Source organism: Cyanobium sp. Candia 9D4 (genome assembly GCF_024346155.1).
Lineage (GTDB): Bacteria > Cyanobacteriota > Cyanobacteriia > PCC-6307 > Cyanobiaceae > Cyanobium > Cyanobium minutissimum.
Genome location: NZ_JAGQCK010000004.1, coordinates 1 through 55,459 on the forward strand (window position 1 = coordinate 1; position 55,459 = coordinate 55,459).

53 protein-coding genes, 4 tRNA genes and 2 pseudogenes (1 of these 59 cut by a window edge) are annotated in these 55,459 nt (G+C 71.0%); 32 read left to right on the forward strand and 27 right to left on the reverse strand.

Features of this window, described 5'->3' with window-relative positions:
- Positions 1-128: 128 nt before the first annotated feature.
- The 4 genes and pseudogenes from mtnC to KBZ08_RS10170 form a co-directional block, all read right to left on the reverse strand.
- Entirely contained in the window at positions 129-896 is a 768-nt protein-coding gene (mtnC, locus tag KBZ08_RS16645) for an acireductone synthase (protein ID WP_396122411.1), read from the reverse strand.
- Positions 897-935: 39 nt separating this feature from the next.
- A pseudogene (mtnB, locus tag KBZ08_RS16650) lies at positions 936-1,523 on the reverse strand (methylthioribulose 1-phosphate dehydratase); the annotation flags it as partial.
- A gap of 63 nt (positions 1,524-1,586) precedes the next feature.
- Positions 1,587-2,435 carry a DNA-formamidopyrimidine glycosylase gene (locus KBZ08_RS10165; RefSeq protein WP_254972769.1) on the reverse strand — a complete coding sequence of 283 codons (849 nt, stop codon included), beginning with the start codon at positions 2,433-2,435 and terminating at the stop codon, positions 1,587-1,589.
- A gap of 43 nt (positions 2,436-2,478) precedes the next feature.
- Positions 2,479-2,688, reverse strand: coding sequence for a photosystem I reaction center subunit IV (locus KBZ08_RS10170; RefSeq protein ID WP_106220233.1), 210 nt, complete (start codon positions 2,686-2,688; stop codon positions 2,479-2,481).
- Positions 2,689-2,816: 128 nt separating this feature from the next.
- Between KBZ08_RS10170 and KBZ08_RS10175 the strand changes: the two genes are divergently transcribed.
- Both KBZ08_RS10175 and KBZ08_RS10180 read left to right on the forward strand, forming a co-directional pair.
- The gene (locus KBZ08_RS10175; protein WP_181280050.1) at positions 2,817-3,860 is read left to right on the forward strand and encodes a hypothetical protein; all 1,044 of its coding nucleotides are present in this window, start codon (positions 2,817-2,819) and stop codon (positions 3,858-3,860) included.
- A 60-nt stretch (positions 3,861-3,920) separates the two neighbouring features.
- Entirely contained in the window at positions 3,921-5,417 is a 1,497-nt protein-coding gene (locus tag KBZ08_RS10180; RefSeq protein ID WP_106220234.1) for an ATP-dependent DNA helicase RecQ, read from the forward strand.
- A 22-nt stretch (positions 5,418-5,439) separates the two neighbouring features.
- Here KBZ08_RS10180 and KBZ08_RS10185 read toward each other — a convergent pair whose 3' ends face one another.
- The 6 genes from KBZ08_RS10185 to KBZ08_RS10210 all read right to left on the reverse strand — a co-directional run bounded on the left by KBZ08_RS10185 (position 5,440) and on the right by KBZ08_RS10210 (position 9,721).
- Positions 5,440-6,519, reverse strand: a complete 1,080-nt coding sequence (locus KBZ08_RS10185; RefSeq protein ID WP_254972771.1) for a LysM peptidoglycan-binding domain-containing protein — start codon at positions 6,517-6,519, stop codon at positions 5,440-5,442.
- A gap of 59 nt (positions 6,520-6,578) precedes the next feature.
- Positions 6,579-8,003 carry an aldehyde dehydrogenase family protein gene (locus tag KBZ08_RS10190; protein ID WP_254972773.1) on the reverse strand — a complete coding sequence of 475 codons (1,425 nt, stop codon included), beginning with the start codon at positions 8,001-8,003 and terminating at the stop codon, positions 6,579-6,581.
- 69 nt (positions 8,004-8,072) lie between these two features.
- Complete coding sequence (locus tag KBZ08_RS10195) at positions 8,073-8,645, reverse strand: hypothetical protein (protein WP_254972774.1); 573 nt, start codon at positions 8,643-8,645, stop codon at positions 8,073-8,075.
- A 59-nt stretch (positions 8,646-8,704) separates the two neighbouring features.
- Positions 8,705-9,430, reverse strand: coding sequence for a GAP family protein (locus KBZ08_RS10200; protein ID WP_219904013.1), 726 nt, complete (start codon positions 9,428-9,430; stop codon positions 8,705-8,707).
- A gap of 127 nt (positions 9,431-9,557) precedes the next feature.
- Positions 9,558-9,629, reverse strand: a tRNA-Thr gene (locus KBZ08_RS10205).
- Positions 9,630-9,639: 10 nt separating this feature from the next.
- A tRNA-Tyr gene (locus KBZ08_RS10210) sits at positions 9,640-9,721 on the reverse strand.
- A gap of 73 nt (positions 9,722-9,794) precedes the next feature.
- On the opposite strand from KBZ08_RS10210, the gene aroQ reads away from it, so the two are divergent.
- Both aroQ and KBZ08_RS10220 read left to right on the forward strand, forming a co-directional pair.
- Positions 9,795-10,250, forward strand: a complete 456-nt coding sequence (aroQ, locus tag KBZ08_RS10215) for a type II 3-dehydroquinate dehydratase (RefSeq protein WP_254972775.1) — start codon at positions 9,795-9,797, stop codon at positions 10,248-10,250.
- Entirely contained in the window at positions 10,247-10,879 is a 633-nt protein-coding gene (locus tag KBZ08_RS10220) for a tRNA-(ms[2]io[6]A)-hydroxylase (RefSeq protein WP_254972776.1), read from the forward strand. The genes aroQ and KBZ08_RS10220 overlap by 4 nt, the downstream gene beginning before the upstream one ends.
- Before the next feature lie 9 nt (positions 10,880-10,888).
- Here the strand turns inward: KBZ08_RS10220 and KBZ08_RS10225 are convergent, their stop codons facing one another.
- Positions 10,889-11,455: an acireductone dioxygenase gene (locus KBZ08_RS10225; protein ID WP_254972777.1), complete on the reverse strand. Its 567-nt coding sequence runs from the start codon at positions 11,453-11,455 to the stop codon at positions 10,889-10,891.
- Between the two features lie 100 nt (positions 11,456-11,555).
- On the opposite strand from KBZ08_RS10225, the gene cobI reads away from it, so the two are divergent.
- A complete protein-coding gene (gene cobI / locus KBZ08_RS10230) occupies positions 11,556-12,266 on the forward strand; it encodes a precorrin-2 C(20)-methyltransferase (protein ID WP_254972778.1) in 711 nt (236 codons plus the stop codon).
- A gap of 28 nt (positions 12,267-12,294) precedes the next feature.
- Complete coding sequence (locus tag KBZ08_RS10235) at positions 12,295-12,951, forward strand: DUF4079 domain-containing protein (RefSeq protein ID WP_254972779.1); 657 nt, start codon at positions 12,295-12,297, stop codon at positions 12,949-12,951.
- Here the strand turns inward: KBZ08_RS10235 and dusB are convergent.
- Positions 12,908-13,963, reverse strand: a complete 1,056-nt coding sequence (gene dusB / locus KBZ08_RS10240; protein WP_254972780.1) for a tRNA dihydrouridine synthase DusB — start codon at positions 13,961-13,963, stop codon at positions 12,908-12,910. The genes KBZ08_RS10235 and dusB overlap by 44 nt on opposite strands.
- A 17-nt stretch (positions 13,964-13,980) precedes the next feature.
- On the opposite strand from dusB, the gene KBZ08_RS10245 reads away from it, so the two are divergent.
- From KBZ08_RS10245 to proC, 7 genes are all read left to right on the forward strand, one after another.
- Positions 13,981-14,490, forward strand: a complete 510-nt coding sequence (locus tag KBZ08_RS10245) for a DUF1823 family protein (RefSeq protein WP_254972781.1) — start codon at positions 13,981-13,983, stop codon at positions 14,488-14,490.
- A gap of 73 nt (positions 14,491-14,563) precedes the next feature.
- Positions 14,564-15,928, forward strand: a complete 1,365-nt coding sequence (der, locus tag KBZ08_RS10250) for a ribosome biogenesis GTPase Der (RefSeq protein WP_106220244.1) — start codon at positions 14,564-14,566, stop codon at positions 15,926-15,928.
- A 44-nt stretch (positions 15,929-15,972) separates the two neighbouring features.
- Positions 15,973-16,929, forward strand: a complete 957-nt coding sequence (locus KBZ08_RS10255; protein ID WP_106220245.1) for a CbiQ family ECF transporter T component — start codon at positions 15,973-15,975, stop codon at positions 16,927-16,929.
- 22 nt (positions 16,930-16,951) lie between these two features.
- Positions 16,952-17,218 carry a PipX family protein gene (locus KBZ08_RS10260; RefSeq protein ID WP_015110514.1) on the forward strand — a complete coding sequence of 89 codons (267 nt, stop codon included), beginning with the start codon at positions 16,952-16,954 and terminating at the stop codon, positions 17,216-17,218.
- Entirely contained in the window at positions 17,218-17,904 is a 687-nt protein-coding gene (locus KBZ08_RS10265) for a YggS family pyridoxal phosphate-dependent enzyme (protein ID WP_254972783.1), read from the forward strand. The genes KBZ08_RS10260 and KBZ08_RS10265 overlap by 1 nt, the downstream gene beginning before the upstream one ends.
- Positions 17,905-17,978: 74 nt before the next feature.
- Entirely contained in the window at positions 17,979-18,548 is a 570-nt protein-coding gene (locus KBZ08_RS10270; protein WP_106220246.1) for a cell division protein SepF, read from the forward strand.
- Positions 18,535-19,365: a pyrroline-5-carboxylate reductase gene (proC, locus tag KBZ08_RS10275; protein ID WP_254972784.1), complete on the forward strand. Its 831-nt coding sequence runs from the start codon at positions 18,535-18,537 to the stop codon at positions 19,363-19,365. Before KBZ08_RS10270 ends, proC begins: the two co-directional genes overlap by 14 nt.
- Before the next feature lie 33 nt (positions 19,366-19,398).
- On the opposite strand, the gene plsY is transcribed toward proC, so the two are convergent.
- The 5 genes from plsY to KBZ08_RS10300 are packed head-to-tail and all read right to left on the reverse strand — an operon-like array spanning position 19,399 to position 23,651.
- Positions 19,399-20,034 carry a glycerol-3-phosphate 1-O-acyltransferase PlsY gene (gene plsY, locus KBZ08_RS10280; protein WP_254972786.1) on the reverse strand — a complete coding sequence of 212 codons (636 nt, stop codon included), beginning with the start codon at positions 20,032-20,034 and terminating at the stop codon, positions 19,399-19,401.
- A 20-nt stretch (positions 20,035-20,054) separates the two neighbouring features.
- Positions 20,055-21,005: a DUF3086 domain-containing protein gene (locus KBZ08_RS10285; RefSeq protein ID WP_254972788.1), complete on the reverse strand. Its 951-nt coding sequence runs from the start codon at positions 21,003-21,005 to the stop codon at positions 20,055-20,057.
- Complete coding sequence (locus tag KBZ08_RS10290; RefSeq protein WP_254972789.1) at positions 21,002-21,469, reverse strand: DUF3119 family protein; 468 nt, start codon at positions 21,467-21,469, stop codon at positions 21,002-21,004. Before KBZ08_RS10290 ends, KBZ08_RS10285 begins: the two co-directional genes overlap by 4 nt.
- Entirely contained in the window at positions 21,466-22,215 is a 750-nt protein-coding gene (locus tag KBZ08_RS10295; RefSeq protein WP_106220251.1) for an ABC transporter permease, read from the reverse strand. The genes KBZ08_RS10290 and KBZ08_RS10295 overlap by 4 nt, the downstream gene beginning before the upstream one ends.
- Positions 22,212-23,651 (reverse strand): MFS transporter, encoded by a 1,440-nt coding sequence (locus KBZ08_RS10300; RefSeq protein WP_254972790.1) that lies wholly within the window; start codon positions 23,649-23,651, stop codon positions 22,212-22,214. Before KBZ08_RS10300 ends, KBZ08_RS10295 begins: the two co-directional genes overlap by 4 nt.
- Positions 23,652-23,770: 119 nt before the next feature.
- Here KBZ08_RS10300 and KBZ08_RS10305 point away from each other — a divergent pair.
- Positions 23,771-23,841, forward strand: a tRNA-Gly gene (locus KBZ08_RS10305).
- Here the strand turns inward: KBZ08_RS10305 and KBZ08_RS10310 are convergent.
- Positions 23,796-25,949, reverse strand: coding sequence for a glycogen-debranching protein (locus KBZ08_RS10310; RefSeq protein WP_254972981.1), 2,154 nt, complete (start codon positions 25,947-25,949; stop codon positions 23,796-23,798). The two genes, KBZ08_RS10305 and KBZ08_RS10310, sit on opposite strands and share 46 nt — an antisense overlap.
- A gap of 70 nt (positions 25,950-26,019) precedes the next feature.
- Between KBZ08_RS10310 and KBZ08_RS10315 the strand changes: the two genes are divergently transcribed.
- The 6 genes from KBZ08_RS10315 to KBZ08_RS10340 all read left to right on the forward strand — a co-directional run bounded on the left by KBZ08_RS10315 (position 26,020) and on the right by KBZ08_RS10340 (position 29,946).
- Positions 26,020-26,973 (forward strand): MBL fold metallo-hydrolase, encoded by a 954-nt coding sequence (locus tag KBZ08_RS10315; protein WP_315861255.1) that lies wholly within the window; start codon positions 26,020-26,022, stop codon positions 26,971-26,973.
- Positions 26,970-27,245: an HU family DNA-binding protein gene (locus KBZ08_RS10320; protein ID WP_015110525.1), complete on the forward strand. Its 276-nt coding sequence runs from the start codon at positions 26,970-26,972 to the stop codon at positions 27,243-27,245. The genes KBZ08_RS10315 and KBZ08_RS10320 overlap by 4 nt, the downstream gene beginning before the upstream one ends.
- A gap of 56 nt (positions 27,246-27,301) precedes the next feature.
- A complete protein-coding gene (gene gluQRS, locus KBZ08_RS10325; RefSeq protein WP_254972984.1) occupies positions 27,302-28,267 on the forward strand; it encodes a tRNA glutamyl-Q(34) synthetase GluQRS in 966 nt (321 codons plus the stop codon).
- A gap of 420 nt (positions 28,268-28,687) precedes the next feature.
- Complete coding sequence (locus KBZ08_RS10330) at positions 28,688-28,993, forward strand: lactate dehydrogenase (protein ID WP_254972791.1); 306 nt, start codon at positions 28,688-28,690, stop codon at positions 28,991-28,993.
- Positions 28,994-29,091: 98 nt separating this feature from the next.
- A complete protein-coding gene (locus KBZ08_RS10335; protein WP_106220254.1) occupies positions 29,092-29,355 on the forward strand; it encodes a hypothetical protein in 264 nt (87 codons plus the stop codon).
- Positions 29,356-29,577: 222 nt separating this feature from the next.
- Positions 29,578-29,946 (forward strand): AbrB family transcriptional regulator, encoded by a 369-nt coding sequence (locus KBZ08_RS10340; RefSeq protein ID WP_106220255.1) that lies wholly within the window; start codon positions 29,578-29,580, stop codon positions 29,944-29,946.
- A 5-nt stretch (positions 29,947-29,951) separates the two neighbouring features.
- Here KBZ08_RS10340 and KBZ08_RS10345 read toward each other — a convergent pair whose 3' ends face one another.
- Both KBZ08_RS10345 and KBZ08_RS10350 read right to left on the reverse strand, forming a co-directional pair.
- Positions 29,952-30,443 (reverse strand): hypothetical protein, encoded by a 492-nt coding sequence (locus KBZ08_RS10345; protein WP_254972794.1) that lies wholly within the window; start codon positions 30,441-30,443, stop codon positions 29,952-29,954.
- Positions 30,444-30,534: 91 nt separating this feature from the next.
- A tRNA-Thr gene (locus tag KBZ08_RS10350) sits at positions 30,535-30,606 on the reverse strand.
- A 52-nt stretch (positions 30,607-30,658) separates the two neighbouring features.
- Between KBZ08_RS10350 and KBZ08_RS10355 the strand changes: the two genes are divergently transcribed.
- Positions 30,659-30,916: a DUF3493 domain-containing protein gene (locus KBZ08_RS10355; protein WP_106220257.1), complete on the forward strand. Its 258-nt coding sequence runs from the start codon at positions 30,659-30,661 to the stop codon at positions 30,914-30,916.
- Here KBZ08_RS10355 and KBZ08_RS10360 read toward each other — a convergent pair.
- The 6 genes and pseudogenes from KBZ08_RS10360 to KBZ08_RS10385 all read right to left on the reverse strand — a co-directional run bounded on the left by KBZ08_RS10360 (position 30,833) and on the right by KBZ08_RS10385 (position 37,677).
- Positions 30,833-31,567, reverse strand: a complete 735-nt coding sequence (locus KBZ08_RS10360) for a low-complexity tail membrane protein (protein ID WP_254972796.1) — start codon at positions 31,565-31,567, stop codon at positions 30,833-30,835. The genes KBZ08_RS10355 and KBZ08_RS10360 overlap by 84 nt on opposite strands.
- A 4-nt stretch (positions 31,568-31,571) precedes the next feature.
- Positions 31,572-34,949: a translation initiation factor IF-2 gene (gene infB, locus KBZ08_RS10365; protein WP_254972798.1), complete on the reverse strand. Its 3,378-nt coding sequence runs from the start codon at positions 34,947-34,949 to the stop codon at positions 31,572-31,574.
- A gap of 101 nt (positions 34,950-35,050) precedes the next feature.
- A pseudogene (locus KBZ08_RS10370) lies at positions 35,051-35,302 on the reverse strand (YlxR family protein); the annotation flags it as partial.
- Entirely contained in the window at positions 35,299-36,726 is a 1,428-nt protein-coding gene (gene nusA, locus KBZ08_RS10375) for a transcription termination factor NusA (protein ID WP_254972800.1), read from the reverse strand. The pseudogene KBZ08_RS10370 and the gene nusA, both read right to left, overlap by 4 nt.
- A 51-nt stretch (positions 36,727-36,777) precedes the next feature.
- Positions 36,778-37,251, reverse strand: coding sequence for a ribosome assembly cofactor RimP (locus KBZ08_RS10380; protein WP_106220262.1), 474 nt, complete (start codon positions 37,249-37,251; stop codon positions 36,778-36,780).
- A 141-nt stretch (positions 37,252-37,392) separates the two neighbouring features.
- A complete protein-coding gene (locus tag KBZ08_RS10385) occupies positions 37,393-37,677 on the reverse strand; it encodes a hypothetical protein (protein WP_106220263.1) in 285 nt (94 codons plus the stop codon).
- Between the two features lie 80 nt (positions 37,678-37,757).
- Between KBZ08_RS10385 and KBZ08_RS10390 the strand changes: the two genes are divergently transcribed.
- The 4 genes from KBZ08_RS10390 (at position 37,758) to KBZ08_RS10405 (ending at position 42,395) form a co-directional block, all read left to right on the forward strand.
- A complete protein-coding gene (locus KBZ08_RS10390) occupies positions 37,758-38,555 on the forward strand; it encodes a metallophosphoesterase (RefSeq protein ID WP_106220264.1) in 798 nt (265 codons plus the stop codon).
- Positions 38,555-39,703, forward strand: coding sequence for a trypsin-like peptidase domain-containing protein (locus KBZ08_RS10395; RefSeq protein ID WP_106220265.1), 1,149 nt, complete (start codon positions 38,555-38,557; stop codon positions 39,701-39,703). The genes KBZ08_RS10390 and KBZ08_RS10395 overlap by 1 nt, the downstream gene beginning before the upstream one ends.
- A 62-nt stretch (positions 39,704-39,765) precedes the next feature.
- Entirely contained in the window at positions 39,766-40,479 is a 714-nt protein-coding gene (gene rpiA, locus KBZ08_RS10400) for a ribose-5-phosphate isomerase RpiA (protein ID WP_254972804.1), read from the forward strand.
- A 68-nt stretch (positions 40,480-40,547) separates the two neighbouring features.
- On the forward strand, positions 40,548-42,395 hold the full coding sequence (locus KBZ08_RS10405; RefSeq protein ID WP_254972805.1) for an EAL domain-containing protein: 1,848 nt from the start codon (positions 40,548-40,550) through the stop codon (positions 42,393-42,395).
- Positions 42,396-42,407: 12 nt separating this feature from the next.
- Here KBZ08_RS10405 and hisD read toward each other — a convergent pair whose 3' ends face one another.
- Entirely contained in the window at positions 42,408-43,703 is a 1,296-nt protein-coding gene (gene hisD, locus KBZ08_RS10410; RefSeq protein ID WP_396122412.1) for a histidinol dehydrogenase, read from the reverse strand.
- A gap of 223 nt (positions 43,704-43,926) precedes the next feature.
- Between hisD and rpsT the strand changes: the two genes are divergently transcribed.
- The 7 genes from rpsT to rlmN form a co-directional block, all read left to right on the forward strand.
- Positions 43,927-44,241, forward strand: a complete 315-nt coding sequence (gene rpsT, locus KBZ08_RS10415) for a 30S ribosomal protein S20 (RefSeq protein WP_254972808.1) — start codon at positions 43,927-43,929, stop codon at positions 44,239-44,241.
- Positions 44,242-44,249: 8 nt separating this feature from the next.
- A complete protein-coding gene (locus KBZ08_RS10420) occupies positions 44,250-45,062 on the forward strand; it encodes a TatD family hydrolase (protein WP_106220269.1) in 813 nt (270 codons plus the stop codon).
- A 249-nt stretch (positions 45,063-45,311) separates the two neighbouring features.
- Complete coding sequence (gene rpoB, locus KBZ08_RS10425) at positions 45,312-48,602, forward strand: DNA-directed RNA polymerase subunit beta (protein ID WP_015110546.1); 3,291 nt, start codon at positions 45,312-45,314, stop codon at positions 48,600-48,602.
- Between the two features lie 58 nt (positions 48,603-48,660).
- A complete protein-coding gene (locus tag KBZ08_RS10430) occupies positions 48,661-50,565 on the forward strand; it encodes a DNA-directed RNA polymerase subunit gamma (protein WP_106220270.1) in 1,905 nt (634 codons plus the stop codon).
- 73 nt (positions 50,566-50,638) lie between these two features.
- A complete protein-coding gene (locus tag KBZ08_RS10435) occupies positions 50,639-54,748 on the forward strand; it encodes a DNA-directed RNA polymerase subunit beta' (protein ID WP_254972813.1) in 4,110 nt (1,369 codons plus the stop codon).
- Positions 54,741-54,929, forward strand: coding sequence for a chlorophyll a/b-binding protein (locus tag KBZ08_RS10440; RefSeq protein WP_254972815.1), 189 nt, complete (start codon positions 54,741-54,743; stop codon positions 54,927-54,929). Before KBZ08_RS10435 ends, KBZ08_RS10440 begins: the two co-directional genes overlap by 8 nt.
- On the forward strand, positions 54,929-55,459 hold the 5' portion of the coding sequence (gene rlmN / locus KBZ08_RS10445) for a 23S rRNA (adenine(2503)-C(2))-methyltransferase RlmN (protein ID WP_254972817.1). It continues 528 nt past the right edge of the window; the window shows 531 of its 1,059 coding nt (coding positions 1-531); it begins with the start codon at positions 54,929-54,931; the stop codon falls past the right edge of the window. The genes KBZ08_RS10440 and rlmN overlap by 1 nt, the downstream gene beginning before the upstream one ends.

Below are 55,459 nucleotides of genomic sequence, written 5' to 3' on the forward strand. Positions count from 1 at the left end.
TTCTGTTGGCCACCACATCGGACAGCGCAGCGGACAGCCCAGGGCAGCGGGCGGCTGAGGGGGCCGGCGGCAACGGCCAGGCCAGGCTCTTGAACAGGCACAGCGCTGGGCAGGCCAGGATGCGGGATTCAGATGTCGATCTGAGCCAGGCTGGTGATCGCCTCGAAGGGCCCGGCCTCCTGCTCCGGGTTGTCCTGGCGCAGGCTGAAGCGTGTCGCCATCCCGGCGGTCCGGGCGGCTTCCAGCTCGGCCCTGACATCACTCACAAAGAGAATCGCCCGGGGCTCCAGCCCCAAGGCGGCAGCGATGGCCTGGTAGCTGGCGGCCTCGCCCTTGGCACCGGTGCTCGTGTCGAACCAGTGGCTGAACAGGGGGCTCAGGTCACCGGCGTTGCTGTGGCGGTACAGGAGCTGCTGGGCCTTCACCGATCCCGAGGAGTAGACGGCCAGCTCCAGCCCAGCCGCTCGCCAGGCCCGCAGTGCCGGGGCCACATCCTCGAACAGGGGGCAGCGCAGTTCGCCGCCTGCATACCCCCGGTCCCAGATCAGACCCTGCAGCTCCTTCAGGGCCGGCAGCTTGCGGTCCTCATCGATCAGGCCCTGAAGGAACCGAACCCTCCCGTGATGGAGATCTGAGTTGCCGGAGCTGCCGCCGTTCCCCGCTTCATCGGGGGTGACCGTAGCGCCTTCACTGCTGTCGTCTCCAGCGGCTGCCATGGCCGCGTCGATCGCCTTGATCAGCGGAGCCAGGGCCGGCTTGTCGGCCTCCTCCCGCAGAAAACCATCCAGCCGTTCACGGGCGTAGGGAAAGAGCACCTGACTCACGAAGGGCACCGGGCAGGTGGTCCCTTCGATGTCAAGCAGCACGGCTCGAATGCCACCGGGTCTGGCCGGCAGCTGGCCCAGGGCCTCGAGCAGCAGGCGTCGCCAGCGCTGCTCCAGCAGCCACTCGAGGATTTCCAGGTGTCGCCGGGCTTCGGTGAGGTCGCCCCCCCAGGCGTAGAGACCATGGCCGCCGATCAGCAGGCCGTGGGGCGCGTCTGCCAGCAACGGGCCGGCGGTGGCACTGAGCTGGGCCAGGTCCTGGTCGTTGGCCAGCACCGGCAGCAGCACCCGGCGGCGATGGCTGTCGATGCCCGCCAGGCCCTTGAGCATTTCCAGACCCTGCAGCGGCAGGGCCCCCGCGTCCCTCCCCTCCGACAGACACCAGTCGGACAGCAGCGTGGCGGCGTGGGAGTGGGTGTGCAGCACGGCGCCGGCGCCGGTGCGCGCCACGATCTCCAGGTGCAGCAAGGTCTCGGCACTGGCCCGTCCCTCACCAGCCACCACCCGGGCGCTGGCGTCCACCTGGATCAGGGCCTCCGGCGCGACCGTGCCCTTGTCGACGCCGCTTGGGGCCATCAGCAGAACCAGCGGGTCACGCGAGAGAACGCAGCTGAAGTTGCCGCCGGTGCCGTCGCACCAGCCGCGGGCATGGATGGCCGCCATGGTCTGGCTGAGTTGGACGGCGAGGGCGCTGGTCACGCGGTATCTGGCAACGAGGGGAAAGGCTTGCGACCGAAAGGGGCGGCGGGGTCGGCCCCCTGGTCAGCTCTGGCAGCTGGGGCACCAGTGGCTGCTGCGCCCCCCCAGCTTCTCGCGCAGGATCACCGTCCCGCAACGGCGGCAGGGGGATCCGCCGCGGCGATACACCCAGGCCTGGCCGCCGTAGTTGCCGTTGGTGCCCTGCAGATCACGGAAATCACTGAAGGTGGTGCCACCGGCGCCGATGCTGGTCTCCAGCACCTCCACCAGGGCCAGCCGCAGCCGCTCCAGACGGCCCAGTGGCAGCCGGCCGCTGGGGGTCTGGGGCAGAATCCCGGCCGCGAACAGAGATTCGTCGGCGTAGATGTTGCCCACCCCCGCCACCAGCGATTGATCGAGCAGGGCATTCTTGATCGGCCGGCGTGAGCCCTTGAGCCGCCGCCGCAGGTAGGCGCCGCTGAACTCCGCCGCGAAGGGCTCGGGCCCCAGACGCCGCAGGCCGCCCATCACCTCCTCGTCGGCGACCCCGGGGGGCACCCACCACATCTGGCCGAAGCTGCGGGTGTCGACGAAGCGCAGTTCCTCTCCGGCCCCGCTCCAGACCCGCACCCGGGTGTGGGGGCAGGGGGGACGGTCCTCGGCCAGCCAGAGAAACTGGCCGGTCATGCGCAGGTGCACGCCCCAGCGACCCGCAGGGCAGCCGTCCGGGCCTTCGAGATCGGCCAGGAGGTACTTGCCGCGGCGGTGCCACCGGCCCACGCGAAGGCCCCGAAGGGCCCGGCAGAAATCGGCAGGGTCTTCGGGGCTGGCGATGGCGCGGGTGCGGAGCACCTCGACGCGGTCGATGACGAGACCGGAGGTCTGATGCTCAAGCCCCCGGCGTACGGTTTCGACCTCCGGGAGCTCGGGCATGCCCGGGATCGTAGGGCTGGGCGAGCAGGGCCTGGCTCGAAGCTCAGGCTTTGACCAATTCGCTCTCGGCGAAGTTGTTGGTGTTGATGCCGCCGTCGGAACCGCTGTAGCCGTTGTAGTTCACCTTTTCGAAGCGAACCACGACCGGGTAGCGGATGCCGGAGGTGTCAATCGAGGCCACCGTGCCCACTTCGTTGAACCAGTAGGACTCGGGACGCTTGATCCGTACTTTGTCGCCGCGGGAGATGGCCATCGCTGGGCTGGAAGGTCGGGTGGTCTGCGCAGCGACACTACCGGCGATCAGGGGCCCTTGCCCGGGCGATGTCACGGTTCGTTGCCGGCCCCGTGGCAGCATCCCCGCACCCACCGCCGGCCCCGCCGATGGTCCCGTCCATGGCCCTGCCCGAGGCCCCCCAGCTGCGTCTGGATCTGCCCGATCCGGAGAGCGACACCCTCAGCACGATGGAGTTTCTGGCCCGCCTGGAGGAGGCCTGGGCCGTCTGCGATCGTTTCGATCTGCAGACCGAAATCTGGCGGGGGCGGATCCTGCGTTCGGTGCGGGACCGGGAACGCCGGGGCGGCGAGGGGCGCGGCACCGGCTTCCTGCAGTGGCTGCGGGAGCGGGAGATCAGCAAGACCCGGGCCTATACCCTGATCCAGCTGGCGGAGTCGGCCGATGGCCTGGTGGGTGAAGGCCTGCTGGAGGAGGCCAGCGTCAACAACTTCTCCAAGCGGGCCTTCCTGGAGACGGCCCAGGCGGACCCGGAGGTCCAGCTGATGATCAGCGAGGCGGCCAACGAGGGCCAACAGATCACCCGCAAGCAGGTGCGCCGGCTCACCGATGAGTTCACCGCCGCCACCAGCCCCCTGCTGCCGGAGGAGATCCGCCAGCGCACCGCCGACAACCTGCTGCCCCCCCGGGCCGTGGCTCCCCTGGTGCGGGAACTGGCCAAGCTGCCCGAGGAGCAGCAGGACGACCTGCGACGCGTGCTGCGGGACGAACCGGAGCTGGAGCGGGTCAAGGATGTGACCCTCACGGCCCGGTGGCTCAGCAAGGCGGCCGAGGCGGGCCTGGCGGTGCGAGCCTTCCAGCAGGGGAACCTCGACCTGGAGAAGGCCCTGCAGGAGGCCCAGCGCCTTGATGCCCTGGGCCTCCTGGCCGATGCGGTCGGCCAGGCCCAGGCCCTGGAGAGCGCCGTGCTCAAGCTGCACACCAGCTGGCGCCGGCTGGGGGGCCTGCAGGAGCGGCTCTGGGTGGAGAGCGGCAGCAGCACGCCCCATCTGCGGGAGCTGCTCACCGTGCTGCAGAGCCTGAGCGGCACGACGATGCGGGTGTCCCTGGGGGAACTGGCCGGAGGCAAACGGGTGCGCCTGCAGCTGGTGGAGGAGTCCCCCGACCAGCTGGAGCCGCCCCCGCTGCACTGACGAGGCGCCCCCCACATCTGGTGGGAGCTAGGGTCTGCAGGTACCAGGGGTGGAGTGAGCTTGGGGGCCGATCCCCTCACCGAGAGCCTGCAGCGCCATTTCGGCTGGGAGAGTTTCCGGCCCGGTCAGCGCCCGGTGGTGGAGGCTCTGCTGGCCGGCCGTGACTGCCTGGCGGTGCTGCCCACCGGTGCCGGCAAGTCGCTCTGCTTCCAGCTCCCCGCCCTGGTGCGGGACGGCCTGGTGGTGGTGATCTCGCCCCTGGTGGCCCTGATGCAGGACCAGGTGAGCCAGCTGCAGGCCCGCGGCATCCCGGCGGCCTGTCTGCACCGGGGGCTGGATCCGGGACAGAGGCGCCAGCTGCAGCAGCGCCTGGCGGCGAACCGGCTGCGCCTGCTTTACCTGGCCCCGGAGCGAGCCCAGGCGGAGGCCACCCGCCAGCTGCTTGACGAGGCCCTCGAGACCGGCCGGCTGGTGGCCCTGGCGGTGGATGAGGCCCATTGCATCAGCGCCTGGGGCCACGACTTCCGCCCCGACTACCGGCGCCTCGGCCAGCTGCGGTCCCTCTGTCCGGGGGTGCCGCTGGTGGCCCTCAGTGCCACCGCCGCCCCCCAGGTGCGGGCCGACATCATCCGCCTGCTGCAGCTGCGGCGCCCCCTGGTCCAGGTGCGATCAGCCCGCCGCGGCAACCTCGCCTACACCATGCGGCGGCGCCCCGCCGATCCCCTGACGGAGGTGGTCGCGGCGATCGGCGAGTCCCGCGGGGCGGTGCTGATCTATGCCCGCACGCGGCGCTCGGTGGAGCAGTGGGCCGCGCGGCTGACGGCGGCGGGTGTGGAGGCGATCGCCTACCACGCCGGCATGGACCCCGAGAGCCGCCAGCTGGCCCTGCGCCATTTCCAGGAGCATCCCACGCCGGTGCTGGTGGCCACCGTCGCCTTCGGCATGGGAGTGGATCGGCCCGACGTGGGGCTGGTGCTGCACCTCGACCTGCCCGCCAGCGCCGAGGGCTACCTGCAGGAATCCGGCCGGGCCGGCCGCGACGGGCTGCCCGCCCGTTGCCTGGTGCTCTTCGATCCGGCCGACCGCACCAGCCTGGGCTGGGCCATGCGCTCCGCCGGCCAGCAGCTGCCCCCCGACCAGCGGCTGCTGGAGCGCCACCGGCTCGAGCTGGCCCAGCAGCAGCTGCGGCGCATCGAGGCGGTGGCCGAAGGGGAGGGCTGCCGGGAGCAGGCCCTGCTCCTGGCGGTGGGGGAGATCTCCCCGCCCTGCGGCCGCTGCGACAACTGCCTCTCGGCACCGTCCCGCAACGACTGGGCACCGCAGGCGGCCGTGCTGCTCTCCGCCCTGGAGGACCGCAGCGGCCGCGATCTGCGCAGCCTGGCGGAGGACCTGGCCGGTGCCCACGGAGAGGCCGAGCCCTCCTGGGCCTGGCTCGCCCGCCGGCTGGTGCAGGAAGAACTGATCAGCGAGAGCGATGACGGGGCCCAGCGCCTTTACCTGCGCCCCGTGGGCCGGAGCTACCTGCGGGATCCCTGGCCCCTGCGCTGGTCGGCCTGAAGCGTCGGCACCTGGCCGCCGCTCAGCTGCCGCGGGCCTTGCAGAGGTCGGAGACCAGCTGCTGCTCGAAATCGGCCTGGGGGTCGTCCCAGCTCTTCCACTGGCCGGCCTGGCTGGTGGCGTTGAGCTTGCGGGCGCTGCAGTTGACGGCCAGGTAGAGGGATTCCCCCTGGGAATTGAGGGTGGGGGCCACCATGCTGCCGCCCATGGGCTGCCAGTTGGCCCAGTCCACCTGCAGGGGGCCGTAATTGCGCCAGTCCGGCTTGCCGGGGCTCGCCGTGGCCGTGCTGGCGGGCCGGGGGGCGGCGGCCACCGTGGCCGGCTGCGGGCGGGGCGTCGCTGCGGGGGTGGCCCGGGCGACGCTGGGGGCTGGGCGGCTGGCGGCCGGCGTCTGTGCCGGTGCCGGCGCAGGTTTGGCCGCCGTCGCGGCCGGCTGGGGTCGGGCCGCGGGTGCCGGTGCGGGCCTGCTCGCCGTGGTGGCCGGCTTGGGCGCCGGCTTCGCCGCCGCCGCGGGTCGGGCGGCCGGCCGGGGGGCGGGGGTGCTGGCCGGCTTCAGCCGCAGCCGGGTGCCGGATTCCACCAGGTCGGGGTCGCTGATGCGGTTGAGGGCGATCAGCTGCTTCATTGGAACGCCATAGGCGTCGGCGATCTGGGAGAGGCTTTCGCCGCTGCGGACCACGTGCTCGTTGGCCTTGCGGTTGACCCTGGCGACCGGGGCGGCGCTGCGGGGGGAGGAGGGCACCACCAGCTTCTGGCCGGCCTCGATGTGGTCCGCCTTGCTGAGGCCGTTGAGCTGCATCAGCCGGCTGACGGTGATGCCGTGCCGCTCGGCGATCTCGGAGAGGGTTTCCCCTGGGGCCACGGTGAGGCTGCCGCCGGACGCCCGGGGTCTCGCCGCACCCCCGGGCAGCGTCAGGGTCCGGCCCGCTTCGACCAGGTCGGGATCGCTGATCCCGTTCATCTTCATCAGGGTGGTCACGCTCACCCGGTGGCGGGCGGCGATGTCGGAGAGGGTCTCACCGGGCTTGACGGTCACCTGGGCAGCCAGAGCCGGCAGCGGCAACACCATGGCTAGAGCCAGGGCGATGAGGGGGCGGCGCATGGGCACTAGGGATAGCTGCTGGCACGTTAAGGTCCGCGTCCAGGCCCGCCCAGCCCCCCTCAGCCCATCAGACGACGGACCAGGCCCAGCCTGCCGGGGTAGGGGGGGAAGCGGATCGGGGGATCGGGTCGCAGCGGCCGGCAGATCACGCTGCGCTGGTGGGAGAACGTGAGGAAGCCGGCTTCCCCGTGGTAGGCCCCCATGCCGCTGGCGCCGATACCGCCGAAGGGCAGGGCGGCCATGCCCCCCTGGATCACCGTGTCGTTGACCACCAGGCTGCCCGAACCGCTGCCCGCCAGCGCCCGTTCCCGCTCGGATGCGCCGCCGCCGAACAGATAGAGGGCCAGGGGTTTCGGGTCCCGGCGCACCAGCGTCAGGGCCTCCTCCAGGTCCGCCACCGCCAGCAGGGGCAGGATCGGGGCGAACAGCTCCTCCCGCAGCAGCGGATCGTCGTCGGGATCGTCGATCGCCACCACCGTGGGCTCAATCCGCCGCCCGGCTTCGTCCCAGCGACCGCCCAGCAGCACCTGGCCCTTCTCCCGCGCCTGGGCCAGCAGCCCCTGGAGCCGCGCGAAGCGCGCCGCCCCGACCAGTTGCCCCAGATCGGGGCTGGCCAGGGGATCCTGGCCGTACAGGGCCCGGCTCTGTTCCCGGAACGCGGCCACCAGGGCCTCCCGCAACCCGGCCGCCACCAGCACATGGTTGGGGGCCAGACAGGTCTGGCCGGCGTTGAGGCAGCGCCCCCACAGCAGCCGCCGGGCGGTGATGGTCGGATCCGCATCCGCCAGCACGATCGCCGGATTCCGGCCCCCCAGCTCCAGCGTCACGGGGGTGAGATGGCGGGCGGCGGCCGCCATCACCAGCCGTCCCACCCGCTCCCCGCCGGTGAAGAGGATGTGGTCGAAACGCTCCCGCTCCAGCAGCCGGGCGGCCACGGCCCCGTCGCCGCACACCACCTGGACCACCGTGGGCTCGAAGTGGCGGCCGAGCAGCTCCGCCAGCAGGGCCGCCGCGGCGGGGCTCAGTTCGGAGGGCTTGACCACGGCCGTGTTGCCCGCGGCCAGGGCATGGAGCAGGGGGTGGAGGCAGAGCTCGAAGGGATAGTTCCAGGCGCCGATGATCAGGACGCAGCCCAGGGGTTCGGTGCGCACCGAGCCCTGGCCGGGCCAGGCCCACAGGGGCAGGGGGCGGCGGCGGGGACGCATCCAGCCGGCCAGGTGGCGGCGGGTGTGGCGCAGCTCCTGGCGCAGGGCCGCCAACTCGAAGCCCCCTTCCATGGCGGAGCGGCCCAGGTCGCTGGCCAGGGCGTCCAGCATCGCCGGCTCCGCCGACTCCAGCAGGCGGCCCAGCCGCTGCAGCTGCTCCAGCCGCCAGGCCAGGGGCCGGGTGATGCCCCCCTCCACCAGGGCGCGCATCGTGGCCACCGGCACCGTCAGGGGGGAGGGACTGGCGCCGGGGCTGGCGGGAGCGGCCGGTGGGGACATGGGGTGGGGCCCTTTCCGCCCAGGCTGGCAAATCCTTCCCCGCCGCGGCCCCGGCCGTACGGGTGGGCCTCAGGGGGCGCCGCAGCCGGCCTGGAACACGGCCCGCCGCAGGTTGTCGAGCCGTGGGGAGGCGGGGCCTTCAAAGGCGTAAAGCAGGGCCAGGCCCAGGCTGAGGTCGCCCCGGTCGAAGTTGCGCTGGATGGAGGCCCACCAGGCGAGCGGATCACTGCCCAGGCCATCGAGCTCCCGTTGGGCCCGCTCCATACGCTCGGCTGGATCACCCTCCAGCAGGATGATGGCGAAGTCGTCCCTGCGGACGCCCTGGGGCCGCAGCAGCAGCTGCAACTGCTGGCCCGGGCGGATCGGCGCCAGGGGCCAGGCGATCGGCCCGTCGATGGCCTCGCCCGGGAGGGCCTGCCGCTGCCAGAGCAGCTCACCGGCCCGCTCGATCCGCACCTCCTCAAGGCTTTCGGTGCTCAGGATCGTGGGGGCTCCGATCGGGACGGCGGCCACGGCCTCCCCCCGGGCATTGAGCGCCAGCCTGGGGGTCAGCACGCAGACCGTGGCGGCCAGCAGGCGAGCTCCAGGGGGCAACAGGGCCAGGGCGAGGCCGAGGCCGATCGCCAGGCAGGTCCGGCGCACGGCGGGGAGCAACGGGATGCTGACCAAGGGAATGAAACGACGCTAACGGCCGCCGGCGCTCACCCGGCCACGCTCAGCAGGTTGAGGCCGTGCAGCCCTTCGAACAGCAGGTAGGCCCCGAGCACCAGGGCGAGGACCCCCACCAGCCACTCGGCCTTGTGCTGCAGCCAATCCTCCAGGCGCATGATCGGCTCGCGGATCGCCCCGCCGCTCACCAGCCAGGCCAGGGGCGGCAGCAGCAGCAGGGAGCTGGCCATCAGGGTGAACAGGCCCGTCACCTCCGCATCTGCGGTGAGGCCGGGATCGTTGAGCAGCAACAGGCCGGCCTCCTTGAGATAGAAGACCAGGTTCTCCGGGGTGAGCAGGGCGCTGGTGGCACCGATCAGCACCAGGGTGAAGGTGCTGAAGTCGGGCAGCTGGTTCATCAGCCGCAGGGCCATCCCCTCCTCGCCGATGTTGGCCTGGGGCGTGAGCTGGTACAGACCCAGGCCCACGAGGGCGCCGGCCCCGAGCAGGTCGATCAGCACCTGCTCCCGCTCGCCGTGGCTGAGGCTGATGGCGAAGGTTTCCCCCAGCACCATCAGCAGCACGATGGCCAGGGCGTTGGCGGCTGCCCAGCCCGCCACGTAGGCCATGGCGCGCTTCAGGGGGTCACGGCCCAGCAGCAGCAGGGTGACCACCGCGATGTGCAGGGGGCTGAAGGCGATGCCGATCCCGAACAGAGACGACTGGGTGATCAGGGCCGGAGACAGGAGCGCGGGAACGCTGAGGCAGACGGGGGACAACAGGGGCGGCAATCAGACCGTCCGGGCGGCGGAGGTCCCGCATTCTCGGGCATGCTCCCGGTCCACCGCGAATGGAATCCCAGCGCCGCCTGAGCACCTGCGGGGAGGGGGAGGGGCTGGGGGTGAAAGCCCTTGACGAGACTTGAACTCGTGACCTCTCCCTTACCAAGGGAGTGCTCTACCGCTGAGCTACAAGGGCATGTGGAAGGTGGGCCGGGTTGGATTTGAACCAACGTAGGCAGAGCCAGCGGATTTACAGTCCGCCCCCATTAACCACTCGGGCACCGACCCGAACCACACCCTCAGAACTTACCAGCCGACCTTCCCGCCTCCGCCCTGCTCTTCCCGCCCTCTCCCCTCCCCGATGCGCCTGCTCGTGCTCCATGGCCCCAACCTCAACCTGCTCGGCCAGCGGGAGCCGGGCCTCTACGGCAGCAGCACCCTGGCGGCCATCGATGCCGCCCTGGAGCAGCAGGCCGCGGCGCTGGGGGTGAAGCTCACCTGCTTTCAGAGCAACCACGAGGGGGCCCTGGTGGACCGCATCCAGCAGGCCGGAGGGCAGGCCGGCAGCCCGGCCAGCGACGGGATCCTGATCAACGCCGCCGCCTACACCCACACCTCGGTGGCGATCCGTGATGCCCTGCTGGCGGTGGCCCTGCCCTTCGTGGAGGTGCACCTGAGCAACACCCACGCCCGCGAGCCCTTCCGCCATCGTTCCCTGCTGGCGGACCGGGCCCTGGGGGTCATCTGCGGCTTCGGCGCCACCAGCTACCGCCTCGCCCTCGAGGGCCTGGTGGCCCATCTGCGGGCCTCGGCATGAGCGGCGCCTCCCTGCCGGTGGCGGCCGAGGCCCCGGTGGCGGCGGCGGCCCGGGTGCGGTGGCTGGCGGCCCCCAGCAGCGCCGCCTGGCTGGAGCAGGCCCTGGCCCACCCGGAGCTGCTGCTGATCGACCACGCCCATTGCGAGCGCAAGGCGGCCGGCGCCGCCCTGCAGCTGATGTTCCGCTACCCGTCCGACGGGGAGCTGGCGGCCGTGCTCAGCCCCCTGGCCCGGGAGGAACTGGAGCACTTCGAGCGGGTTCAGGCCCTGCTGGAACGGCGCGGCCTCGGCCTGCGGGCCCTGGCCGCCCCGCCCTACGGCGCCGCCCTGGCCGCCCTGGTGCGCCGCGCCGAGCCCGAGCGGATGCTCGACAGCTTCCTGGTGGCGGGTCTGATCGAGGCCCGCAGCCACGAGCGGATGGCCCTGCTGGCCGCCCACAGTCCCGATCCGGAGCTACGGGACCTCTACGCCGACCTGCTGGCCAGCGAGGCGCGCCATTTCGGCCTCTACTGGGTGCTCTGCGAGCGGCGCTGGCCCCGGCCAGTGGTGACCGATCGGCTCACGGCCCTGGCCGAGAGCGAGGCGGGGATCCTGGCCTGTCTCCATCCGCAACCGCGCATGCACAGCTGAGGCGGGTGATCAGGCCGCGGCCAGGATTTCCTCCAGCAGCGGGAAGCTGGACGCGATTGGATCGCCGGTGAAGCTGGCCACCCAGCCATCGCTGTTGTCGAAGAAGCGCAGGGCGCAGAAGGACGGACGCGCCCCGGTGTCGAACCAGTGGCGGGTGCCGGCCGGCACCCCGATCCAGTCGCCCTGCTCGCACACCACCTGGAGCACCTCGCCTTCAATGTGCAGGCAGAAGAGCCCGCGGCCTTCCACGAAGAAGCGCACCTCGTCTTCGGCGTGGGTGTGCTCGGAGAGGAACTTGGCCCGCAGGGCCTCCCGGTCAGGATGGTCCGGGCCGAGCCGGATCGCATCCACGGTGCGGTAGCCCCCCTCGGCATGCACCCGGGCGATCTCGGCGGCATAGGCAGCCAGGATCGCGGCCTGGTCGGCGTCCGCCGCCAGGGAGGCCGGCGTGGCCCAGCGCTCGAAGCGCACGCCCCGGGCCCCGAGTTCCCGGGCGATCACTTCGGCGTCGCTGCTGCGCAGCAGGGGGGCGGCGTGGCCGTCGCCGGCGGCGGAACGGATCACCAGGTGGGTCATCGGGGCGCTCCAGGACGGTCTGGGGATCTGCAGCCTAGAAAGACCCGACGCTGACCTCAGCCCCATCACCGACCCTGCATCCACCGCCGGCCTCACCCTGGTGGGTGTGGGACCCGGTGATCCCGACCTGCTCACCGTGGCGGCGGTGCGGGCGATCGAAGCCGCCGCCACCATCGCCTACCCGGTCGCCCGCGAAGGGGCTGAGGGGATGGCGGCCGCCGTGGCCGGCCCCTGGATCGGCGCCGGCCAGCGGCGCCTGCCCCTGGTGTTCCCGATGGTGGCGGCGGCGGAGCCACGTCGGCAGGCCTGGCAGGCCGCCGCCGACCGGCTGGCGGCCGAGGTGGCCCAGGGGCGGTCGGTGGTGCTGCTCTGCGAGGGCGACGTGTCCCTGTTCGCCAGCAGCAGCTACGTGCTGCTGGCGCTGCGGGATCGCCATCCCGCCCTGCCGGTGCGCCTGATCCCGGGCATCAGCGCCGTGGCGGCGGCCGCCGCCGCCGGGGCCTGGCCCCTGGCCCTGCAGCAGGAGGGGCTGCTGATCCGCCCCACCCCGGAGGAGCCCGGCCAGCTGGAGGACCTGCTGGCCCAGGCGGCCGCCGCTGGCTGGGTGCTGGCCCTGCTCAAGCTGGGGGGCCGCTGGCCCTGGGTGCGCCCGCTGCTGGCCGAGCGGGGTCTGCTGGCGGACGCGTTGTTCGCCCAGCGGGTGGGCTGGCCCGACCAGCGGCTTTGCCCGGCGGCCGAGGTGCCCGCCGCCGAGGTTCCCTACTTCTCCCTGCTGCTCATCCGGCAGGGGTGGCCGGCGGTGCTTCCATGACCGTTCGCGTTTTGCCCCGCCCTTGCCGATGCCTGCCGCCGGGATGACCGCCACCGGGATGACCGTCACCGACTGGTTCGCCCTGCTGCACCCGGTGCTGATCATCCTGTTTGTGTACCCGGTGGTGGGCGCCACCATCCGGCTCGGAATCCTGGCGCGGGAGCGTCGCCTCGACATCAACCCCCTGCCGCCGACGGTGGGGGTGGAGCACACCGACCACGGCCGCTGGGTGACCTCGGGGGTGGTGGTGGCGGTGCTGATCGCCATGGCGGCCACCTATGCCCGGGGGGGTGCAACGGGCGACGCCGGGGCCGGGCTGGCGCTGCTGCTGGCCGGGCTGGGGTGCCTGGTGAGCTGTCTGGCCCTGTGGCGGGTGAAGGGCCCCTGGCTGCGGGCCGGTTTCGCCCTGATCTGCTGGCTGGGGCTGCTGACCCTGGGCAGCCAGCCGGCCCTGTGGCACCTGGGCCGCAGCCCCTTCGACGGGGTCGTGTGGGGGTCCCACTACTGGAGCGGCGTGATGCTCTGCGGCCTGCTGCTGTTCGCCATGGCGGCCGCCCCCGAGACCCTCCGCTCCCCCCGGATGCGGAGGCTCCACGTCTCGGCCGCCTTCCTCACCGCCCTGCTGCTGGCGGTGCAGGCCATCAGCGGCAGCCGGGACCTGCTGGGCATGGCTCTGGGTCACTGAACTCCACCTCCGCCTCCGCCCGTTGCAGCAGACCCAGGGCGCCCTCCAGGCTGGGGGCCACCATCAGGTCGCGCCGCAGCCGGGCGGCGCCGGCGAAGCCCTGGCAGGTCCAGCCCAGATGCTTGCGGGCGATCAGCAGCCCCTGATCGCCGCGGGCGGCCACCAGGGCCTCCAGGTGCTCCCGGGCCAGGGCGATGCGGGCGTGTGCGTCAGGCTCCGGCGGCAGGGGCCGGCCGGCGAGGGCCGCGGCGATGCGCCCCACCAGCCAGGGGCGCCCCAGGGTGCCCCGCCCCACCATCACCCCGTCGGCGCCAGTGATCGCCAGGCAGCGCAGGGCGTCTTCCGGGCCGGTGATGTCGCCGTTGGCGATCAGCGGAATCCGCACGGCCGCTTTCACCCGCCCGATCGCGTCCCAGTCGGCCCGGCCGGAGAAGCCCTGCTCCCGGGTGCGGCCGTGCAGGGTGAGGGCACGGGCACCGGCGTTCTGCAGGGCGAGGGCGAAGCCCACCGGATCGGCGCTGGACCCGCACCAGCCCAGCCGGGTCTTCACCGTCACCGGCACCCGCACCGCCGCCGCCACCGCCGCCACGATCCGCAGGGCCAGATCGGGCTGGCGCAGCAGGCCGCTGCCGCCGCCCTTGCGGGCGATCTTGCGCACCGGGCAGCCCATGTTGATGTCGATCAGCCAGGCCCCGGCCGCCTCGGCCCGGCGGGCCGCCTCGGCCATGGCGTCGGGCCGGTGGTCGAACAGCTGCACCCCGACGGGGCCGGGATCCTGGTCGAGGGCCGCCATCTTGGCGCCGCCGTGGCCCAGCTCCAGCGCCGTGGCATTCACCATCTCCGTGAACAGGAGCGCATCGGGGGCCCAGCGGCGCACCAGGGCGCGGAAGATGCCGTCGCTCACCCCCGCCAGGGGCGATTGCAGCACCCGGCAGGTGAGCAGCCTGTCGGTGCCGTTGCCCGCCAGCTGCAGGGGGCCGGTGGGGCAGGGATGGGGGGCGGGGCTGGGCATGCTGGGGTCACTCTCGGATGCCAGACGCCGCTTTGGACGCTGCCGCCGCTGCCCCCTTGAAGCCCGATGGTGCCCCAGGACCGTTTCCCCTCAGCCGCGCCCTGCTGGAGGTGGTGCTGGAGGACCGCACGAGCGATCGCTTCGTTTGCCGGCTCATCTGGGAGCGGCTGGGCTATCGCCCCGACGCCGATGGGCGCTGGCAGGCCGGGCCCGACACCCCGCCGGCCTGGGCCGAGGCCTTTCCCGAGGCACCGGAGCTGATCGCCGAGCGGCCCGCGAGCGTGCGGCTCACCCGCTCGGTCGCCCCCGAACACAAGCAGTTGCTCAAGGAGCAGCTGGGCTTCGCCGGGTACCGCATCGGTGGCCTCTATCCCCGCCGCACCCGGCGGGCCACGGCGGTGAACTGGTTGCTGGCCAATCTGGCCGAGCGGGGCGAACCTCTGCCGGAAGCGGGCCCGCTTCCGGAGCTCCTGGATCCGCCCGAGGATCCGGTGGCCGGCCATCCCGGCGATCCCCCGGTGGGTTGAGGCGGCGGTGGGCTGGGGCGTCGGTGGCTCTGTAGGGTCTAGGTAACGCATCCGTCGTAAGGAATAAGTCAGATTGGCGCTCCCCGTCGTCGCCGTGATCGGACGCCCCAATGTGGGCAAGTCCACGCTGGTCAACCGGCTCTGCCGCAGCCGTGAGGCCATCGTCCACGACCAGCCCGGTGTGACCCGGGACCGCACATACCAGGAGGGCTTCTGGGGTGACCGCACCTTCCGGGTGGTGGACACCGGCGGCCTGGTGTTCGATGACGACAGCGAATTCCTGCCCGAGATCCGGGAGCAGGCCAACCTGGCCCTGGCCGAGGCGTCGGTGGCGGTGGTCATCGTTGATGGCCAGCAGGGGGTCACCGCCGCCGATGAATCGATCGCCGAGTGGCTGCGGGGCCACAACGTCCCCGTGCTGCTGGGGGTGAACAAGTGCGAGTCGCCCGATCAGGGCCTGGCCATGGCGGCCGACTTCTGGGGGCTGGGCCTGGGCGAGCCCCACCCGATCTCCGCCATCCATGGCGCCGGCACGGGCGATCTGCTCGACCGGGTGATCAGCTTCCTGCCGGCCACCACCGAGAGCGATGAGGCCGAGCCGATCCAGTTGGCGATCATCGGCCGTCCCAACGTGGGCAAGTCCAGCCTGCTGAATGCCATCTGCGGCGAGAACCGGGCCATCGTCAGTCCGATCCGCGGCACCACCCGCGACACGATCGACACCACGATCGAGCGGGAGGGCCACACCTGGAAGCTGCTCGACACCGCCGGCATCCGCCGGCGCCGCAGCGTCGACTACGGCCCGGAGTACTTCGGCATCACCCGCAGCTTCAAGGCGATCGAGCGCAGCGACGTCTGCATCCTCGTGATCGATGCCCTCGATGGGGTCACCGAGCAGGACCAGCGCCTGGCGGGCCGCATCGAGGAGGACGGCCGCGCCTGTGCCGTGGTCGTCAACAAGTGGGACCTGATCGAGAAGGACAGCCACACCATGAGCGCCATGGAGAAGGAGCTGCGCGCCAAGCTCTACTTCCTTGACTGGGCGCCGATGCTGTTCACCTCCGCCGTCACCGGCCAGCGGGTGGAGAGCATCTTCGCCATCGCCGCCGTGGCGGTGGAGCAGCACCGCCGCCGGGTGAGCACCTCGGTGGTGAACGAGGTGCTGCAGGAGGCCCTGCGCTGGCGCTCCCCCCCCACCACCCGGGGCGGCCGCCAGGGCCGCCTCTACTACGGCACCCAGGTGGCGACACGCCCGCCCAGCTTCACCCTGTTCGTCAACGACCCCAAGCTGTTCGGCGACACCTACCGCCGCTACGTCGAGCGCCAGATCCGCGAGGCCCTGGGCTTCGAGGGATCGCCGGTACGGCTCTTCTGGCGCGGCAAGCAGCAGCGGGACGCCGAGAAGGAGCAGGCCCGCCACCAGAGCCGGGGCGGCTGAGATTGATGGCGATGGCGGGGGTGATCCAGGGGGGCCTGGCCTGAATGGACTGGTTACGGCAGCTGCCGATCGGTCAGTACGTCGATGACGGCGAGGGCGGCGAGACCGGTGGCCGAGGCAGCTGGCTGAAGCGGCTCGATCCCCGGGTGAAGCTGGTGTGGACGGTGGCGTTCCTGGTGACGCCGATCCTGGCGGGGCCCCTCTGGCGGCTGGCCCTGGTGGGGCTGCTGCTGCTGATCACCGCCGTCAGCGGCCTGCCGTGGCGCCTCTGGCGGCAGAGCCTGCCGCTGCTGATCGCCCTGGCCCTGCTGGTGGGCCTGCTGGCCGCCCTGCTGCCGGCCGCAGGGAGCCCGCCGGCCAGCCTGCAGCGCCCACCGGGGGAGCTGCGGCTGGTGCCCGGTCCCCCGGGTGCCCCGTCTGCGTCGCGGGCGGGCCTCTCCTGGGAGCTGGTGCGCTGGGGCCCCGTGATGGCTGGCCCCGTTGAGCTGGGCCCCCTGGTGGTCACCCGCCGCTCCGCCGAACTCGGCATCAACGGCGCCACCCTGCTGTTCACCGTCATCCACAGCGCCAACCTGCTGCTGCTCTCCACCCCCCCAGAGGAGCTGGTCTGGGCCATCGCCTGGTGGCTGGGCCCCCTGCGGATCCTGGGCTGGCCCGTGGAACGCCTGGGCTTCACCCTGCTGCTGTCCCTGCGCTTCCTGCCCCTGGTGCAGGAGGAGCTCCAGAACCTGCTGCGCTCCATCGCCACCCGGGCGGTGAATTTGCGTCGCCTGGGCTGGAAGGCCAGTCTCGGCCTGGTGCTGGCGGTGGGGGAGCGGCTGCTGGCCAACGTGCTGCTGCGCTCCGAGCAGGGGGCCGAGGCCCTGATGGCGCGCGGCGGCATGTGGCTTCCCCCCGACCGCCTGCACCAGCCGGCCGCCACCCCCTCCGGCGCCAGCCTGGCGGCGGTGCTGGCCCTGGCGGCCCTGCTGGCGCTGCGCTGGAAAGTCGGTGCCCTTTAATGGCCGCAGCCTGCAGGGAGTCGTGAGCACGGAGCGCTATCTGAACCACCCGACCTTCGGGATGCTCTATCGGGTAGCGCCGGTGGCCGAGAGCCGCGATCTCTATGCCACTCTCTACGCCCAGCGCATCTTCTTTCTGGTCACCCTCCAGGAGCGGGGTGCCCATTTCGAGGTGATTCCCCTGATGGACGCCCGCCACTTCGCCGAGCAGAACCTGGCCCGCTGCCGCCGCGAAGGGCCGGAGGCCCAGGCCCGCTGGCGTCAGCTCTTCGACCAGACCTTCATCTGATGGCGGCGGCGTCGCCCGGGGCGGCGGAGGCGTTCGGTTCCACCCTGGCGGAGCGGCTGGGCACATTGCAGGCGGCGTTGCCACCCTCCACCCGCCTGCTGGCGGTGTCCAAGGGCCATCCGGCGGACCTGGTGCGCCAGGCCGCGGCTCTCGGCCAGCGGAGCTTCGGGGAGAGCCGGCTGCAGGAGGCCATCGCCAAGCAGGAGACCCTGGCCGACCTGCCGGACCTCGACTGGCACTTCATCGGCCGGCTCCAGGCCAACAAGGCGCGGGCCGTGCTGCGCCGCTTCGGCACCATCCATTCCGTCGACAGCCTGGCCCTGGCCGGGCGGCTGCAGCGCATCGCCGCCGAAGAGGCCCTGGCCCCGGGGATCCTGCTGCAGGTCAAGTTCCGCCCCGACCCGGCCAAGACCGGCTTCGAGCCGGACGAGGTGCGGGCCCTGGGGGTCGACCTGGGACGGCTGGCGCCCCTGCGCTGCCTCGGTCTGATGACCATCGCCCCCCTGGGGCTCACCCCCGGGGAGCGGCTGGAGCTGTTCCGGGAGTGCCGTGCCCTGGCCGATGCCCTGGGGCTGCCGGACTGTTCGATGGGGATGAGCGGCGACTGGCGCGAAGCGGTGGCGGCCGGCAGCACCTGGGTGCGCCTGGGCAGTGTTCTGTTCGGAAGTCGCCCAATCCAGCCATGAAAGGGCGTTGGGATCTTGCCGGCTCGGATGTGGGACGCTATTCAAGGCCAAGCATCCTTCCCGAGGTCGACTCCGTGTCGTTGTTCTCCCGCCTGCGTGCCGTCGTCTCCGGTGACGACTATCTCGATGGCGACTTCGACGACGAACTCGACTACGACCCCGGCGACACCACCACCGCCTCGAGCACTTCGACGGCCGGCAGAAACACCGGAGCCCTGGCTCTGAGCACCGATTTCTCCAGCGATGATCCCTTCGCCGGGACCAACGTCATCGGCATGCCCGGCATCACCAGCGCCGTGGCCGAGGTGTGCCTGATGGAGCCGCGCAGCTTCGACGAGATGCCCCGGGCAATTCAGGCCCTCCGGGAGCGCAAGACCGTCATCCTCAACCTCACGATGATGGAGCCGGACCAGGCGCAGCGGGCCGTGGATTTCGTCGCCGGCGGCACCTTCGCCATCGACGGTCACCAGGAACGGGTGGGCGAGAGCATCTTCCTGTTCGCCCCCAGCTGCGTCACCGTCACCACCGCCGGCGGTGAGGAAGCCGCCTCGCCCACGGTGGTCTCCGGGCGCACCGGCCCGGTCGACGACCAGCAGGAGGCCGCCCCCAGCCCCGCCTGGGGCCGTTCGGATGCCATGGTCTGACACCCTCGGGGTGGTGGGCCTGGGCCGCATGGCCCGGGCCCTGCTGCTGCCGCTTCTCGATGCCGGCCTGCTTGAACGCTCTGCCGTCCGGGCGGTGGTGGCCAGCGAGGCTTCCGCCCGGCGGCTGGCCGGTGAACTCCGGGTTCAGGTCTCCACCGATGCCGCCCAGGCCTGGGCCGCGCCGGTGGTGCTGCTGGCGGTGAAACCCCAGCAGATCGAAGCGGTGGCCCCCGCGGCGGCCGCAGCCCTGCCAGAGGCCCTGGCGGCGGCACCCTCCGGCGGCGAGCCGCTGCTGATCTCCGTGCTGGCGGGGGTGACCCTGGCGCGGCTGCAGGCCCTCTTCCCGGGACGGGCCTGCGTGCGCGCCGTGCCCAACACCCCGGCCCTGGTGCGGGCCGGACTCACGGGCCTGAGCTGGGGCGAGGGCATCGGTGAGGCCCGGCGCGAGCAGGTGCGCCGGTTGTTCGCCCAGGTGGGGGAGGTGCTCGACCTGCCGGAGCCCCAGCTCGATCCCTTCCTGGCCCTCACCTCCTCCGGTCCCGCCTTCCTGGCCCTGGTGGCCGAATCGATGGCCGACGGGGCGGTGGCGGGGGGGCTGCCCCGACCGCTGGCCATGCACCTGGCCCACCGCACCATGGCGGGCACGGCGGCGCTGCTGCAGGGGCAGGAGCTCCACCCCGGCCAGCTCAAGGACATGGTGACCAGCCCCGCCGGCACCACCGCCGCCGGGCTGCGGCAACTGGAGCGGGCCGGCCTGCGCTCGGCCCTGATCGAGGCTGTGCTGGCCGCGGCGGAGCGCAGCCGCCAGCTGGGGTGACTCCCACCGGTTCGCCTCGCGTCCCGGTTCCCTTCAGCTGCGACCGGCCCCGAGGCGCGGTTCGGTGCCGGCCATCAGCCGCTGCAGGTTGCTGCGGTGCCGCCAGAGCACCAGCGCCGTGGTGAGCAGGGCCAGGCTCAGGTAGGCCGGCCGCAGCCCGTCGGCGCCGAAGGAGCCCAGCATCAGCAGGGGCAGCGACAGGGCCGCCACCACGCTGGAGAGCGACACGATGCGGGTGACACTCAGGGTGGTGAGGAAGATGCCGAAGCAGGCCAGGCCCACGGGCCAGGTGAGGCCCAGCAGCATCCCCAGGCCGGTGGCGACGGCCTTGCCCCCTTTCCAGCCCAGCCAGAGCGGCCAGATGTGGCCGGCCAGGGCCGCCAGGCCCGCCGCCACCACCCACCAGTCGCTCGCAGCGCTGAAGCCGAGGGGCTGGAGCACCGCCTTGGCCAGCAGCACGGCGGCCGTTCCCTTGAGCACGTCGAGCAGGAACACCACCAGGGCCGGCCCCTTGCCCAGCACCCGCAGCACGTTGGTGGCGCCGGTGGAGCCGGAGCCTTCCTGGCGCAGGTCGACGCCGGCGAGCCAGTGGCCCGCCAGCCAGCCGAAGGGAATGGAGCCCAGCAGGTAGCCCGCCGGCAGCACGAGCAGATCGGGGAGGAAGGCCATGGCAGGTGAGGGCTGGAGGGTCAGTAGAGATCGGCTTCGGCGTCGATCTCCCCGGGGCCGGCGGCGAAGGCCAGCCAGAGGGGGAACTGCAGGATCGGAATCTCGATCACCTGCTCGGCCGCGTCGATCACGATGAAGGGCAGCTCCCCCCGCTCCTCGAGTCGGTCGGCCCGCTCGATCAGGGCATCGGGGCGCTCGAACAGCACGATGCCGCTGGCGGGGCCGAAATCGTCGCGGCTCAGCCCCAGGCAGTCCTGCAGCCCCCGTCGCCATTCCCCGAGCCGCTCCGGCTGGCTGGCCAGCACCAGGGTCTGGAAGCGCTCGCCGTAGAGCTCCCCCAGGATCGCGATCGCCGCCGCCGCCGCCAGGGCATTGCGGCTGCGGCTGCCGCCGCTGGGCTGGGCGCCCCGGCCGCCCTGGGAGAGGAACCAGTCCTCCAGCCGGGTGGCGGCGGTGCCCTCCAGGGTCCGGCGCAGTTTCCAGGGATCGGCGTAGAAATCGGGCTGGCCGCCGAACTGCTCCAGCCGCTCCCGGATCAGGTCCGCATCGTCGCTGAACAGGCCCGCGGCGGCCGGGGCCGTGGTGACGGGCGCAGCCCCGCCGGCCTCGGTTCCGGTCGTTGCCTGGTCGAGGGGGGAGGGCTGCACCACCAGCGGCTGCACCACCAGCTCCATCTGCTCGGCGGCGGCGGCCAGATCCTGCAGGGCCCCCACCAGGTAGTCCTGGAAGCCCTTGAGACGCCGGGCGATCGCATCCGACTGGCCGGCGAAGCTGCCGGCGATCTCCTGGCGGATCTGCTCCCGGCGGCTCTCCAGTTCGCCGATCTCCCCCAGGAGTGCGGCACGCCGGTCCCGCAGGTCCGTCAGGGCCAGCTCCATCAGCCCAGCGGTGTCAGGGGCACCAGGGGCCGCGGTGGTCCCGGGGGCGGGCTCCGGCGGGGTGAGGGCGGGCGGTTCGGGTTGGTCGCTCATGGCAGGCGGGGAGGCAAGGCGGCGGGGGGCTCAGGGGAAGGGGCAGGCGGCAGGCGCCGCTCCAGCTCCTCCCGCAGGGCCGTGGCGTCGAACAGCATCGGCAGCAGGTGAACGCTCTTCTCCTCCCGGAAATAGAACAGCACCGGAAAGGCCGGCCACCAGACCCGCCAGCCGATCCAGGCGTCGTAGGGGAAGCGTCGGATCACGGTCTCGCCGCGGGACACCAGCAGGGCGTCGGCCGCGAAGCGCAGCCGCAGCAGGGCCGTCTGCAGCAGCAGGAACAACCCCATGAGCCCCATGGCCAGGGCCGGCCAGAGCGCGGGGCTCCACAGGGGCCGCAGCTCAACGGTGGCGACCGCCAGACCCAGAAGCCCGAGCGGCACCCAGGCCCGGGGGCGGAGGACCACCGCGTCCGTGCCGGCGGCGCCGTCGCCGGCTGGAGGGGGGGAGGGGGCGGAGGTCATTGGCCGAAAAGCAACTGGGTGAGCAGCACGTCCACCAAGGCAACGCTGACAAGAATCATGACCACCGCGCCGGTGGTGCTGGCCCCCACTTCCTTGGGCCCCCCCCGGGTGGTGAGCCCCCAGCCGCAGGCGATCACAGCGATCATCAGGCCGAACACCACGGCCTTGAGCAGCATCGAGGGCAGGTCGTCGGGTTCCATCCAGACCCGCACCGAGTTCCAGAAGACGCTCGGAGGAATGCTGTACAGGAGGGTGCTGCTCACCTGGCCCGACCAGATCGCCATCCAGAAGAACAGCAGGCACTGCACCGGCGCCATCACCACCATGGCCAGCACCCGCGGCACCACCAGGTACTCCACCGGGTCGGTGCGCAGCATCGTGATGGCGTCGATCTGCTCGGTCACCTTCATGGTGCCCAGCTGGGCGGCATAGGCGGTGGCCACCTTGCCGGTGAGCAGGGTCGCCGTGAGCAGGGGGGCGATCTCCCGCGAGAGGCCCAGGGCCAGCAGCCCGCCCACGGCGGCGCTGGCCCCCTGTTTGGAGAGCTCGGCCGCCACCTGGATGTTGAACACGGTGCCGGCCGCCAGGGCGGTGATCAGCACGATCAGGAAGCTGCCCGGCCCGGCCTCCAGCAGTTCCTGCACCAGGTCGACCATGCCGATGCGGCCACGGGCGATGGCACTCACCGCCTGACCGCCGATCATCAGGCTGGCTCCCAGCCGCTGCAGCCAGCGGGGCGGCTTCATGGCGCGGAGGCCGTCAGGGTCTCCGGCTCGGGGCCCCGCTCCGGCCAGCGCCGCATCACCACCAGGCCCAGCACCACCAGCAGCGCCGGGATCAGGCCCATGCACATCCGGATCGCCAGCAGGGCGCTGTCCGGCTGCAGGATGCCCTTGGCCGCCTGGTAGCCGCTCAGGCTCATCAGGTTGCCGAAGAAGAACAGGGCCAGGCTGATGCAGATCTTCTGGGTGAACACCATCCAGGCGCTGTAGAGCCCGGCGGGCTTCTCCGGATCGGCATCGATGGCGTCCGGCAGCAGCGCCCAGGGGATCAGGTAGGCGGTGGAGGCCCCCAGTCCGACGATCAGGATCGTCACCACCAAGGCGGTGAGACGCACCAGGTTGGTGGTGGAGGCGGTGGGGCCCATGGCGGCATCGAGGGGCACCAGCAGCATCGCCATCACACAGGCGGCGATCCAGAGGGCGGTGCCCCAGTGCAGGGCGGTGAGGCGACCACGCTGACGGGCGACGGCGGTCCAGAGCTGGAGCCCCACCAGGGTGCTGATCTGGAAGGGCAGCAGGATCCAGTTGCTCCAGCCCTCCGGCAGCCGCATCACCACCGGCAGGAAGATCAGCGCCGCCGTCTGCATGATCTGCAGGGCGCACCAGAGCAGCAGGTAGAGCCCCAGCACCATCTGGAAGCGTCCGTTGCTGCCCACCCTGGCCAGGAGCCTCCGGGTGGTGCCACGCTGGCTGGTGGGCCGCTGGCAGTTCCGCGCCGCCGGGGCGATGCCCCAGCCGCAGAGCAGGGTGGAGCAGGTGATCAGCACCCCTGAGAAGATCCCCACCTGCAGGTAGCTGTCGGGGTTCTGGTGATCCTTCAGCAGCACGCCCCCCAGGACGATCCCCACCAGGCCGGCGATGATCGAGCCGGTGAAGCGGGCGCTGTTGAGGCGGGTGCGCAGGTTGACGCTGGTGGTGAGCTCCGCCGCCAGGGCGGAGTAGGGAAGGTTGACGCAGGTGTAAAGGGTGTTGGCCACCATCGAGATGGCCACGAACACGGCGAACCGGACCCAGAGCCCCCCCGGCGGCAGCCACCACATCAGGGCCATGGCGAAGCCGAGCGGAACGGCGCTGCCCAGGATCCAGGGCAGCCGGGGCCCCCAGGAGGAGCGGGTCTTGTCGCTGAGCCAGCCCACGATCGGGTCGTTGATGGCATCCCAGAGCCGGGCCGTCATCAGCACCAGCCCGGCCATCCAGGCCGGCAGCCCCGCCGCCGAGGTGTAGAAGATGAAGAGGTAGAAGCCGATCAGGGAGGCGGCCATGCCGGTGCCGGCGTCCCCCATGCCGTAGGCCAGGAGCACCCGGCGGCGCTCACCGGCGGGAAGGTCCGCCGTGTCCACCACACCCGACGGCAGGTGCGGCGCTGCCGGTGGCTGGATGGACGGCGTGGGGGTGGTCAAACCTGGAGGGGCTCCGGAGGTGGTCGTCGGGTTGTGGCCGTCCGGTGCAGGTCATAATGCTGCAGCCGGTTTTTGGGAACCCGTTCCGAAGAACCGGTCGCCAGTACCCCTGTACTGCTGCGGGCGTAGTTTAGTGGTAAAACCTCAGCCTTCCAAGCTGATGATGCGGGTTCGATTCCCGCCGCCCGCTTGCTCCTCCGCCGGAGCTGCCACCGCCCCCTCCCCAGGCTCCTCGAGCAGCGGAGTCGCCACCAGCAGCATCAGGCTGCGGCTCTCCAGGGGCGCCGTCGGCAGCAGCCAGGCATCGGCTTTCGCCGGCAGGTCATGGTCCCCCGGGATGGCCGTGTCGATGACCCGCCGCCAGCCGGCGGCCTGGGCCGGCAGCTGGAACTGCATCGGCTGGTAGTAGGCGTTCATGCCGCACCACAGCAGGGGGCCGAGGCTGGCGTCATGCAGGCTCCAGGCCAGGCAGTGGGACCAGCTGGCCCAGTCGGGCTTGCCCAGCTCAAGGCCGTGCCACTCCCGCCAGAGGGGCAGGCTGCCGGCGCCCCGGGACGGGCCGGCAGGGGCCGGGGCCAGGGGCAGCTCCTGGTTGAGCAGGGGGGCGAGCCGCTGGCGCAGCTGGATCAGGCGCCGCAGGAAGCGGCGCAGGGCCATGTCGCCGGGGTCCGGCTGCCAGTGCATCCACCCCAGCGGGTTGTTCTGGCACCAGGTGTTGTTGTTGCCGCCCTGGCTGCGGCGCACCTCATCGCCCATCAGCAGCATCGGCACCCCGGGAGCCAGCAGCAGGGTGGCCAGCAGGTTGCGCAGCTGCCGGTCCCGCAGGCCGTTGACGCCGGCATCGCTGCAGGGGCCCTCGACGCCGTGGTTCCAGCTGTTGTTGTGGTTGTCGCCGTCGCGGTCGTTCTCGCCGTTGGCCAGGTTGTGCTTGCGGTCGAAGCTGACCAGGTCCGCCAGGGTGAAGCCGTCGTGGGCGGTGAGGAAGTTGATCGTGCGCCCCACCGGAGAGGGCTGGCCGTTGAACAGATCCGGATTGCCTGACAGGCGCTGACTCAGGTTCCAGGTGGTGCGGTCGTCCCCCTTCCAGAAGCGGCGCACGTCGTCGCGGAAGCGGCCGTTCCAGCTGGCCACCCGCCGGGCCGGGAAGTCAGCCAGCCGGTAGAGGCCGCCGCAGTCCCAGGGTTCACTCACCACCTTCAGGTCGCTGAGATCCGGATCCGCCTCCATCTCCTCGAACAGGGGAGGCGCATCGAGGGGGGCCAGGCCCTCCCCCCGGGTCAGGGCGATGCCGAGGTCGAAGCGGAAGCCATCGATGCCCAGCTCCGTGCTCCAGCAGCGCAGGGACTCCAGGATCAGGCGCCGTACCAGGGGGCGGTTGGCGGCGATGGTGTTGCCGCAGCCGCTGACGTCGAGGTAGTCGCCCCGGGCGGTCTGGTGGTAGTAGAGGGCGTCGCCGAACCCCCGCCAGCTCAGGGTGGGCCCCTCCTGGTTGCCCTCGCTGGTGTGGTTGTAGACCACATCCAGGAGCACCTCCAGGCCGGCCTGGTGGCAGGCGGTGACCAGCTGGCGCACCTCGTGGCGCCCCTGCAGCGGGTCGCCGTCGACCAGGTAGGCCGGATGGGGCGCCATCCAGCTCACGGGGCTGTAGCCCCAGTGGTTGAACCGCCCGGCGGGGGCGTCCTGGGGGTCGAAGGCCATCACCGGCAGCAGCTCGATCGCCGTCACCCCCATCGCCTGCAGGTAGGGAAGGGTGTCGATCAGCCCCAGGAGGGTCCCCTGGCGTTCCGCCGCCACCGGGCAGCCCGCCCCGCGGGTGAAGCCGCCCACGTGCAGCTCGTAGATGACGCTCTTCTGCCAGGAATGGCGGGGCCGGGGGGCGGCGTCGAAGTCGAAGCGGTCCCGCTCGGTGACCACCCCCTTGAGGCAAGCGAAGGCGTTGGGGACGGCGCCGACGGCGGCGCCCCGCTGGTAGACGTCCCACCCGGTGATCGCCCTGGCGCAGGGATCGAGCAGCACCTTGGAGGGATTGAAGCCATGGCTGCCGGGCTGGATCGGGCCGAACACCCGGTAGCCGTAACAGCAGCCCATGCCGAGGCCTTCCACCTCCACGTGCCAGTGTTCACCGGAGCGGTGGCCGGGGTCGAGTTCGATCACCTCCAGGGGCTCCCGGGCGGAGCCGTCCGCGAAGATCAGCAGCTCGATGCGGGTGGCCAGGGGGGCCACCACGGAGAAATTGACGCCCCGGCGGGTGACGGAGGCCCCCAGTGGCCAGGGATGTCCGATCCGGGTCGCCGACAAATCACTGGCCTGGGTTGCGACCAGGCTACGCCGGGCCTCCGGAAGCTGCCGCCGGGGGTTCAATGGGGCGATGACCGCCACCCCAGCCTCCCTGCTGCCGTCCGAGGAGGGCCGCCCGCCCCTGCCGGTCCGGCCGGGGCTGTGGCTGTTCGCCCCCAGCCGGGAGAGCCAGGGGGGGAGTGCCTGGCTGCTGGAGGCCGCCGGCGCCGACCTGCTGATCGACTGCCCCGCCTACACCCGGGCCAACCTGCGGTTCCTGGCCGGCCGCCCCCGCCGGCGGAGTGCGGAGAGCGGTGCCCACGGGGCCTGGATCGTGCTCACGGGCCGCGGCGGCCACGGCCGCTGCCGCCGCCTGCAGCAGGCCCTGGGCTGGCCGGTGCTCGTCCAGGAACAGGAGGCCTACCTCCTGCCCGGTGTGGATCCGCTGCACACCTTCGCCGCCGAGCACCGGCTGGAGCCGGATGTGCGGCTGCTCTGGACGCCGGGGCCTTCCCCCGGTGCCTGCGTGGTGCAGGTCGCCCCGGCGGCGGGGGACGGCCGGGGCGGGCTGTTCTGCGGCCGGCTCCTGGTTCCGGTGGCGCCGGCCCGCGTCGCGCCCCTGCGGCAGCGGAGCACCTTCCATTGGGGGCGGCAGATGCGCAGCATCGAGCGCCTGCGCGGCTGGCTGCCGCCCGGCTCTCCCGGCTGGATCGCCAGCGGCGCCGGACTGGGGGCGCTGAGGGGGGAGAAGCTGGTGGAGCAGGGCGCCGCCCTGCTGGCGGCCCTGGATCTGGAGGCCCTCGCGCTCCAGCCGCCCCCGGGCGGCTGGAGATTGGCGCCCTTACCACGGAACGCCCCGCTGCGGACTCCATGGACCCCAAACCGCTGTCATGAGTGGACTTCTCCTGTTGCGGCCCTGCCGCAACACCCATACGATTGGCGCGCTGAACGCACCGGGCGGTCGGGGACTTCCGATTCGCCTCCATCACTCGACGTCCCGAACCCCGCCATCGCCACCTACCCGGAGGCTTCCCCCGAACAATGAACAAAGCTGATCTCGTCAACATCGTGGCTGCCCGCACGGAGCTCACCAAGACCGACGTCTCCCTCGTGGTCGATGCCGCCATCGAAACCATCGTCGATTCGGTGGTCGAGGGCAAGAAGGTGTCCATCCTCGGTTTCGGCTCCTTCGAGCCCCGTGAGCGGTCCGCCCGTCAGGGTCTGAATCCCAAGACCGGCGAGAAGATCAAGATCCCCGCCAAGCGCGTGCCCGCCTTCACCGCCGGCAAGCTCTTCAAGGACAAGGTCCAGGGCTGATCCCCAGCCGCCACGCTCCGGCCATGGCGGCGGCCGCAGGGGCGTCCGGACCTCCCCTGCGGCTGCCCCTCCATCTCCAGGAACGCCTCGCCTCGGGTCTGGACCTGCGGCGGCGGGGCTACCGGACACGTTTTGCCCCCTCCCCCACCGGCCCCCTCCATCGGGGCAACCTCCGCACCGCCCTGCTCGGCTGGCTCGAAGCCCGGCTGAGGGGTGGTGCCTGGCTGTTGCGCATCGATGACCTCGACGGGCCCCGCAACCGGCCGGGTGCCGAGGACGCAATCCTGGCGGACCTGCGCTGGCTGGGTCTGCCCTGGGATGGACCCGTGGCCCGCCAGAGCGCCCAGCGCGGCATCTACGCCACCGTTCTCTCCGCCCTGCGCCAGGCCGGGCGTCTCTACCCCTGCCGCTGCAGCCGGCGGCTGCTGGCCGATGTCTCCGCCCCCCACGGAGCGCTGGCGGTCTATCCGGGGTATTGCCGGAACCGCCCGCCCGACTGGGGCCCCCAGGCCGGGCGGCTGCCCAGCTGGCGACTGCGCCTGGAGCCCGGCGCCCTGCGCTGGCAGGAGCGCTGCGGGCCCGCTGGCGGCCAGGACGGCCCCGCCGCGGTGGGGGACGTGGTGCTGCGCCGGGCCGACGGGGTGGTGGCCTACCACCTGGCTACAGCTGTGGATGAGCTGCTGATGGGCATCAGCGAGGTGGTGCGGGGGGAGGATCTCTGGCCCTCGACCGGGGCCCAGGTGGCCGTGATGGCCGCCCTCGGCGCCGACCCGCCGGCCTATGCCCACGTGCCCCTGTGGCGGGATGGCCAGGGGGAGCGGCTGAGCAAGCGGGAGGGGGCCGAGGGGCTGGCCGGCCTGCGCCGCCGGGGCCTGGATGCCCCCGGGGTGATCGGGGAGCTGGCCGCCAGCCTCGGCCTGGTGCCGCCGGGCAGCCGGCTCAGTGCCCGGGAGCTGGCGGACCACCTGACCCTGGACGGCCTGGAGGATTGCCTGCGCCGGGAGAAGGGCTCGAATGCTTAAGGAAGATTTCGGGATCCAGGGGGTCTGGGCCAGGCACAGTGAGGAGATGAGAACAAACCCCTGCGAACCGGCCATGGCTGTCCCGGTTCCTGCCTCCGGATCGAAGGGCCCGTCCCTTGGTCAGAGCCGATGTCCCCAGTGCGGTGGCAGCGGTCTGCTGCGCATCGATGATCAGCGTTACCGCACCTGCCTCGACTGCCTTGGCCAGGGCCGCTCCCCGGCCATCGGGGGCGATGGGGTGGTCTTCCGAATGGTCACTTCGAGGTCCGTTTCTTCCGCCAGATGAAAAAGGCGGCGGTGGCCACAACCACGGCCAGGGGTGCCGCCGTGAGCAGCAGCAGGATCACGGCGGTCCAGTCGGTGTACATGGGTGTGTCTGTTGAAGCGGTGCCATCATCCCAGCAGATGCCCCCTCCGGTGATGGCCGACGCTCTGCAGTCCAGCGATGCTTCGCGGCCCTGCCGCGGACTCCGGGCGGGTTCCCTGGCCGGCCTCCTGCTGCTCGTCCTGGCGGGGGGAGGGGGCACGGCACTGGCGAATGTGCAGTTCGAGAATTGCGTCACCGCCGCCGATGGGTCGATCACCTGCGACACGGTGCCCACCGGCAACACGCTGATGAATGATGTGGACGCCCGCTACGGGCTGCTGCAGAACGCCAGTCCGGGCTGGAGTGAGTTCGAGCCCTACGAGGGGTACGACGACGACTTCGGCGGCAATGAGACATGAACCGCGGCGTCGGGGCCCCGTTGCAACGACATGTGGCGCTCCCTCGCGGCCAGCGGGTCCACTGGAGTAGTTCAGAGGGGTCACTCGCGGGGGTTGTGATGCATTGCTGGGCACCCGGGATCGATCCGGCCCGCCCCCTGGAATGCACCCAGGCGGAGCGCTACGTGCTGCAGCGTCTCTCGAATGGTTCCTACGTCTCCATCCGTCCCGACGACCAGGGCCTCGGAGATGTGAGCGAACCAACCTCGGCCTATCTGTTCCATACCCACGAGGCAGCCCAGCGTGCCGCCGGTGAACTCAATCGCCTGGGTGGTGACGACTTTGACGTGGTCAAGGTGGCGTGGCCCATCGCCCTGTGCTGAGCCGTTGCCTCCCGTCGCGGTGAGGGCCTCTGGATCTTGTCTCCCGAAGCCGCTTCAGGTTCCCGTTGGTTCGTGGCAACAATCGGCACGCCGCCCTCAGCAGAACGCCATGGGCAGAGCTTCATCGGCTGGTTTTCACAGCTGGGCTTATCGGCAGATCCTCCAATGACAACAAGCGACGAAAGCTTTATAGTGTGAGTCGAAAGGTCTTTTCTGCTTCCGATGCTCACCGGATCTGATCTCCTGGCCAAGGTCAAGGAACTGGGCGATGTCTCGAAATCCGATCTGGTGCGTGGTTGCGGCTACGTCAGCACCAAGAAGGACGGGGCAGAACGTCTGAATTTCACCGCCTTTTACGAGGCCCTGCTGGAAGCCAAGGGCGTCAGCCTGGGCGAAGGCGGTGGCAAGGGTGCCTCCAAAGGCGGTCGCAAACTCAGCTATGTGGCCACCGTGCAGGGCAACGGCAATCTTCTGGTGGGCAAGGCCTACACCGCCATGCTCGATCTGCAGCCCGGCGATGAATTCGAGATCAAGCTGGGCCGCAAGCAGATCCGCCTGATCCCTGCCGGATCCACCGACGACGACGACTGACCCGTTCAGCCCGGCCCGACGGGGGGCGTCCGTCTCCTCTGGCGCTCGCAGGCCACCAGGAATGCCGTCACCCGCTCGCCCCAGTTCACCACCACCAGCAGATTGCGGGGGGATCGGCTGAATCCCTGCTGGGACAGCACGGCGAATTGGTTGAGGTCGTCGTGGCTGACCAGCGGTCGCTCCCCCCGAAGGCTCCCCCAGGCGCCCAGGAACGCCTCCCCGTCGGTGGCACGGCATCGGGCATAGGCCTCGCCCACGTCGACCCCCTGGCGCCGCAGACGCACGAAGGCATCCAGATCCGGACCCAGATGTGGGATCCAGCGGCCCAGGTCCCCCACCGCCACCACCTGGCTTGCGGCCGGCACGGCCGTCCGCAGCATCAGGGCCGGCGTCGCCAGCGACCATGAGGTCGCCTCCAGCAGGCATTCGGCGGCCTGACTCAGGGCCCCGTGGTGGCTCTCCAGCAGAGCTTCATGGCGGGCGTTCAGATCAACCATGGCCGTTCAGGGATGCACGGGTGCGGCCACAGGACGCCGGGGCCAGGGAGGCCCGGCGACGGATGGCGGCCAACGGCGGTGTGGTGAAAAAAGCCGGTGATCGGATTTGAACCGACGACCTACTGATTACGAATCAGTTGCTCTACCCCTGAGCTACACCGGCATCGGCCAAGAAATTAGCATTCGTCGGAACACCATCCGCTGAGCCGCATTCCATGGGATCCGACCCGAACAGATCCCTGGATCCGGCCCTCCGCCAGCGCCTTCTCACGGAAGCGAGAACCCCCTGGCGGGGGCTCCGGCGGGCCCTGTGGTTCGCCCTGGTGGCGTCGGCCGGGCTTGGCCTGGCCACCATGGCCCTGCGGGCCTCCGCCGGCTCGGAGGTGGCCTCAGGGGATCTCCTCATCCAGGTCGGCGCCGTCGCCCTGTTCGGGGGCCTGCTCTGGTTCGACCGCAACCGCCTCGACGGCTGAGGGTTCGGGGGCTGGCGCCGCTGCTGCCGGTGGCGGCGCCGCCGGGGGGGTCGCCACCGGCTCGGCCAGCTTCAGGGGATCGGGCAGCAGCAGGGGCAGCCCCAGGCAGAGGCGCTGCTGCTCCAGTTCCTCCAGGCCGAGGGGACGGGTAGCGGCCACGACCGCTGGGCTGCGGGTCAGCAGCCACAGGGACTGGATCAGCTGCTGCCACTGCCACAGCATCACCAGCAGCACCAGGGCCGCCAGCAGCAGGGCCACCAGGCGCGGGCAGGAGGCGAAGGGGGTGAGGGGCGCGGCCACGGCGGCCTGGCGATCGATCCACCACAGCAGGGGCAGGGCAAGGGTGGCGCCGCCGGCGGTGGCCAGGGCCAGCCCAGGGGCCACCTGCAGCCGGCTGAGCCGCCGCTGCAGTTCCCGGCGACCCCGCAGCGGGGTCTGCAGCAGCAGCAGCGACCAGACATCGGCGGGTCGGCGCACCAGCAGCACCGCAGGGGCCAGGGCACCGATGGCCCAGCAGAGCAGCCGCTCCAGACCCGGCAGGGGGCCCGGGTCGCTGCCGGCGAGCACCAGCAGCAGCAGCAGCGCCTCGAGCGGCAGGACCCCGAGGGCGATCAGCTGGAGCCAGAGCAGCGGCTCGCTGCGGGGCGTCACGGGATCAGGTGCTGAGGGTCCGGCGCTGGGTGACCAGCTTGAAGGCCTCGACCCGATCCTTGTCCTGCCAGCCGGTGAACCGGTCGCAGCCGATGCCGCACTCGAAGCCGGTGGCCACCTCCTTGACGTCGTCCTTGTTGCGCCGCAGGGAATCGAGGTCGCCTTCGTAGACGAGCTCCTTGCCGCGATGGACACGGATGCGGCAGTTGCGCTGCAGCTTGCCGCTGGTGACATAACAGCCGGCCACGGCGCTCTTGCCGATCGTGAACACGGCCCGCACCTCCGCCTCGCCCAGGCTCTCCTCCACCATCTCGGGCTCCAGCAGGCCCTCCATGGCCATCTGGATGTCCTCGAGCAGCTTGTAGATGACGTCGTAATCGCGCACGTCCACGCCGGTGGCATCGGCGGCGCGCTTGGCACCGGAGGCCATCGAGGTGTTGAAGCCCACGATCACGGCGCCCGACGCGGCCGCCAGGTCGACGTCCGTTTCGGTGATCTCGCCCGGTGCCGAGAGCAGCACCCGCACCTGAACCTCCTCCTGGGGCAGTTGCTCGAGGGACCCGAGGATCGCCTCGACGCTGCCCTGCACATCGGCCTTGAGGATCAGGTTGAGCTCCTTGAGCTCGCCTTCGCTGGCCTGGCCCGACATCGAGGCCAGGGACACCCGCCGGGAGGCCATCTGCTGGGCCAGGCGGGTGGCCCGGGCCTCGGTGGCCCGGTCGCCGACCACCGCCCGGGCGCTCTTCTCATCGGCGTAGACCTCGAACTCGTCGCCGGCCGTGGGCACCTCGCTGAAGCCCAGGGCCTCCACGGCGCTCGACGGGCCGGCCTGCTTCACCCGCTTGCCGGTGTCGTCGACCATGGCCCGCACCTTGCCGAGGATCGGACCGGCCGCCAGCACGTCGCCGGCCTTGAGGGTGCCGTTCTGGATCAGCAGGGTGGCCACCGGACCCTTGGCCTTGTCGAGGTGGGCCTCGATCACCGTGCCGCGGGCCATCCGGTCGGGGTTGGCCTGCAGGTCCTCCACTTCGGTGACCAGCAGGATCATCTCCAGCAGCTTGTCGATGTTCTCCCCCTTGATGGCGCTCACGGGGACCATGACGGTGTTGCCGCCCCAGTCCTCGGCCACCAGGTCGAGGCCGGAGAGCTCCTGCTTGACCCGGTCGGGCTGGGCCCCTTCCTTGTCGATCTTGTTGATCGCCACCACGATCGGCACCTCGGCGGCGCGGGCGTGGCTGATCGCCTCCAGGGTCTGGGGGCGGACGCCGTCGTCGGCGGCCACCACCAGCACCGCCACGTCGGTGACCTTGGTGCCGCGGGCCCGCATGGCGGTGAACGCCTCGTGGCCCGGGGTGTCCAGGAAGGTGATCTTGCGGTGCTCGTCGCCGTGGGGCACGTCGACCTGGTAGGCACCGATGTGCTGGGTGATGCCGCCGGCTTCCCCGGCCGCCACGCGGGTCTTGCGGATGGCGTCGAGCAGGCTCGTCTTGCCGTGGTCGACGTGGCCCATCACGGTCACCACGGGCGGGCGCCGGATCAGGTGGGCCCTGTCGCTCTCCTCGATCATCTCCACGGTCTTCTTGGCCGCGGCCTCGACGTCGTCTTCGAGGACGGGCACGCCGAACTCCTCGGCCACCGTCTCGATCGTGTGCAGGTCGAGGGTCTGGGTGACGGTGGCGCTGATCCCCTTGAAGAAGAGGGATTTGATGATCTCGGAGCTCTCCACCCCAAGGCGGTCGGCCAGCTCCTGCACCGTGAGGTTGCCCTCCGGCACGATCAGCATCTCGGGCCGCTGGGCCTTGGCCTCGCGGGAGGCCCGCAGCTCCATGGCGCGGCGCCGCTGACGCTGGCGGGTGGTCTCCTTCTTGCGTTTGCGCACCGCCACGGTGGGCTTGGCCGCGGTGCCGGGAGCGGAGCGGGGCTTGGCCGGCCGCGCCAGGCTGGCCTGGAGCACCATGGCCTCCTGCTCGCCGGCGTAGCCGCCGGTCTCGGCGGTGAGGGCATCATCGTTCTCGCCGATGATGTGCACCTTCTGGCGCTGCTTCTGGGGCGTGCGGCTGCGCAGGGCCTCGAGCTTGGCGCTGTCGTCCCAGTCGGGGCGCCGGGCGCCGGGGGCGCGGGCGCCGGCCGGGGTGGGCGGGCGGAAGCCGGGGCGGCGGGGGGCTGCCGGCGGGGTGGCGGTGGGGCGCGTCACGCCTTCGGTCTCACCACCGGCCTCGCTGCTGCCTTCGCTGCGGTCGGGACGGCGCGGCGGCGGTGCGGTGGGGCGACCGGTGGGCTTCTGGAGCTGCATCAGCTCGCCGGGGGCCATCGGCTTGCGCATCCCCGCGGGGATGCCCGGGCGGCCGGGGGCCGCCGGACGGCCCGCCGACGAGGTGCCGGGGCCGGCCGAGTCGCGGCGGATCGGCTTGCCGACCAGTTCCAGCGGGGTGGGGCCGGGCCGGCCCGGGGCCGAGCCGGCCCGGGCGCCGGCGCTGCCGGGCCGGATCGGGGCGGGAGCTCCGGGTCGCTGGGGTCGGGCCGAGGGAGGGGCGGGCCGGCTGCTGGTGGGGCCGCCCTGGCCGGGCTGGGGACGGCCGACGAGCTGGGGCCTGGTGGCGGGCGGCCGGGTGGGCGTGCCGGCTTGGGCGGGCCGTGCCGGGGCCGGGGCACCGGGACGCTGGGGCGAACCGACCCGGACCGGGGGCTGGGAGGCACGGTTCACCGGGGCCGGACCGGTTGGCTTGGGTGCCGCCAGGGGTTTGGTCGGCGGGGCCGCGGCGGCCGGTCGGGCAGGGGCCGCGGGCGCAGGACGGGCCGGGGCGCCGGGGGCGGCCGGCTTCGCCGTGGGGGTGGCGGCCGGTGCAGCGGCGGCGGCGGGTTTGCCCACGATCGTGGGCGGCCGGCCGGCCGGTTTGCCGGCTTCGACGGGTCGCGGACGCGCCGGCACCGGGGCCGGCGCCCCGGCGGGTCTGGGCCGTGCCGCCGGGGGCTCGGGCCGGGCCGGAGCTGGGGCCGAGGCCGCCGCCACGGGGCGGGGGGCGGGGGGACGGCTGGCGGGGGGAGCCGGCGGAGCGGCGGCGGCCGGAGCGACCGGCGCCGCTCCGCTGCGGGGGCTGCTCACCGGAGCCGGAGCGGCCTTCTTGACCGCCAGGATCGCCTTGGCGGGGGGCGCCGGCGCCGCCGGTTCGGGCCGGGTGGGCGATTCGGGGCGTGCGGGGGTCGGGCTGGCGACGTTCACACCGATCAGCGAACGGATCCTGGAGGCCTCGTCATCACTGATGGAACTGCTGTGGCTCTTCGCCGCAATGGAGAGCTTCTCGGCGGCATCGAGCACGTCCTTGTTGTCCAGGCCCAGGTCCTTTGACAGCTCGTAGATTCTCACTTTGCCGCTGCTGGTCATTCAGAAAGGTCTCCGTACGGTGGGGCCGAAAGGGCCCCGGGGCCGCACGCACGTGGCGACCATGGTTCATCTTGCCTCAGAGGTCGCGGGGGCGATCGCTCGAGACGTGCCTCGAGGCTGGCGAGGATGGTGTCGCTGACGGCGCAGCGCAGGCCGCGCTGGAGGCGGCGACGACGGCGGGCTTCCTCCAGGCAGCTCGGTTGCGGGCACAGATAGGCCGATCGGCCCATGCCCCCGTCCAGGCTCACCGTCCCGTCGGCCTGGCGCACCACACGCCAGAGCTGGGTGCGGTCGCACAGGCGGCGGCAGGATACGCAGCGCCGCAGCACCGGCCGCCCGGCGGGCGACGTCACCGGACGTCCTCACCAGGGGCCTCTTCGGGGGCCTCCTCGAGCGGGGGCTCCAGCTGATCGTCGGCTTCGGCTTCGGCTGGGGCGACCTCCCCGCCGTCCTCCTCGCCATCACTCTCCCCATCGATCTCCTCGTCCTCCGGCAGGGGGTAGAGCTCCCGCAGACGGGCGTCCTCCTCGGCGCGGGTGGCCTGTTCGGCCTGCAGCCGGGCCTCGGCCTCGGCCTGCAGGGCCTCCTCCTCCTGCCGCTGGGCGATCAGGGCCGCCACCGTCTGGTCCTCGCTGACCTGGTCGTACTCCTGGGCGTTCTTGATGTCGATCTTCCAGCCGGTGAGCCTGGCGGCCAGGCGCACGTTCTGGCCCTCCCGGCCGATGGCCAGGCTGAGCTGGTCGGGGGGGACGAGCACGTGGGCGTGGTGCCCTTCGGGGTCCACCAGGCGGACCATCTCCACCCGCGCCGGGCTGAGGGAGTTGGCCAGATACTGGGCCGGATCCGGCGACCAGCGGATCACGTCGATCTTCTCGCCCCGCAGTTCATTCACCACCTGCTGGATGCGGGAGCCGCGGGCGCCGATGCAGGCCCCCACCGGATCCACTTCCCGCTCCACGCTGTCGACCGCCACCTTGGTGCGGGGGCCGACGGCGCGGGAGGGCGGATTGGCTTCCCTGGCCACGGCGACGATCCGCACCGAGCCCTCCTGGATCTCGGGCACCTCGTTCTCGAACAGGTAGACCACCAGGCCCGCATTGGCCCGGGAGACGAACAGCTGGGGGCCGCGCCTGGGCACCTCACTCACCTCCTTGAGGAACACCTTGAAGGTGGCATTGGCGCGGTAGTTGTCGTTGGGCAGCTGGTCGCGGCGGGGCAGTTCCGCCTCCACCTCCGGCCGGCCCAGGCCACTGCTGACGGCCATGATCACGCTCTGGCGCTCGAAACGGATCACCCGGGCGGTGAGCACCGGATCCTCCAGGTCGGCGAATTCCTCCTGGATCATGCGGCGCTGCTGGTCCCGCAGTTTCTGGGCCAGCACCTGCTTGGTGGTGGCGGCGGCCATGCGGCCGAAGTCGTCCTTCTCCGGGGTCACATCCAGCACCACCGTGTCGCCGATCTGGGCGTCCTCCGCCACCTGGCGCACCTCTTCGATGGCGATCTGGTGGTCGTCGCTCTCCACCTCCTCAACGATGATCTTGCTGGCCAGCACCCGATAGCCCTCCTCCTCCAGATCGAGCGCCACGTCGAAGTTGCTGAAGTAGTCCTCTTCGAAGGGGTCCTCGCTGATGCCCAGGTAAAGGGTGCGGCGATAACGCTCGTAGCCCTTCAGCAGCGCCTCCCGCAGGGCCGCCTCCACCACCTGGGGAGCCAGCTTCTTCTCGTCGCTGATGTCCTCGATCAGGTTGTTGAGACCGGGGAGCAGAACCAGGGCCATGGACTCGGGGGCGTGGGGGCAGGTAGGGAACGGGGGGTGAACCGGAGCGGTTCAGGAATCGGGAGGCGCCTGGGTGAGCCGCACCCGCAGTACGTCGTCGCGGGGAATGCGCAGGATGCGGCCGCGCTCGTTGAGCTGCACCACCTCGGCATCGCGGCCGAGCAGGAGGCCCATTCGCCGCACTTCTGCACCGTCGGCGTCCCGGCGGAGCACCTCCACCGGAAAGCCCCGGAAGCTGACGAAATCCCGGTCGGAGTGGAGATCCTCCCCGATGCCGGGGCTGCTCACCTCCAGCACGTAGGCCATCGTCAGCAGGCCGGAGGCCTCGATGGCCTCGGCGAGGGGACCGCTCACGGCGGCGCACTCATCGAGGTTGACATCGGTGCCATCGGCCCGCTGCACCCGCACGACGACCGTCAGGGGGATGCGGTGGGCCAGCATCTCGACGGACTGCACCTCAAGGTGCGCCGCAGCGACCACCGGCCGCGCCAGCGTCTCCAGGTCGTCAGTGAGGGGATGGGGCAAGGACGGGCGGCGTGGGGAGAGGACTCCCGCTGGCGGGATGGCCCGCCGCGCGCTGCAGTGTTCACTGCCCCCAACCGCCCGGCTTCCACCCCTCAGGGGAAAGGCCATGCGGAACAAGGGTGAGCCCCGGCGGGCACGTCGTCACCCTAGAGGATTGGCCTCCGGCGGGCTGGGCATCTCCAGCATCGGGGCTTCCGCGTAGTAGTCGTTGGCGGTGACCTCACCCCGCAGGCTGAGGTCCTGATTGAGGCACTGGCCGCACTGCTCCGGTGTGCGCAGGTACTGACACACCCGGGCCCAGAGCTTGGCGCGGCTGCCCGGTGCCCCCTGGCTGAAGTGGACCAGGTCGTTGCCTCCGGCCATCCCCTGGATCTCCACCTTGCAGAGGGTGCAGCGCTGCCGCGTGCCGGGGGGGATCGGGGCCATGGCCTCGGGGAGGACTGGGGGCAAAGTTAAGCCGATTCAGGTCGAGCGGTCCCGCTCCAGGCCGGCCGGAGCCGTCTCCGATGCGAATTCTTCAACTCAGCGATCCCCATCTGCTCGCCGATCCCGATGGTCGCTGCCACGGCCGGCCGGCGCTGGCCCTGCTCCGCCACGGGCTCCACGAGGCCCTGGGCCAGCTGCGCAGCGCCGGGGAGAGCCCCGATCTGGTGCTGATCAGCGGCGATCTCTGCGATGACGAGAGCTGGGGCGGTTACGCCCGCCTCGGGGACCTGCTGCAGGAGATCCCGCTGCCGGTGGCCCTGCTGGCGGGCAACCACGACCACCCGGCCCTGCTGCGGGCCGCCCTGGGGCGCCGCGCCGTGGTCGCCCCGGCCCTGATCCGCTGCGGCAACGGCCAACTGCTGCTGCTCGACAGCCACCGCAGCGGCGACACCGCCGGTGAACTGGGCCCGACCCAGCTGGCCTGGGCGCGGCGCCAGCTGGCCGCCGGATCGGCGGATGGCGAGCTCCCCCTAGTGGTGGCGGTGCACCATCCGCCGCTGCCGATCGGCGATGCCACCATGGACGCGATCCGGCTGCGGGACGGCGAAGCCCTGCTGGATCTGCTGCGGCCGCCGGTCGCCCTGCGGGGCCTGGTCTGCGGCCACATCCACCAGCACTGGCAGGCGGGGCTCCCGGGGAGGCCGGCGGTGCCCCTGTTGGGCTGTCCCTCCACCCTGCGCAGCTTCGGGCCGGTGCAGCCCTGCCCCCTGGGCCGCTCGTCCGACCCCGGCGGGCGCTGGTTGGCGCTGGGGTCGGACGGCGTGCTGCGGCAGCGGTTGCTGCGCTGGGCACCGGTCGACGGTCCTAGCCTCCCCTGATGCAACGCCCCTTCCCCCTGTCTTCCCTGATCCGGCGGCTGCAGGGCCTGATGGCGGTGGCCCTGCTGCTGGCGTTCGCGGCCCTTCCCCTGCCGGCGGCCGCGCTCGAGGAGGCCCCCCCGGCCCTGACCCCCCACAGCTTCGTGGCCGACGCCGCCCGGCGGGTGGGACCGGCAGTGGTGCGGATCGACACCGAGCGCAACGTGGCCCGGCCCCCGTTCGATCCGGCCCTGCTGGATCCCCTGCTGCGGGATCTGTTCGGCGATCCCTCCGGCAGCACGCGGGAGCGCGGCCAGGGCTCGGGGGTGGTGATCGATGGGCGCCGCGCCCTGGTGCTCACCAACGCCCATGTGGTGGAGAGCGTCGACCGGGTCACCGTCACCCTGGCCGATGGCCGCCAGCTGGACGGCACCGTGGTGGGCACCGACCCGGTGACCGACCTGGCGGTGGTGCACGTCAGCGGCAAAGCACCCCTGAGCGCCGCTCCCCTGGGGGATTCCGAAGCCCTGGAGGTGGGCGACTGGGCCATCGCCCTGGGCAGCCCCTATGGCCTCGAGCGCACGGTCACCCTGGGCATCGTCAGCAGCCTGCATCGCGACATCAACAGCCTCGGCTTCGCCGACAAGCGCCTCGACCTGATCCAGACGGACGCGGCCATCAACCCGGGCAACTCCGGTGGTCCCCTGATCAACGCCGCCGGTGAGGTGATCGGCATCAACACCCTGGTGCGCTCGGGGCCCGGCGCCGGGCTGGGCTTCGCCATCCCCATCAACCTGGCCCGGAAGGTGGCCGACCAGCTCGGGGACGGCGGCACGGTGGTCCACCCCTACCTGGGCCTCCAGCTGGTGCCGCTCACGGCCCGCATGGCCCGTGACAACAACCGGGATCCCGATGCCCTGCTGCAGCTCCCCGAGCGGGATGGCGCCCTGGTGCAGCGGGTGCTGCCGGAAAGTCCGGCGGAGGCGGCCGGGCTCCATCGCGGCGACCTGGTGGTGGCCATCGCCGACCAGCCGGTGAACACCCCCTCGGCCCTGCTCCAGCAGGTGGAACGGGCCGAAGTGGGCCAGCCCCTGCCGCTGAAGGTGGTGCGGGGCCAGCGGGAGCTGCAGCTCTCGATCCGGCCGGCGGCCCTGCCCCAGGCGGGGTAGGGCCCCGGGGGGGGCCAGGACGGTCCCCCTTGCTACGGTCTGCGCCATTTCCGGCAGACCCCATGTCCGATCTCCAGGACCGCATGAAGGAGGCCGTGGCCACGGCGGCGGTGGACCAGATCCGTGACGGCATGGTGGTGGGGCTGGGCTCGGGCTCCACGGCGGCGCTGATGATCCGGGCCCTCGGCCACAAGCTCCAGCAGGGTGAGCTCAGCGGCATCGTCGGGGTCACCACCTCCTTCCAGGGGGAGGTGCTGGCCGCCGAGCTGGGCATTCCCCTGCAGACGCTGAACGCCGTGCAGCGCATCGATCTGGCCATCGACGGCGCCGATGAGGTGGACCCCGGCTTCCAGCTGATCAAGGGGGGCGGGGCCTGCCACGTGCAGGAGAAGCTGGTGGCCCGCCGGGCCGACCGCTTCGTGGTGGTGGTGGATGCCACCAAGCTGGTGGAACGCCTCAACCTGGGCTTCCTGCTGCCGGTGGAGGTGCTGCCCGGGGCCTGGCGCCAGGTGCGCGATGAACTCACGGCCATGGGCAGCCGCGTGGAGCTGCGCATGGCCGTGCGCAAGGCCGGTCCGGTCGTCACCGACCAGGGCAATCTGGTGCTGGATGTGGCCTTCGACGGGGGCATCGGCGACCCGGCCGCCCTGGAGGCGACGATCAACAACATCCCTGGTGTGCTTGAGAACGGCCTGTTCGTGAACCTGGCCGACCAGGTGCTGGTGGGTGAGGTCGTGGACGGTGCGGCCGGGGTGCGCGACCTGGCGAGGCGCTGAGCTGCTCTGCTGGGCTACCCGCCGCCTGGCCCCCAGAATGGGGGGATCCTCTGTGGGCTGGGGAAACGGTGCCCCACGGCGACCTCAGCAAGCTGCTGCTCCAGCTGCTGGCGCAGACGGCTGAGGCGTTCATCGTCGAGCCCACGAGTGAACTGGACGCCACCATTGATCGCACCCTGGCGTCCATCGGCGGCCTGTTCGACGTGGATCGGGCCTATGTGTTCTCCCTGACGCGCTATCCGGGATTCGCCAGCAACACCCATGAGTGGTGCGCGCCGGGGGTGGAACCGCAGATGCACCAGCTCCAGCACGTGTCGGAGGTGTCCATCGGCTGGTTGATGGGGGAAATGCGGTCCGGGCGGGCGGTCAATCTCGAGTCGCTGCTCGATCTCCCCGCTGGGGCCGATGCCGAGCGGGCCCATCTCAGCGCCCAGGGCATCCAGTCCCTGCTGGTCCTCCCCCTGGTGCGGCGGGGCCAGTTGGAGGGGTTCGCGGGCTTCGACCACATCCGCGGCTGCCGCCGCTGGAGCGACCAGGAGGTGGCGGTGCTCTCCATCGTGGTGAGCGGCTTCGCCCAGGGATTCGAACGGCGGCTGATTGACGAGCAATTGCGTCAATTGGCCTACGAGGATCCGCTCACCCGCCTGCCCAATCGCTCCCTGCTGAGTCAGCGTCTGGGCGAGGAGCTGGAGCGGGCCAGGCGCAACGGCACCCACCTGGCGGTGGGCTACCTCGACCTCGACAACTTCAAGCCCGTCAACGACAGCCACGGCCATGCCGTGGGCGACGAGCTGCTGGTGGCTGTGGCCGAGCGCCTCTGCCGTTGCCTGCGACCGGGCGACACGGTGGGCCGGCTGGGCGGGGACGAATTCGTGGTGATCCTGCCCGGCCTCAGCAGCCTGGCCGAGCTGGAATCGCTGGGTGAACGGCTGCTCAGCGCCGTGGCCCAGCCCACCCACCTTGGCGAGACGCTCTGCGTGGCCTTGAGCACCAGCATCGGCTTCCGGCTGGTGCCCCCCGACGATGCCGATCCGGATACCCTGCTGCGCCAGGCCGACCAGGCCATGTACGCCGCCAAACGGGCTGGCCCGGGGCGGATGCACCACTTCGACGTGGAGCTGGAACGGCGCCAGTCGCTGCAGCGCTCCCGGCTGGAGAGGGTGCGCCAGGCCATCGAGGCGCAGCAGCTGCGCCTGTTCGTGCAGCCGGTGATCGACCTGGCCACCGGGCAGCTGCGCTTCGCCGAAGCCCTGGTGCGTTGGCAGCACCCCCAGCAGGGCTTGCTGGCGCCGGAGGCCTGGCTGGGCTGGATCGAGGATCAACCGGAGATCACCCGCCTCGGTGACTGGGTGCTGGAGCAGGCCCTGCGCCACTGCTCGGCCTGGATGCGGGCCGGGCCCTGTGTGGCCGTGAGCGTCAACATGTCGGCCCGGGAGCTGCGCGATCCAGGCTTCGCGGAGCGGATCCGCGCGGCCCTGGCCCTCCATCCCGAACTGCCCGGCTCGGCCCTGAGGCTGGAGGTGCTGGAAACCGCCGCCCTGGAGGATCTGGAGCTGGTGGCCCAGAACATCGCCCGCTGCCGCGATCTGGGTGTGAGCTTTGCCCTCGACGACTTCGGCACCGGCTACTCCTCGCTCACCTACCTGCGGAGGCTGCCGATCGCCACGATCAAGATCGACCGCTCGTTCGTGGCCAGGATGCTGGTGGATCCGGCCGATCGGGCCATCGTCAAGGCCGTGGTGGATCTGGCCCACGCCTTTGGCCGCACCTGCGTGGCCGAAGGCGTGGAGACGGCGGAGCACCTGCAGGTGCTGCGGGCGATGGGCTGTGAGCTGGCCCAGGGATTCGCCATCGCCCGGCCGATGCCGGCGGAGGACCTGCCCGGCTGGTCTCTCCCGTCCGCCGCAGGCGGATGAGGGCCACTGCGCTCAGCTGTCGGGGGTCCCGAGCCGCTGGCGCACCGATTCCGCGTGGCTGTGCAGTCCCTCGCTCTCGGCCAGGGTGACCACGGCCGGCCCGGTGGCCTCCAGGGCCGCCCGGTTGAAGTGGATCAGGCTGGTGTGGCGCAGGAAGGTCTCGACGCTGAGGGCGCCGGCGAAGCGGGCGGTGCCGGAGGTGGGCAGGGTGTGGTTGGGGCCGGCCAGGTAGTCACCCACCGCCTCGGGCGACCAGGGGCCGAGGAAGATGGCGCCGGCATGGGTGATCCGGTCCGCCAGGGATTCGGGATCGGCCACCAGCAGCTCGAGGTGCTCCGGGGCGAACCGGTCGCTGAGGGCCGCCGCTTTGGCCAGGTCGTCGCAGACCACGATCAGCCCCCAGTCGTTGAGGGCCTGCAGGGTGATGGCGGCCCGCGGGTGCCGCTCCAGCTGGGCTTCGATGGCGGCCGGCACGGCGGCGGCCAGCGCCTCGCTGGTGGTGATCAGGATCGCCGCGGCGAGGGGATCGTGCTCCGCCTGGGCCATCAGGTCGGCGGCCACCTGGGCGGGCCGGGCGGTGAGGTCGGCGATCACCAGCACCTCGCTGGGGCCGGCCAGGGAGTCGATGCCCACCGTTCCGTAGACCGCCTTCTTGGCCAGGGTCACGTAGAGGTTGCCGGGGCCGCTGATCACATCGACGGCCGGGACCGTTTCGGTGCCGTAGGCCAGGGCCGCGATCGCCTGGGCGCCCCCCACCCGGAACACCTCCTCCACCCCGGCCCGGTGGGCGGCGGCCAGCACGGTGGCATTGGGCTCGCCGCCGGGGCCGGGCGGGGTGACCATCACCAGCCGCTCCACGCCCGCCACCCGGGCGGGAATCGCATTCATCAGCACCGTGCTCGGGTAGGAGGCCCGGCCACCGGGGACGTAGATCCCCGCCCGCTGCACCGGGCGCCAGCGGCGCCCCAGCCGCTCGCCATGGGGGCCGGTCACGGCCAGATCCTCCGGCATCTGGCGGCGGTGGAACGCCAGGATCCGGTCGTGGGCCAGGTCCAGGGCCCGGCGCAGGGGTTCGGGGCAGTCGTGCCAGGCCTGGGCCAGCCGCTCGGGGGGCACCCGCAGGGGATCGGGCCGCAGGCCGTCAAAGCGTTCGCTGAAGTCGAGCAGGGCCGCGTCGCCGCGCTGGCGCACCTCGGCCAGGATCGCCGCCACCCGCGCCTCCTCCTCGCGCATGCGGCCGCCCTCGGTGCGGGCGGCGATCGCTTCGAGCCGTTCGCCGGCCCGCGCGCCGTCCCGCAGGCAGGTGATCCGCAGCGCCGGCCGTTCCCCGCCGGCGTCAAGGCTGGCGGCAGGGGCGGCGGCAGGGGCGGCGGCAGGGACGGGGGTGCTGCCGGCAGGGCTGCTGCCGGTTGGGGTGGAAGCGACCACGGGACGGTGCCGGAGGCGATGGGCTGCGCCGACGCTAGGGCCTGGAACCGGCCAGGGCCTACGGGGTAGGATCCGCGTTTGCTGAGTCAGCGCCCCTACGCCTGTGGCCAATAACAAGTCTTCGAAGAAGCGCATCGAGATTGCCGAACGCAATCGCCTGCGCAACCGCACCTACAAGTCCGCCCTGCGCACCCTGATGAAGCGCTGCCTCACCGCCTGCAGCGCCTACGGCCAGCAGCCGGGCGAGGAGGCCAGGGCTGCCGTCCAGTCCAGCATGAACGCCGCCTTCAGCAAGATCGACAAGGCCGTGAAGGTGGGCGTGGTGCACCGCAACACCGGCGCCAACCAGAAGTCCCGCCTCAGCGTGGCGGTGAAGCAGGTGCTCGAGCCCACCGCCGCCGGCAGCACCGGCGCCTGACGCCCCCCATGGCCGTGAGCCCCGAGGCCGCCCCACCCCTGGTCGACAGCCACTGCCACATCGTGTTCCGCAATTTCGAGGCGGATCTCGATGCCGTGGCCGACCGCTGGCGTGAGGCCGGGGTGAAGGCCCTGGTCCATGCCTGCGTGGAGCCGGCGGAGATTCCGGCGATCCGGGCCCTGGCTGATCGCTTCCCCGAACTGCGCTATGCCGTCGGGGTCCATCCCCTCGACACTCAGCACTGGCACGGCGACACCGCCGCCACGCTCGAGACGGCGGCCCGCGCCGACGACCGGGTGGTGGCGATCGGCGAGCTGGGCCTCGACCTGTTCAAGGCGACCAACCTCGACGAGCAGCTGGCTGCCCTGGGGCCCCAGCTGGATCTGGCGGTGACCCTGGATCTGCCGGTGATCATCCACTGCCGGGACGCGGCCGAACCGATGCTCGCCGAGCTGCGCCGGCGCGAGCGTGAGGGCCGCTGCCCCCGTGGCGTCATGCACTGCTGGGGGGGCACCCCCGAGGAGATGGCCGGCTTCCTTGAGCTCGGCCTGTTCATCAGCTTCAGCGGCACGGTCACCTTCCCCAGGGCCGAGCCCATCCACGCCTGCGCCCGGCTGGTGCCGGCCGACCGCTACCTCGTCGAGACCGACTGCCCCTTCCTGGCGCCGGTGCCCCGCCGCGGCAAGCGCAACGAGCCGGCCTACGTGGCTTCGGTGGCGGCCCGGGTGGCCGAGCTCCGTGGCGAGACGCTCGCAGAGGTGGCGGCGACGACCACCGCCAACGCGGCGCGTCTTTTCCGGCTGCCCCTCCAGGTTGTATGATGTCTTATTGGCCTGGAAGCGGAAGCGCTCCTTTTGTCTAAGACGGCATCAATTGAGTCGGCAAACCCGCAGCGAGCCCTGTAAGCGCCCCCGCCGGATCGTTCGTCCCTGCTTCAGGGGCGGTCGGTTCGGCTGAGCGCCTGTTGGCATGGCCCGTCCCCCCGGGCAGCCCAGGCAGGTCACGCCGCGATCCCCTTCCTTACCCCGTCCAGGTCCGCCCCACCCCCCTCGTTCCTGCAGGTTCACCGCATGAGCAGCGCGATCCAGGTCGCCAAGACCGTCACTTACCTTCCCGATCTCGTGGAGGTACAGCGGGCGAGCTTCAAATGGTTCCTGGAGAAGGGCCTGATCGAGGAGCTGGACAGCTTCTCCCCGATCACCGACTACACCGGCAAGCTGGAGCTGCACTTCATCGGCGACCAGTATCGCCTGAAACGCCCCCGCCACGACGTCGAAGAGGCCAAGCGTCGCGATGCGACCTTCGCATCCCAGATGTACGTCACCTGCCGCCTGGTCAACAAGGAGACCGGCGAGATCAAGGAGCAGGAGGTCTTCATCGGGGAACTTCCCCTGATGACCGAGCGCGGCACCTTCATCATCAACGGCGCTGAGCGGGTGATCGTCAACCAGATCGTCCGCAGCCCCGGCGTCTACTTCAAGGACGAGCAGGACAAGAACGGCCGCAAGACCTTCAACGCCAGCCTGATCCCCAACCGGGGCGCCTGGCTCAAGTTCGAGACCGACAAGAACGACCTGCTGCACGTTCGCGTCGACAAGACCCGCAAGATCAACGCCCACGTGCTGATGCGGGCCATCGGCCTGTCCGACAACGACGTGCTCGACAAGCTGCGGCACCCGGAGTATTACCAGAAGTCGATCGAGGCCTCCAACGAGGAGGGCATCTCCTCGGAAGACCAGGCCCTGCTGGAGCTCTACAAGAAGCTGCGCCCCGGTGAGCCCCCCTCGGTGAGCGGCGGCCAGCAGCTGCTGCACAGCCGCTTCTTCGATCCCAAGCGCTACGACCTGGGCCGGGTGGGCCGCTACAAGATCAACAAGAAGCTGCGTCTCACCATCCCCGATGCGGTGCGCACCCTCACCGCCGAGGACGTGCTCTCCACGATCGACTACCTGATCAACCTGGAGCTCGACGTGGGCGGCGCCTGCCTCGACGACATCGACCACCTGGGCAACCGCCGGGTGCGTTCGGTGGGTGAGCTGCTGCAGAACCAGGTGCGCGTGGGCCTCAACCGCCTGGAGCGGATCATCAAGGAACGGATGACCGTCGGCGAAACCGAATCGCTCACCCCCGCCCAGCTGGTGAACCCCAAGCCCCTGGTGGCGGCGGTCAAGGAGTTCTTCGGCTCCAGCCAGCTGAGCCAGTTCATGGACCAGACCAATCCCCTGGCCGAGCTGACCCACAAGCGCCGCATCAGCGCCCTCGGCCCCGGCGGTCTCACCCGGGAGCGGGCCGGCTTCGCCGTGCGCGACATCCACCCCTCCCACTACGGCCGCATCTGCCCGATCGAGACCCCGGAAGGCCCCAACGCCGGCCTGATCGGTTCCCTCGCCACCCACGCCCGGGTGAACGAATACGGCTTCATCGAAACCCCCTTCTGGCGCGTCGAGAACGGCATCGTCCTCAAGCAGGGCGATCCCCTCTACCTCTCCGCCGACCTCGAGGACGAGTGTCGGGTGGCCCCGGGTGACGTTCCCACCGACGCCACCGGACGCATCACCGTCGATCTGGTGCCGGTGCGCTACCGCCAGGACTTCGAGAAGGTTCCCCCCGAGCAGGTGGACTACGTCCAGCTGTCGCCGGTGCAGGTGATCTCGGTGGCCACCTCCCTGATCCCCTTCCTCGAGCACGACGACGCCAACCGGGCCCTGATGGGCTCCAACATGCAGCGCCAGGCCGTGCCTCTGCTGCGCCCCGAGCGGCCCCTGGTCGGCACCGGTCTGGAAACCCAGGTGGCCCGCGACTCCGGCATGGTGCCCATCACCAAGGTGAACGGCACCGTCTCCTTCGTCGATGCCACCGCCATCGTCATCCGTGACGAGCAGGGCCGCGACCACACCCACTTCCTGCAGAAGTACCAGCGCTCCAACCAGGACACCTGCCTCAACCAGCGGCCGATCGTCCGCCAGGGCGATCCGGTGATCGCCGGCCAGGTGCTGGCCAACGGCTCCGCCTGCGAAGGCGGTGAGATCGCCCTCGGCCAGAACGTGCTGATCGCCTACATGCCCTGGGAGGGCTACAACTACGAGGACGCCATCCTGGTGAGCGACCGGCTCGTTCAGGACGACCTCTACACCTCGGTGCACATCGAGAAGTACGAGATCGAAGCCCGCCAGACCAAGCTCGGACCCGAGGAGATCACCCGGGAAATCCCGAACGTGGCCGAGGAGAGCCTGGGCCACCTCGATGAGATGGGCATCATCCGCATCGGCGCCTATGTCGAATCCGGCGACATCCTGGTGGGCAAGGTGACCCCCAAGGGTGAGTCGGATCAGCCGCCCGAGGAGAAGCTGCTGCGCGCCATCTTCGGTGAGAAGGCCCGCGACGTGCGCGACAACTCCCTGCGGGTGCCCAGCACCGAACGGGGCCGGGTGGTCGACGTGCGCATCTACACCCGCGAGCAGGGCGACGAACTGCCGCCGGGCGCGAACATGGTGGTGCGGGTCTACGTGGCCCAGCGCCGCAAGATCCAGGTGGGCGACAAGATGGCCGGCCGCCACGGCAACAAGGGCATCATCAGCCGCATCCTTCCCCGCGAGGACATGCCCTACCTGCCCGATGGCACGCCCATCGACATCGTGCTCAACCCCCTGGGGGTGCCGAGCCGCATGAACGTGGGCCAGGTGTTCGAGTGCCTGATGGGCTGGGCCTCCTCCCACCTCGACTGCCGCGTCAAGGTGGTGCCGTTCGATGAGATGTACGGCCCCGAGAAGTCGAAGCAGACGGTGCAGGCCTACCTCGAGGAAGCCGCCAAGCTGCCCGGCAAGGACTGGGTCTACAACCCCGCCAACCCCGGCAAGATCCAGCTGATCGACGGCCGCAGCGGCGAACCCTTCGACCAGCCGGTGACCGTGGGCTACGCCCACATCCTCAAGCTGGTGCACCTGGTGGACGACAAGATCCACGCCCGCTCCACCGGCCCCTACTCCCTCGTCACCCAGCAGCCCCTGGGCGGCAAGGCGCAGCAGGGCGGCCAGCGGCTCGGGGAGATGGAGGTGTGGGCCCTGGAGGCCTACGGCGCCGCCTACACCCTGCAGGAGCTGCTCACCGTCAAGTCCGACGACATGCAGGGCCGCAACGAGGCCCTCAACGCCATCGTCAAGGGCAAGCCCATCCCCCGGCCGGGCACGCCGGAGTCGTTCAAGGTGCTGATGCGGGAGCTGCAGTCCCTCGGCCTCGACATCGCCGTCTACACCGACGCCGGCGAGGAGGTCGACCTGATGCAGGACGTCAACCCGCGCCGCAGCACCCCCAGCCGTCCCACCTACGAATCCCTCGGTGTCGCGGATTACGACGATGACTGATCGCTTGATTCACCGGCTCTGATTTCTCCGTCTCTCTCGATCACCCTGCGTCTCCGCCATGTCCAACAGCAACCTCCGCACCGAAAACCACTTCGACTACGTGAAGATCACGCTCGCTTCCCCCGAGCGGATCATGCAGTGGGGGCAGCGGACGCTGCCCAACGGACAGGTGGTGGGTGAGGTCACCAAGCCGGAAACGATCAACTACCGCACCCTCAAGCCCGAGATGGACGGGCTCTTCTGCGAGAAGATCTTCGGCCCCTCCAAGGACTGGGAATGCCACTGCGGCAAGTACAAGCGGGTGCGGCACCGTGGCATCGTCTGTGAGCGCTGCGGTGTGGAAGTCACCGAGAGCCGGGTGCGGCGCCACCGCATGGGCTTCATCAAGCTGGCGGCGCCGGTGAGCCACGTCTGGTACCTCAAGGGCATCCCCAGCTATGTGGCGATCCTGCTCGACATGCCCCTGCGGGACGTGGAGCAGATCGTCTACTTCAACTGCTACGTGGTGCTCGACAAGGGTGACCACAAGGACCTCACCTACAAGCAGCTGCTCACCGAAGACGAGTGGCTGGAGATCGAGGACCAGATCTTCGCCGAGGATTCCGAGATCGAGAACGAGCCCATGGTGGGCATCGGCGCCGAGGCCCTCAAGCAGCTGCTGGAGGACCTCGACCTCGAGAAGGAGGCCGAGCAGCTCCGCGAGGACATCAACAACTCCAAGGGCCAGAAGCGGGCCAAGCTGATCAAGCGCCTGCGGGTGATTGACAACTTCATCGCCACCAACGCCCGCCCCGAGTGGATGGTGCTCGATGTGATTCCGGTGATCCCCCCCGATCTGCGCCCCATGGTGCAGCTGGACGGCGGCCGTTTCGCCACCAGCGATCTCAACGACCTCTACCGGCGGGTGATCAACCGCAACAACCGCCTGGCGCGCCTCCAGGAGATCCTCGCCCCCGAGATCATCGTCCGCAACGAGAAGCGGATGCTGCAGGAGGCCGTCGATGCCCTGATCGACAACGGCCGCCGCGGACGCACCGTGGTGGGGGCCAACAACCGGGCCCTCAAGTCGCTCAGCGACATCATCGAGGGCAAGCAGGGCCGCTTCCGCCAGAACCTGCTCGGCAAAAGGGTCGACTACTCCGGCCGCTCCGTGATTGTGGTGGGCCCCAAGCTGAAGATGCACCAGTGCGGCCTGCCCAAGGAGATGGCGATCGAGCTGTTCCAGCCGTTCGTGATCCATCGCCTGATCCGCCAGAACATCGTCAACAACATCAAGGCGGCCAAGAAGCTGATCCAGCGCGCCGACGACGAGGTGATGCAGGTGCTGCAGGAGGTGATCGAAGGGCACCCGATCCTGCTCAACCGGGCCCCGACCCTGCACCGCCTCGGCATCCAGGCCTTCGAACCCAAGCTGGTGGATGGCCGCGCCATCCAGCTCCATCCCCTGGTCTGCCCGGCCTTCAACGCCGACTTCGACGGTGACCAGATGGCCGTGCACGTGCCCCTGGCGATCGAGGCCCAGACGGAGGCCCGCATGCTGATGCTGGCGAGCAACAACGTGCTCTCCCCCGCCACCGGCGAGCCGATCATCACCCCCTCCCAGGACATGGTGCTTGGCGCCTATTACCTCACCGCCGTCGACCGGGACAAGGCGCAGCCCGCCTTCGGCGACCGTTCCCGCACCTTCGCCGACCTCGAGGACGTGATCGCCGCCTTCGAGGAGAAGCACCTCAGCCTGCACGACTGGGTCTGGGTGCGCTTCAACGGCGAGGTGGAAAGTGACGACGAGGACAGCGAGCCCGTCGCCACCGACACCCTCACCGATGGCACCCGCGTCGAGCAGTGGAAGTTCCGCCGCGACCGCTTCGATGAGGACGGCGCCCTGATCAGCCGCTACCTGCTGACCACCGTGGGTCGGGTCGTCATCAACCACACGATCATCGACGCCGTGGCCGCGTCCTGAGTTCCACTGGCCGGGCCGAGCCCCGCGCCCCGTGTCTTCCGATTCCCTCCAGCCTTCTCCATCGCGCGCCGCCATGACCGCCACCCCCGCCAAGAAGATCAGCAAGAAGAGCGCCAAGGCCGCCGCCGACCTGGCGGCCGCCACCGCCGCCGCGGCAGCTGCGGCCTCCGCCCTGAGCAAGCAGGCGCCCCCGTTCCGCAACCGGATCATCGACAAGAAGGCGCTGCGGAATCTGGTGTCCTGGGCCTACAAGCACCACGGCACCGCCGCCACCGCGGCGATGGCCGACGAGCTGAAGGATCTGGGCTTCCACTACGCCACCCAGGCGGCGGTGTCGATCTCGGTCGACGACCTGCGCATCCCCGGCGACAAGGCCGTCCTGCTGGAGGAGGCCGAGGAGCAGATCACGGCCACCGAGGAGCGCTACCGGCTCGGTGAGATCACCGAGGTGGAGCGCCACACCAAGGTGATCGACACCTGGACCGAGACCAACGAGCGGCTGGTGGCGGCCGTGCGCCGCAACTTCAACGACAACGATCCACTCAACTCGGTGTGGATGATGGCCAACTCCGGCGCCCGGGGGAACATGTCCCAGGTGCGTCAGCTGGTGGGCATGCGCGGCCTGATGGCCAACCCCCAGGGGGAGATCATCGACCTGCCGATCCGCACCAACTTCCGTGAGGGCCTCACGGTCACCGAGTATGTGATCTCCTCCTACGGCGCCCGCAAGGGCCTGGTGGACACCGCCCTGCGCACCGCCGACTCCGGCTACCTCACCCGCCGTCTGGTGGACGTGGCCCAGGACGTGATCGTGCGGGAGGAGGACTGCGGCACCCACCGCTTCATCCCCATCAACGCCGATGAGCGGGGCCGCTTCGGCACCAAGCTGGTGGGCCGTCTGGCCGCCCAGCCCGTCGTCGACAGCGACGGTGTCGTCATCGTCGACCGCAACGGTGAGATCGACCCGGCGATCTCGGCCGCCATCGAGAAGGCGGCGATCGCCACCGTGATGGTGCGCTCGCCCCTCACCTGCGAGGCCTCCCGTTCGGTGTGCCGCAAGTGCTACGGCTGGGCCCTGGCCCACAACGAACTGGTCGACCTGGGTGAGGCGGTGGGCATCATCGCCGCCCAGTCGATCGGTGAACCGGGCACCCAGCTCACCATGCGCACCTTCCACACCGGTGGTGTGTCCACGGCCGAGACCGGCGTGGTGCGCTCCCTGGTGGACGGCGTGGTGGAATTCGGGCCCAAGGCCCGGGTGCGCGACCACCGCACCCCCCATGGCGTCGAGGCCAAGCTGGCCGAAACCGATTTCACCCTCACCCTCAAGCCCTCGGGCAAGGGCAAGGTGCAGAAGATCGACATCACCAACGGCTCGATCCTGTTCGTCGCCGATGGCGATCCCGTCGCCCACGACATCATCCTGGCCCAGATCTCCTCGGGCTCGGCGGTGAAGAAGAGCGTCGAGAAGGCCACCAAGGATGTCATCTGCGATCTGGCCGGCCAGGTGCGCTTCGAGGACGTGATCCAGCCCCGGGAGGTCACCGACCGCCAGGGCAACATCACCCACAAAGCCCAGCGTCTCGGCCGCCTCTGGGTGTTCAGCGGCGACGTCTACAACCTGCCGCCCAACGCCCTGCCCGTCGTCGAGACCGACAAGCCGGTGACCACCGGCGACGTGCTGGCCGAGAGCCGCCTGCAGAGCGAGTACGGCGGCGCCGTGCGGCTGCGGGAGTCCACCGGCGATTCCCGCGAGGTGCAGATCGTCACCGCCAGCCTCACCCTCAAGGACTGCAAGCTGGTGGGTGAATCCAGCCACACCGGCGAGAGCTGGCACCTGGAGGGCAAGGACAACACCCGCTATCTGGTCAAGACCCAGCCCGGCACCAAGATCGGCGCCGGAGAGGTGATCGCCGAACTCACCGACGACCGCTTCCGCACCCAGACCGGCGGCATGGTGAAGTTCGCCCCCGGCCTTTCGATCAAGAAGGCCCGCTCCGCCAAGCACGGCTTCGAGGTGAGCAAGGGCGGCACCCTGCTGTGGATCCCCCAGGAAACCCACGAGATCAACAAGGACATCTCCCTGCTGATGATCGAGGACGGCCAGTGGATCGAGGCCGGCACCGAGGTGGTGAAGGACATCTTCAGCCAGACCGCGGGCATCGTCACCGTCACCCAGAAGAACGACATCCTGCGGGAGATCATCGTGCGCTCCGGTGAGCTGCACCTGGTCTCCGACGCCAAGGTGCTGGCCCGCTACGGCGAGGACGGCAAGATGGTCAACCCCGGCGAGGAGATCGCCCCCGGCCTCAAGGCCGAGGCGATGAAGTTCGTCGAGAAGGTCGACACCCCCGAGGGCGGCGCCCTGCTGCTGCGGCCCGTCGAGGAGTACGCCATCCCCGATGCCGCCCACCTGCCCGAGCTGTCCACGGTCAAGCAGACCGGCGGTCCGTCCCTCGGCCTGAAGGCCACCCAGCGCCTCACCTTCAAGGACGGCGAGCTGATCAAGTCGGTGGAAGGCGTGGAACTGCTGCGCACCCAGCTGATCCTGGAAACCTTCGACACCACCCCCCAGATGACGGTGGATGTGGAGGCGGTCGCCGACAAGCGGGCCAAGACCATCGAGCGCCTGCAGCTGGTGATCCTGGAAACCCTGCTGGTCCGCCGCGACACCCTCTCCGACGCCAGCCACGGCTCCACCCACACCGAGCTGCAGGTGGAGGACGGCATGACCGTCAAGCGGGGCGACGTGGTCGCCACCACCCAGATCCTCTGCAAGGAGGATGGGGTGGTCCAGCTGCCCGATCCCGTTCCCGGCGAACCGATCCGCCGCCTGATCGTCGAGCGGGCCGACGACACCCGCAGCCTGGATCTCGGTGCGGCCGTCCCGACGGTGTCGGTGGGCGATCGCATCGTCGATGGCGATGTGCTCGCCGACGGGGTGATCTCCCCCTGCTGCGGGCAGGTGGAGGCCATCGACGGCAAGACCCTCACCATCCGCCTCGGCCGTCCCTACATGGTGTCGCCCGATTCGGTGCTCCACGTCCGTGACGGGGAACTGGTCCAGCGCGGTGACGGCCTGGCCCTGCTGGTGTTCGAGCGCCAGAAGACCGGCGACATCGTCCAGGGTCTGCCCCGGATCGAGGAACTGCTGGAGGCCCGCCGCCCGCGGGAATCGGCGGTGCTCTGCCGCAAGAGCGGCACCGTGCAGATCAAGCAGGGCGAGGACGACGACTCGATCACCGTGTCGGTGATCGAGTCCGACGACGTCATCACCGAGTACCCGATCCTGCTGGGCCGCAACGTGATGGTCTCCGATGGCCAGCAGGTGAGCGCCGGCGAGATGCTCACCGACGGGCCCATCAACCCCCACGAGCTGCTCGACTGCTTCTTCGAGGACCTGCGCAGCCGCAAGCCCACCATGGAGGCGGCCCAGGAGGCGATCTCCAAGCTGCAGTTCCGCATGGTGACGGAGGTGCAGAACGTCTACAAATCGCAGGGGGTCTCGATCAGCGACAAGCACATCGAGGTGATCGTGCGCCAGATGACCAGCAAGGTCCGCATCGAGGACGCCGGCGACACCACGCTGCTGCCCGGTGAGCTGATCGAGCTGCGTCAGGTGGAGCAGGTGAATTCCGCCATGGGCGTCACCGGCGGCGCTCCCGCCGAGTTCACCCCCGTGCTGCTGGGCATCACCAAGGCCTCGCTGAACACCGACTCCTTCATCTCGGCGGCCTCCTTCCAGGAGACCACCCGGGTGCTGACCGAAGCGGCCATCGAGGGCAAGAGCGACTGGCTGCGGGGCCTCAAGGAGAACGTGATCATCGGCCGCCTGATCCCCGCCGGCACCGGTTTCGGGGGCTTCGAGGAGGAGCTGCGCGCCGAGGCCGGACCCCACCCCGACATCCTCGAGGAGGAGGCCGCCGGCTACCGCCGCAACCAGAACCTGCGTCCCGACTACACCGTCGAGATGCCGGCCCCGGCGGCCACCGCCGCCGTGCTGGATGACCCCTCCGAGGAGGATCTGGAGGCCACCCGCAGCCGCCACGGCATCGAGGCGGCCGCCAGCGGCTTCGCCGCCTTCGCCCGTCCCACCGCCGAGGAGGGCCTGGAGGAGGAGCTGATCGCCGATCCGGCGGCCCTGGAGGGCCTGCAGGAGGAGGGGCTGCTCAGCGATGACTGATCCCGCCGTCGCCACCCCTGCGGCCCCCTCCAGGCCCACCCCCATTCCGGTGCGGCGGCTGCCGCGCTTCGGCTTCCACACCCACACCGAGCGCCTCAACGGCCGGGTGGCCATGCTCGGTTTCATCGCCCTGCTGGCGGTGGAGTGGAAGCTGGGCCACGGCCTGCTGATCTGGCCCTGATGGCCGGGCCTGCCCCGCTGCTGGGGATGGGCCAGGCGGCCCTGGAGGCCTGGGCCGGAGACCAGGGCCAGCCGGCCTTCCGGGGTCGGCAGCTGCACGACTGGATCTACAGCCGCGGGGCCCGCAGCCTTGAGGCGATCACGGTGCTGCCCAAGGCCTGGCGCGAGGGGCTGGCGGCGGCCGGCGCCGGCATCGGTCGCTCGGCCCTGCTGCACCGCAGCGACGCCCGGGACGGCACCACCAAGCTGCTGCTGGCCACCGCCGATGGCCTCAGCCTCGAGACCGTCGGCATCCCCAGCGGCGACCGGCTCACGGTCTGCGTCAGCAGCCAGGTGGGCTGCCCCATGGCCTGCCGTTTCTGCGCCACCGGCAAGGGGGGGCTGCAGCGCTCCCTGGCGGTTCACGAGATCGTCGACCAGGTGCTCAGCATCCGCGAGGCCATGGACCGCCGGCCCAGCCATGTGGTGTTCATGGGCATGGGCGAACCCCTGCTGAACACCGACGCGGTGCTGGAGGCCATCGCCTGCCTC

Bases quoted from the DNA above. Each gene is read 5' to 3' on its own strand.
- KBZ08_RS10165 (WP_254972769.1), bottom strand. From the start codon at position 2,435: ATGCCCGAGCTCCCGGAGGTCGAAACCGTACGCCGGGGGCTTGAGCAT.
- KBZ08_RS10170 (WP_106220233.1), bottom strand. From the start codon at position 2,688: ATGGCCATCTCCCGCGGCGACAAAGTACGGATCAAGCGTCCCGAGTCC.
- KBZ08_RS10175 (WP_181280050.1), top strand. From the start codon at position 2,817: ATGGTCCCGTCCATGGCCCTGCCCGAGGCCCCCCAGCTGCGTCTGGAT.
- KBZ08_RS10185 (WP_254972771.1), bottom strand. From the start codon at position 6,519: ATGCGCCGCCCCCTCATCGCCCTGGCTCTAGCCATGGTGTTGCCGCTG.
- KBZ08_RS10190 (WP_254972773.1), bottom strand. From the start codon at position 8,003: ATGTCCCCACCGGCCGCTCCCGCCAGCCCCGGCGCCAGTCCCTCCCCC.
- aroQ (WP_254972775.1), top strand. From the start codon at position 9,795: ATGCGCCTGCTCGTGCTCCATGGCCCCAACCTCAACCTGCTCGGCCAG.
- KBZ08_RS10220 (WP_254972776.1), top strand. From the start codon at position 10,247: ATGAGCGGCGCCTCCCTGCCGGTGGCGGCCGAGGCCCCGGTGGCGGCG.
- KBZ08_RS10225 (WP_254972777.1), bottom strand. From the start codon at position 11,455: ATGACCCACCTGGTGATCCGTTCCGCCGCCGGCGACGGCCACGCCGCC.
- KBZ08_RS10235 (WP_254972779.1), top strand. From the start codon at position 12,295: ATGCCTGCCGCCGGGATGACCGCCACCGGGATGACCGTCACCGACTGG.
- dusB (WP_254972780.1), bottom strand. From the start codon at position 13,963: ATGCCCAGCCCCGCCCCCCATCCCTGCCCCACCGGCCCCCTGCAGCTG.
- KBZ08_RS10245 (WP_254972781.1), top strand. From the start codon at position 13,981: ATGCCAGACGCCGCTTTGGACGCTGCCGCCGCTGCCCCCTTGAAGCCC.
- KBZ08_RS10255 (WP_106220245.1), top strand. From the start codon at position 15,973: ATGGACTGGTTACGGCAGCTGCCGATCGGTCAGTACGTCGATGACGGC.
- KBZ08_RS10265 (WP_254972783.1), top strand. From the start codon at position 17,218: ATGGCGGCGGCGTCGCCCGGGGCGGCGGAGGCGTTCGGTTCCACCCTG.
- proC (WP_254972784.1), top strand. From the start codon at position 18,535: ATGCCATGGTCTGACACCCTCGGGGTGGTGGGCCTGGGCCGCATGGCC.
- plsY (WP_254972786.1), bottom strand. From the start codon at position 20,034: ATGGCCTTCCTCCCCGATCTGCTCGTGCTGCCGGCGGGCTACCTGCTG.
- KBZ08_RS10285 (WP_254972788.1), bottom strand. From the start codon at position 21,005: ATGAGCGACCAACCCGAACCGCCCGCCCTCACCCCGCCGGAGCCCGCC.
- KBZ08_RS10290 (WP_254972789.1), bottom strand. From the start codon at position 21,469: ATGACCTCCGCCCCCTCCCCCCCTCCAGCCGGCGACGGCGCCGCCGGC.
- KBZ08_RS10295 (WP_106220251.1), bottom strand. From the start codon at position 22,215: ATGAAGCCGCCCCGCTGGCTGCAGCGGCTGGGAGCCAGCCTGATGATC.
- KBZ08_RS10315 (WP_315861255.1), top strand. From the start codon at position 26,020: ATGACCGCCACCCCAGCCTCCCTGCTGCCGTCCGAGGAGGGCCGCCCG.
- KBZ08_RS10320 (WP_015110525.1), top strand. From the start codon at position 26,970: ATGAACAAAGCTGATCTCGTCAACATCGTGGCTGCCCGCACGGAGCTC.
- KBZ08_RS10330 (WP_254972791.1), top strand. From the start codon at position 28,688: ATGGCCGACGCTCTGCAGTCCAGCGATGCTTCGCGGCCCTGCCGCGGA.
- KBZ08_RS10335 (WP_106220254.1), top strand. From the start codon at position 29,092: ATGCATTGCTGGGCACCCGGGATCGATCCGGCCCGCCCCCTGGAATGC.
- KBZ08_RS10340 (WP_106220255.1), top strand. From the start codon at position 29,578: ATGCTCACCGGATCTGATCTCCTGGCCAAGGTCAAGGAACTGGGCGAT.
- KBZ08_RS10345 (WP_254972794.1), bottom strand. From the start codon at position 30,443: ATGGTTGATCTGAACGCCCGCCATGAAGCTCTGCTGGAGAGCCACCAC.
- KBZ08_RS10355 (WP_106220257.1), top strand. From the start codon at position 30,659: ATGGGATCCGACCCGAACAGATCCCTGGATCCGGCCCTCCGCCAGCGC.
- infB (WP_254972798.1), bottom strand. From the start codon at position 34,949: ATGACCAGCAGCGGCAAAGTGAGAATCTACGAGCTGTCAAAGGACCTG.
- nusA (WP_254972800.1), bottom strand. From the start codon at position 36,726: ATGGCCCTGGTTCTGCTCCCCGGTCTCAACAACCTGATCGAGGACATC.
- KBZ08_RS10385 (WP_106220263.1), bottom strand. From the start codon at position 37,677: ATGGCCCCGATCCCCCCCGGCACGCGGCAGCGCTGCACCCTCTGCAAG.
- KBZ08_RS10390 (WP_106220264.1), top strand. From the start codon at position 37,758: ATGCGAATTCTTCAACTCAGCGATCCCCATCTGCTCGCCGATCCCGAT.
- KBZ08_RS10395 (WP_106220265.1), top strand. From the start codon at position 38,555: ATGCAACGCCCCTTCCCCCTGTCTTCCCTGATCCGGCGGCTGCAGGGC.
- rpiA (WP_254972804.1), top strand. From the start codon at position 39,766: ATGTCCGATCTCCAGGACCGCATGAAGGAGGCCGTGGCCACGGCGGCG.
- KBZ08_RS10420 (WP_106220269.1), top strand. From the start codon at position 44,250: ATGGCCGTGAGCCCCGAGGCCGCCCCACCCCTGGTCGACAGCCACTGC.
- rpoB (WP_015110546.1), top strand. From the start codon at position 45,312: ATGAGCAGCGCGATCCAGGTCGCCAAGACCGTCACTTACCTTCCCGAT.
- KBZ08_RS10430 (WP_106220270.1), top strand. From the start codon at position 48,661: ATGTCCAACAGCAACCTCCGCACCGAAAACCACTTCGACTACGTGAAG.
- KBZ08_RS10435 (WP_254972813.1), top strand. From the start codon at position 50,639: ATGACCGCCACCCCCGCCAAGAAGATCAGCAAGAAGAGCGCCAAGGCC.
- KBZ08_RS10440 (WP_254972815.1), top strand. From the start codon at position 54,741: ATGACTGATCCCGCCGTCGCCACCCCTGCGGCCCCCTCCAGGCCCACC.